Raw genomic sequence first — 56,109 nt, forward strand, 5'->3', positions numbered from 1 at the left:
GCGGCGCATAACGCTTCCCTGGTCAGGCGGGGGAAAAAGGCCGCTATTATAGGCGCCCGCCCGACTGCCCCGAGCCTGAAATGAGCGCTGCCAAGCCCGAGATCGTCATCACCTATTGCACCCAGTGCCAGTGGCTGCTGCGTGCCGCCTGGCTGGCCCAGGAACTGCTCAGCACCTTCTCCGACGACCTCGGCCGGGTGGCGCTGGAGCCCGGCACCGGTGGCGTGTTCCGCATCACCTGCGATGGCGTGGAGATCTGGGAGCGCAAGGCCGACGGCGGCTTCCCCGAGGCCAAGGTGCTCAAGCAGCGGGTCCGCGACCGCATCGACCCGGCCCGTGACCTGGGCCACAACGACCGCCCCTGAGCGGCGTGTATCAGAACGTTTACCGCCCCTTTACACAGCACTGACCGCGTATCGACCGGGCGCGGCGAATAATTCGCCCGTGGCCGCCGTATGCGGCCGTCCTGCGATGAGGTGAGCGATGTCGGTGAAACGAACCCTGGTCCTGGCGCTCGTGGCGCTGGGTCTGTCCACCCAGGTGCTGGCCGGTCCGCCCGGCCCGGGCGGTCCCGGTGGGCCGGGGCCTGGCGGCCATGGCTGGGGCAACTGGGGCCCCGGGCCGGGAGATGGCCATGGCCACGGGCTGCCGGACGGAGCCCGCGAACTATGGATCGGCAGCATGCTGTACTTCGTTGCCGCCGGTTCCTACTACCTGTGGAACAGCACGGCACAACGCTACGAGGTGGTCGCCCCGCCGCCCACGGTGCAGGGCAACAGCGTGGCCAGCTACGAAGTGATCGCCTACCCGGCCAACGGCCAGAGCGTCGACCAGCAGGGCCGTGATCGCTACGAGTGCCACGGTTGGGCCGTGGGCCAGAGTGGCTTCGACCCCGCCACCGCGACGCGCCCGGTGGGCGCCGAGGCCACCGAGCGCTACCGCCGGGCCCTGGGCGCCTGCCTGGCCGGGCGCGGCTACAGCGTCAACTGACCTGGCGTTGCCCGGCTGCGCCGTCCATCGGCGGCGCAGCCCGGGCAGGCAGGGCGATGGCGGCGATGATCAGCACGCCGCCCACCAGCATCCGCAGGGACGGCTCCTCGCTGAACAGCCACCAGGCGAAGGCGATGCCGTAGACCGGCTCCAGGGCGAAGATCACCGCCGTGGTCCGTGCCTTGAGCACCTTCAGGCTGGCCACGAACAGGCTGTGGGCGAGGCCGGTGCAGAGCACGCCGAGCAGGGCGATCCACAGCCAGTCCAGCGCGCGGGGCTCGGCGAGGCTCGGCCACACCGGCAACACCAGCAGCCCGACGATGGTGAGGTTCTGCCAGAGCGCGGCGTGCACCGGGTCCAGCCCCCGCGTGGTGGCGCGGTTGAGCAGCGACAGCAGGGCGAACAGCAAGCCGGAGAACACGGCGGCGATCAGCCCCTGGGTGGCATCGCTGGCCAGGTCGAACTCCGGCGTCACCAGCACCAGGCCGACGCTCACCAGGGCCACCACCAGCACTTCGCGCAGGTGGATGCGTTCGCGGAACAGCAGCGCCTCCAGCAACAGGGTGAAGGCCGGGAAGCTGGCGAAGCCGAGAGTGGCGATGGCCACGCCGCCGACCTTCACCGCCTGGAAGAACAGCACCCAGTGCCCGCCCAGCAGTAGGCCGCCCAGCAGCAGCGCGGGCAACTGGCGCCGCCCCGGCCGTGCGCCGCGGTCACCGCCGACGAAGCGGGCGAACAGCGCCAGGGCGATGACGGCGAATGCCGCGCGACCCAAGGTGATCACCGTCGGCGAGGTTTCCGCCAGCTTGCCGAAGATGCCGGAGAGGCCGAACAGCAGGGCGCCCAGGTGGATGGCGAGCAGGGCGTTGCGCGGCGTCATGCCAGGCGTGCGCCGTTGGGCAGGGGCTTGTCGAAGCTGGCCAGCACCACCTTCCCCTCGGCGTCATAGACGCCGGTGACCAGCACCTCGGAGCGGACGCCGGCGACGCGCTTGGGGGCGAAGTTGCAGACGCACAGCACCTGCCGGCCCACCAGGTCTTCGGCGGAATAGTGGGCGGTGAGCTGGGCGCTGGAGGTCTTCAGGCCCAGTTCGCCCAGGTCCACTTCCAGCACGTAGGCGGGCTTGATGGCCTTGGGATTGGGCTGGGCGGAGCGGATGGTGCCGACGCGCAGGTCGACGTTCAGGAAGTCTTCCCATTCGATGGTGGTGGTCATGCTGATCCCCAGTGGAACGATGGCGGCAGTCTAGAGGCTCGTGCCGCCGATGTCTGTCGCGGGGCTCGCGGGCTTTGTCGCGCTACTCGCGCTGGCGGCGCAGGGCGCGGGGCGTGGTGCCCAGGCCACGGGAGAGGGCGGCGGTGAAAGCGCTCTGGGAGCTGTAGCCGACCCGCGCGGCGATCTCGCCCACCGGCAGGTTGCTCTCCAGCAGCAGGCGACGCCCCTGCAGCAGGCGGCGGGTGCGCAGGTAGTCCATGGGCGTCTGCCCGGTGGCATCGAGGAAGCGGCGGTGGAAGCGCGCCACCGAGAGCCCGCAGAGGCGCGCCAGGTCGGCGACCTGCAGCGGGCGGTCGAGGTGGCTGTCGAGGTGGGCATCCAGGGCCGCGAGGGGCAGTTCGCCGGGGGCTTCGCATGCGCCGTTGGGTGCCACCAGGCTGGCCAGCAGCAGGCCGACGCCCTGGTTGGCGATCACCGCGTCGTTGATCGGGCTTGCGGCCAGCCAGCCCACCAGCTGGCTCTGGTTCGGGTCCAGGCGCAGGGCGCCGGGGCGTTCCAGCAGGCGCCGGCCGGCGTCGTAGTGATGACCGAGGGTGTGCTTCAGCCAGGCATCGTCGGGCACGTCCAGCACCAGGCACAGGCTGCCGCGGGGGCTGCCGCAGGCGTGGTGCTCGCCAGGCGGGACCACCGCCAGCTGCTGGCGCTCGACGCGGGTGCCCAGGCTGCCCACTTCGAAATCCAGGCTGCCGCTGAGGCCGAACACCAGCTGGGCGTGGTCGTGGCTGTGGGCGAGCAGGTCGTGGGTGTAGCGGCGCAGGCTCAGCATGGGCTTCATGGGGCGGTCCTCGGCGAGGCGGCCAGTCTACCTGCTGGCGCTGGCGGCCGCAGTGTCATCGTTTTGCAGCCTGCCGGTCACCTGCACTTCACCACCTCCGCGCAAGATCCGGGAAAAGCCGCTGGAGGCCACACGATGAGCAGTGTCGAACGCCTGGAGCCGGTTGACCCGGCGCGCCCCCGCAAGCAGCGGGTGAGAACCCTGTGGATCTCCGACGTGCACCTGGGCACGCGGGACTGCCAGGCCGAGCACCTGGCGCGCTTCCTCAAGCGCCACCACGCCGACCGCATCTACCTGGTGGGCGACATCATCGATGGCTGGAAGCTGCGTGGCGGCATCTACTGGCCCCAGGCGCACACCAACGTGATCCGCCGCCTGCTGACCATGAGCAAGCGTGGCACCGAGGTGATCTACGTCACCGGCAACCACGACGAGTTCCTGCGCCGCTACTCCAGCCTGATGCTCGGCAACATCCAGCTGGTGGACGAGGCGATCCACGAGACCGCTGATGGCCGCCGCCTGCTGGTGATCCACGGTGACCAGTTCGACGTCATCACCCGCTACCACAAGTGGCTGGCCTTCCTCGGCGACTCGGCCTACGAATTCACCCTGACCCTCAACCGCTGGCTCAACCACTGGCGCGAGCGCTGGGGCTACGGCTACTGGTCGCTGTCGGCCTTCCTCAAGCACAAGGTGAAGAGCGCGGTGAATTTCATCAGCGACTTCGAGGAGTCCATCGCCCACGAGTGCACCAAGCGCGGGCTGGACGGTGCGGTGTGCGGCCACATCCATCACGCCGAGATCCGCCGGGTGGGGGAGGTGGAGTACATGAACTGCGGTGACTGGGTGGAGTCCTGCACGGCGCTGATCGAGCACTGGGACGGCACCATCGAGCTCTACCGTCTGGCCGAGGACCAGGCGCGCCAGGCCGAGGCCCGGGCGCCGGCCCTCGAGTCCGCTGCATGAGGATCCTCATCGTCAGTGATGCCTGGGCACCCCAGGTCAATGGCGTGGTCACCAGCCTGCAGGCATTGGTGGCCGAACTGCGCGGGCTCGGCCATCTGGTCAAGCTGCTGTCGCCGCGTGACTTTCGCGCCGTGCCCTGTCCCACCTACCCGGAGATTCCGCTGGTGTGGGACCTGTGGCGGGTGGGGGCGGCAATCCGCGACTTCCGCCCGGACTGCGTGCACCTCGCCACCGAGGGGCCGCTGGGCTGGGCGGCACGGCGCTGGCTGGTGAAGCGCGGCCTGGCTTTTTCCAGCGCGGTGCATACGCGCTTTCCCGAATACGTCCACACGCGCTGGCGGCAGGTGCCGCTGGCCTGGGGCTACGCGGTGCTGCGGGCCTTCCACCGACCCAGCCAGACGGTACTGGTGACCACCGAGCGCTTGCGCGAGGAACTGGGCGGCCACGGGCTGACGCGGCTTTCGCTGTGGCGCAAGGGCGTGGACACGGCACGTTTCCATTCCCGGCCGGAGATGCCCAGGCCGCTGCGCCCGGTGTTCCTCTACGTCGGCCGCATCGCCCCGGAGAAGAACCTGCGGGCCTTCCTCGACCTGGACCTGCCCGGCGAGAAGTGGCTGGTGGGCGATGGCCCCCAGCGTGCCGAGCTGGAGGCGGCCTATCCCCAGGCGCGCTTCCTCGGCTACCGCCATGGCGAGGCGCTGGCCGAGGCCTATGCGTTGGCCAGCGTGTTGGTGTTCCCCTCGCGTACCGACACCTATGGGCTGGTGATGCTGGAGGCGCTGGCCTGCGGCACGCCGGTGGCGGCCTTCCCCGTGCCGGGACCGCTGGACGTGCTGGAGGCGGGCGTCACCGGGGTGATGGACGAGGACCTGGAAGGCGCCTGCCTGCGGGCGCTGGAGCTGGACCGTGGTGTCTGCGCCGAGCGAGCGGCGCGGCTGTCCTGGCGGGCGTCGGCGCTGGAGTTCCTGGCCCGGCAGCCCCTGCTGGACGGTGAGCTGTGCGGCGAGGCCGTGGCGCAGCCCGGGGTTCAGGGCGCGTCGTAGCGGGGCGTGTACCGTGCTGGCGAGGGTTGATCGCGAATGAATCCGCTCCCACCGGGTGTTGCCAGGTGGGTTGGGACAATCCCGGCCGTTATGTACGGGGCATCGATGCGGTTCGCTGAGCTCACCGCATCCTACGGGCCGGCCCTGTGTGCCTTGGCCATGGAATGTGGGGGGGTCTACCGCGAATCCCCGCGCGATGGCTGATTGCGAGCGAATTGACCGGGCGGCGTCATGAAAAAAGCCGCCCTGGGGCGGCCTTCGGGTGACTGTTTCGGTCAGAGGATGACCTTGTCGCGCAACTTCTCGGCGGCGGCCTGCAGGGCCTGGATGACCTTTTCCTTGTCGTAGTTCTGGATGCCGTTGGTGTCCAGGTACATGGAGAAACCCGGCAGCTCGTGCTCGACGTAGCTGGAGGTGGCGCCCAGGTCGCGGCGGAAGTCGACCACCTGGTAGATCTGCACCGGGCGGGCGAAGCCCTTGACGCTGATCTGGCCCTTGTCGCGGCACATGATCACGTCCTTCACCAGCGAGTAGGTCTCGTGGGAGATGAGGATCTCGCCGGCTTCGGAGGCGCTTTCAAGGCGGCTGGCGAGGTTCACGTCGCGGCCGATGATGGTGTAGTCCATGCGCGTGTCGGCGCCGAAGTTGCCCACGGTGCAGTAGCCGGTGTTCAGGCCCATGCGGATTTCCAGGGGTTTGGTGATGCCCTGGGCCCGCCACTGCTGGCGCAGCACCTTCATGTGCTTGCGCATGGCGATGGCCATGGACACGGCGGCCACGGCGTCCTTCTTGGCGCCTTGGGTGGTGGGGTCGCCGAAGAACACCATGACGCAGTCGCCGACGAACTTGTCGATGGTGCCGCCGTACTTGAGGGCGATCTTCGACATTTCGTTGAGGTAGTTGTTGAGCAGGTCGGTCAGGGCCTCGGCTTCCAGTTCCTCGGACAGCTCGGTGAAGCCCTTGATGTCGGAGAAGAACACGGTGAGCTTCTTGCGCTGGGTCTCCAGGCGCACGTGGCGCTTGCCGCTGAAGATCATTTCCCAGACCTGCGGTGACAGGTATTTGGCGAGGTTGCGGGCCAGGCGCGCGGCCTTTTCCTGCTCCTGCTTGATCTCGCTGCGCGCCAGCGCCAGGCGCAGGCCCTGCTGGTGCACAAAGAAGGCGGTGATGCAGACGTAGAGCGTGGTGAAGCAGATGCTGACGAAGGCCACCAGCGTGGGGGTGCCGGTCTTCAGGTCGGGGTGGGCGACCACGGTGGTGAGCACCGTGCCGCTGGCGGCTACCAGCAGCGCCAGGCCGAGGTGGCGCAGGCCGCCGACGATCAGCGCGCTGAAGGCGAGCGTCAGCATGAGCATCAGGCTGGGCACGGTGGAGAACCCCAGCAAGGCAGCGCCGGAGCCGGCATGCAGGGCGTCGAGGAACAGCAGCACCAGGTGCGTCTTCTCCGGGTGCTCGCGCTTGAAGCGCAGGCTCAGGTGGTGGGCCAGGTGCGGGTAGAGCAGGGCGTAGGGGACCATCCACAGCACGTCGAAGCCGAAGTGCTGGGTGTAGCTGCCGGCGGCGATGGTGGCAGCGGTGGCGATGTACGCCAGGACCCGGGAGTAGTACTCGCGCAGGGGCAACGTCGGAAGACTGCTAGGCCGATCGGTGGAGGCTGACTTCATTGTTGCGACGATCCCTGATGGTTTTCTGGCACTCGCTGGAGTGCCCGCCAGCCTGCAAGACCTGAGCCAGCATGGCGGGTGCGGATCATAACCAAGTGCCAGCATGGCGGCCAAGCGGGGCCGCCGAACGGCGGGGGGATCGGGGTGGTCGGCAGCCTAGAAGCGGATGCGGCCGGTGAAGGCGTCCTTGAGCATCACCCAGTCGCCCATCAGGCTGTACAGCGGGTACTTGAAGGTGGCCGGGCGGTTCTTTTCGAAGACGAAGTGGCCGACCCAGGCGAAGCCGTAGCCGGCCAGTGGCATGGCCAGCAGCCAAAGCCACTGCTGGGTGGCCAGGGCGTAACCGAGGATGGCCAGTACCAGCAGGCTGCCGACGTAGTGCAGGCGGCGGCAGACGTCGTTGCTGTGCTCTTGCAGGTAGTAGGGGTAGAACTCGGCGAAGCTGTTGAAACGCTCGGCGGGCAGGCTGCTCATGGCGGGCTCCTTCTTGTTGTGTGCCGGGGAGTGTAGGTGGGGCGGCTCCCCCGGCCAGTGACAATGAGTGCCAGTTTAGTATCCCGTTGCGCCCACCTGGCCGCGCCTCGCCGGCTCAGGCGCGGGCGGCGTCCCGGCTGTAGTGCAGGTAGGAGCCCCTGAACCGTTCGCCATTGGCCAGCAGGCAGTCCGCCTGGGAGATGACCATGTCGTAGCCGAGCTCGGCCATCTCGTCATGGAAGGGCTGGGTGTCCTGCCGGTTGGGGTCCACCAGCAGCACTTCGACCGAGCGTGCCGAATGCCGGTCGATGAAGTCGGCCAGGTCTTCCTGGTTGTCGTCGTCGTACAGCAGGTCGCTGCCGATGATCAGGTCGAACTGGCCGAAGCTGTCGGCGCCGGCCCAGTCGCAGGTTTCGTAGCGCATGGGGGGCAGGTCGTTGAGGCGCAGGTTCTCGGCGAGGAAGGTGGGGATCAGCGGGTGGATGTCGCTGGCGGTCATGTCGCCGCCACGCTGGTGGCCCACCAGGCTGGCCAGGCCCAGGCCGGCGCCCACTTCCAGTACCCGCAGCCCGGTGAGGTCGCGCCGCGCAACCATCTGCGCAAGGACTTCGCCCGCTGGCCACACCTGCCCGAACAACGCCCAGGTGCTCTCGGTGATGCCGAGGCTTGCGGCTTCGCCTGCGGGGTCATGAAACTGTTCGGCGTCCAGCAGCGACTGCATGTGGAAGTCGCGGCCGCCCACCCGGAAGGTGGTGGTCTTGATCAGATAGCCCGGCATGTCGGTGTGCTCGCTGGAAAATGGGGAGGCAAAAAAAAGCCCCGGAAAACCGGGGCTTTCTTCGAGAGGGGGTCTTAGACCACCTGGACCTGCTCGGCCTGCAGGCCTTTCGGGCCCTTGGCGACCAGGAAGCTCACCTTCTGACCTTCAGCGAGGGACTTGAAGCCGGTGCTTTCGATCGAACGGTAGTGAACGAAGACGTCCGGACCTTCCTGGGGGGTGATGAAGCCGAAGCCTTTTTCATCGTTGAACCATTTGACGGTGCCGAGTTGACGATTGGACATGATGTATCTCCAGGGAAATAAAAAGGGCATCGACGCCGGATTGTCCGGGTCGAGACTGAGAACGAAAGCGAAGTAAGCCGAGGAGATGGAAAGATGGGAATCGTTACATCAGGTCAGAAATCGCAATGACACGTTGCATCCAGTGGCGACACCATACACCCATTGTGGAAATAACCCAGGTTTATTTTGTGGAATCACTCGCCAGGGTGTCGCTGGAATGCCTGGAGGCCCCGTCTGGCAAGGCTTTCAGGGCATCCTGCTTTTTGTCGATTGGTGGCCCGGAAAGCCGGGCGTGCCGAACCTGACAAACCCGGGCCGGGGTGAGTATCCTTCCCCGCCGGGCCCTGTCGGGCCTTTCTCCCACCCGAACAAGAAGGCGCCATGAGCGAACGTACCACTTCCTCCAGCTGGGCCCTGGGGATCGTGCAAGCCCTGGAAATGGGCGGGGTCGATTGCCGCCGCCTGTTCCCCGAGCTGGGGCTCGACTACGACGCGCTCTCCGACCCGGACGCGCGCTTCCCCCAGGACGGCATGACGCGCCTGTGGCTGAGGGCGGTGGAGCTGTCGGGCAACCCGGCCATCGGGTTGAACATGGCCAAGGTGGTACGGCCGGCCTCTTTCCATGTGGTGGGTTACGCGCTGATGTCCAGCCGCACGCTGAACGAAGGCTTCGCCCGCCTGGTGCGTTACCAGCGGATCATCGCCGAGGGGGCGGACCTGAGCTTCCGGCCGACCCCGGAGGGCTACGAATTGCGCCTGGCGATCCACGGCGATCGGCTGCCCCCGGCGCGACAGAGCGCGGAAGCGTCGATGGCCTACTGCCTGGCCTTCTGCCGCTGGATGACCGGGCGCGCCATCAACCCGCTGGAGATCCGCTTCCAGGGACCGGCCCCGGCGGACGTGGAGCCCTATCGGCAGGTGTTCCAGGCGCCCCTGCGCTTCGGCGCCGAGCACTATGCGCTGCGCTTCAGCCGGGCCGACATGGACACGCCGCTGCCCACCGCCAACGAATCCCTCGCGCAGCTGCATGACCGCTTTGCCGGGGAGTACCTGGCGCGCTTCACCGGCAGCCGGGTGACCCACCTGGCCCGCCAGGTGCTCTGCCGCCTGCTGCCTCAGGGCGAACCCAAGCGCGAGGTTGTGGCCAGCGCCTTGCACCTGTCCCAGCGCACCCTGCAGCGGCGCTTGCAGGAGGAGGGCACCAGCTTCCAGCAATTGCTCGACGACACCCGCCGCGAGCTGGCCGAGCAGTACCTGGCGCAGCCGAACCTGACCCTGCTGGAGATCGCCTACCTGCTGGGGTTTGCCGATCCGAGTAATTTCTTCCGCGCCTTCCGCCGCTGGTTCGACGCCACGCCAGGCGAATACCGCGCCCGTCTGCAATGACGTTAAAAGGCTGCCGGGGCGCGTAGGGGCGACTGCAGTCGCCCATCAACCCCTCGTGCCGGCTCAATGCCTCCAGAAGTACGGCGTGCAGATCACCAGCACGGTGATGATCTCCAGCCGCCCCAGCAGCATGCCCAGCGACAGCAGCCACTTGGAGCCGTCGGGCAGGGTGGAGAAGTTGCCCGCCGGGCCGATCACCTCGCCCAGGCCCGGGCCGACACCGGAGACGGTGCTGGCCGCGCCGGTGAGGGCGGTGATCCAGTCCAGCCCCTGCAACGACAGGCCCAGGGCGATCACGCAGATGGTGATGGTGAAGAAAAACGAGAAGGTGAGGATCGAGCGCACGATCTCCTCGTCCAGGCGGTGGCCGTTGTACTTCTGCTTGATCACCGCGCGGGGGTGGATGAGTTGGTACAGGTTGGCCTTGAGCAGGATGTAGGCCACCTGGAAGCGGAAGATCTTCACCCCGCCGGCGGTGGAGCCGGAGCAGCCGCCGATGAAGCCCAGGTAGAAGAACAGCATCAGCGAGAAGTTGCCCCACAGGCTGTAGTCGCCGAGGGCGAAGCCGGTGGTGGTGAGGATCGAGGTGGTGTTCACCGCCACGTGGCGCAGCGCGTCCAGCCAGTGCAGGTCGGTGGTGGCCCAGTACCAGGTGCCCAGTACCAGCCAGATCGCCAGCAGCAGGCCGATGAAACCGCGCACCTGGGCATCGCGGAACAGCGCCTTGCGGTTGCCCCGAAGGGTGGCGACGTAGAGGGCGAAGGGCAGGCTGCCGAGGATCATCACCACCACCGCCACCCAGTGCACCGCCGGCTGCTGCCACTTGGCCAGGGACTGGTCGGAGGTGGAGAAACCGCCGGTGGAGATGGCCGACATGGCGTGGTTGACCGCATCGAAGGCGCTCATCCCGGCCAGCCAGAACGCCAGGGTGCCCAGCAGGGTGAAGCCGACGTACACCGCGACGATGTACTTGGCCACCATGTGCGAGCGCGGCATGACTTTCTCCGAGCGGTCGGAGGATTCGGTCTGGAACAGGCGCATGCCGCCGATGCGCAGCAGCGGCAGGATCGCCACCGCCATGCCGATGAAGCCGATGCCGCCGAGCCAGTGCAGCAGCGAACGCCAGATGAGGATGCCCTGGGACATGCTGTCCAGCCCGCTGAGCACCGTGGCGCCGGTGGCGGTGATGCCGGACATGCTCTCGAAGAAGGCATCGGTGTAGCTGATGTGCTGGGTGAGCAGGAAGGGCAGGGCGGCGAAGATGCCCACCACCACCCAGCTGGAAACCGTCAGCAGGTACATGTCCCGGGGACGCAGGTGCGCCTGCTCCGGGCGCCCGGGAATCACCAGGCCGAGGCCGGTGATGAAGGTGGCCAGGCTCGACCAGACGAAGGCGTGGATGTCCTGCGGGCGGTCGTAGGCGATCACGGTCATGACCGGGATGACCATGCTGATCGCCAGGGTGATCAGGAAGATGCCGATGATGAAGCCGATCAGACGCAGGGTCGGCAAAGCCATGGGGCGTGCTCGGTCCGGGTGAATGAGGGCGCCATTCTAGCGACGTGCCGCAGCCTGTCCACGGGCGCCTGATTCAGGTGTAGTCGATCCGTGCTCAGTGTTTCCAGAAACCCCGGGTGAACAGCACCAGCACGGTGAGGATCTCCAGGCGCCCCAGCAGCATGCCGATGGTCAGCAGCCACTTGGCTGCGTCCGGCAGGGTGGAGAAGTTGCCCACCGGGCCGATGATCGGCCCCAGGCCCGGCCCCACGTTGCACACGGCAGTGGCGGCGCCGGTGAGGGCGGTGGTCCAGTCGACGCCGATCAGGCACAGGCCGAGGGCGATCACGCCGATGGTGACGGTGAAGAAGAAGGAGAAGGTGATCAGCGAGCGGACGATTTCCTCGTCGATGTTGTGCCCGTTGTACTTCTGCCGGATCACCGCGCGGGGGTGTACCAGTTGCTTGAGGTTGGTGCGCAGCATCACCAGCGCCACCTGGAAGCGGAAGATCTTCAGCCCGCCGGCGGTGGAGCCGGAGCAGCCGCCGACGAAGGTCAGGTAGAAGAACAGCATCACCGAGAAGCTGCCCCACAGCGTGTAGTCGCCCAGGGCGACGCCGGTGGTGGTGACCACCGAGGTGACGTTGACCGCGACGATGCGGAAGGCGTCCGGCCAGCTGTAGTCCGAATTCAGCCACAGCCAGGTGCCGAAGAACAGCCAGGTCGCCACCAGAAAGCCGACGAAGCCGCGCACCTGGTGGTCCTTCACCAGCGCCTTGCGGTGGCCCCGCAGGGTGGCGACGTAGAGGGTGAAGGGCAGGCTGCCGGCCATCATCACCACTACCGCGACCCAGTGCACGGCCGGCTGCTTCCAGTTGGCGATGGAGTTGTCCGAGGTGGAGAAGCCGCCGGTGGAGATCAGCGACATGGCGTGGTTGACCGCCTCGAAGGGAGTCATGCCGGCGAGCCAGAAGGCCAGGGTGCCGAGCAGGGTGAGAGCGACGTACACCACCAGGATGTACTTGGCTACCATGTGCGAGCGCGGCATGACCTTCTCGCCCCAGTCCGAGGACTCCGTCTGGAACAGGCGCATGCCGCCGATGCGCAGCAGCGGCAGGATCGCCACCGCCATGCCGATGAAGCCGATGCCGCCCAGCCAGTGCAGCATCGAACGCCACAGCAGCAGGCCCGGCGAGGCATGGTCGAGCCCGGTGATGACGGTGGAGCCGGTGGTGGTGATGCCCGACATGGTCTCGAAGAAGGCGTCGGTGTAGCTGATGTGCTGGATCAGCACCATCGGCAGCGCGGCGAAGATGCACACCACCACCCAGCTGGCGGTGGTGAGCATGTACATGTCCCGAGGGCGCATGTGCAGGTGTTCCGGGCGCCCCGGTGCCACCAGGGCCAGGCCGACGATGAAGGTGATCAGGCTCGACCAGCTGAATGCGCCGATGTCATCGGTCCGGTCGAACGCCAGCACGGCCAGCATCGGCACCACCATGCTCACGGCCAGCGTGATGAGGAACAGGCCGATGATGAAGCCGATGGTGCGCAGCGTGGACAGGGCCATGGGGGATCCGGGCGAGAACGGGAGCGCGGCATTCTACTGGGCTGTTTCACCGCTGTGAAACGCTCCGCACCAGCGGCTTTCACAGGGCACCGCGGCGTTCACGCGCTGCCCTTGGGTGGCCGGGGTTATCGGCTAGAATGCCGGCTTCCCGAAATCAGGAGGTGGCCGATGGAGGCTCTCGACGCTCTGCTCAACCGTGTATCCCTGGCCCGGCTGCAGGAGCCCGCACCGGATGCGGCCCAGCGTGACTACCTGTTCCGTGCTGCCCTGCGTTCGCCGGACCATGGCTACCTGCGCCCCTGGCGCTTCCTCACCATCGAGGGCGGCGCCCGCGAGAAGCTCGGCGAGCTGTTCGCCTCTGCCGTGCTGGCCAAGGACCCGGCCGCCCCCGAGGCGGCGCTGACCAAGGCCCGGGGCATGCCGCTGCGTGCGCCCTTGCTGGTGGTGGTGGTGGCGCGCCTGCAGGCCGGCCACAAGGTGCCCGAGTCGGAGCAGTTGCTGTCGGCCGGCTGTGCGGCCCACGGCATCCTGCTGGCGGCCCATGCGCAGGGCCTGGGCGCCATCTGGCGTACCGGCGACATGGCCTACGACCGCACCGTGGCCCAGGGGCTGGGCCTGGCGGACAACGAACAGGTGGTCGGCTTCCTCTACCTCGGCAGTGTCGAGGGTGAGCGCCGCGCTGCGCCGGAGCTGGCGCCGGCGGACTTCGTCAGCACCTGGGGCTGATCAGCGGCCCGTTGAAAACGTGGCAGCCGATCAGGTGGTCGGCAGCGACAGGGTGGCGATGAAGCCACCCTGCGGGTGATTGGCCAGGGTCAGGCTGCCGCCGTGGCGCTCCACGGCGCGACGGGCGATGGCCAGGCCCAGGCCATGCCCGGCACCACTCTGGTTCGGCGCACGGAAGAAGGGCTCGCCCAGTTGGGCCAGGTGATCGGCGGCGACCCCGGGGCCGTGGTCGCGCACGCTGATCGTCACGTGCTGCGGTAATGCCTTCACCTCGATATCCACCGGTTGCCCGGCCGGGCTGAAGCGCAGCGCGTTGCGCAGCAGGTTGTCCAGCGCACGTTCCAGCATGTCCGGCCAGCCCTGCAGGTGCGGTTCGCCTTCGCAGTGGATGCGCACCTCCTGCTCGGGCGCCAGCAGCCGGGCGTCTTCCCTGAGCTTTTCCAGTATCGGCCGCAGGACGATGGGGTGGCGTGCGCCCGGCTCGGCGTCGAGGCGGGCGAGGGCGAGGATCTCGCTGATCAGCGCCTCCAGCCGGTCGCATTCCTGGGCCAGCCGTGGCCAGAGCCCTTCACGCTCCGCCGCCGGCGCCCGCTCGGCCAGGGCCAGCGCCACCCGCAGGCGGGCCAGGGGTGAGCGCAGCTCGTGGGAAACATCGCGCAGTAGCTGCCGCTGGCTGCCGATGAGCCCCTGGAGGCGCTGGCCCATGCGGTTGAAGTCACCGGCCAGCACGCCCAGTTCGTCCCGCCGCCGTGCCAGCCGGGCCAGGCTGTCCTGCTGGTAGGCGGTCTGCCCCAGGTCGTGCACGGCGCTGCGCAGGCGGCCGAGAGGGCGGGTGATGGAGAGGGTCAGCATCAGGCTGAACAGCGTCAGCACCACCAGGGCGATGCCCAGGGCGCTGAGGGGCCAGAGCAGGCTGCCACGGTGCCAGGCCTCCAGTTCCGGGAAGGGGATGCGGTAGATCAGCAGGAAGTTCTCGCCACTGCGGGGGCTGGTGTATTCCTCGGTGATGCGTCGCCACGGTAGGTGGCCGTCGTGCTGGCGTGCTTCGAAGGCGGCGGCGCGGGGCGGGAAGGTGCCGCGCACCACGGGCTGGCCGTTGTCGTTGAGGATCTGCACGTCGATGCGGGCGCGGCGCTTGAACTGTTCGAGGAAGCGCTGGGCCTCGCCACGGCCGTTGACCTCGTAGCGCTGCACCAGGCTTTCCGCCAGGCCCTGCAGGGCCGGGTGGCGGCTGAGGATCCAGGCATCCTGGTTCAGCGCGCGACCGAGCAGCAGGGAGAGGCCGGCGACCAGGGCCAGGGCCAGCCAGAAGGCGCCGAGGATGCGCCAGAACAGTGAACGCACGGGGAACTCCTTTCAACGACGAAACCCACCCGGTGGAAGCCGGGTGGGTTCGATGACCTTTTCAGATCGGTTACTGGGCCTTCTGGGCGCGCTGGGCTTTCCAGGCCTCGAATTCGACGCGCTCGGCGCGGCGTTCGTCCATCTTCTTCACTTCGGCGTCGAAGTCCTTCTGCTGCTCCGGGGTCAGCAGGGCGCGGATGTCGGCGCGGTTCTTGTCTTCGCTGGCCTTGATCTCGGCCTCCATGGCCTTGCGTTCCGCCTCGGGCAGCTTGTCCAGGTACTTGCGGGTGATGTCCTGGCGGGCCTTCATGCTTTCGCCCATCAGCTTGCCGACCTTCTGGCGCTGCTCGCGGGTCAGGTCCAGTTCCTTGAACAGGTGCGGGCCACCGTGGCCACCAGGGCCGCCGAAGCCCGGCTCGCCACGCGGGCCGCCTTCGGGCATGGCCATGGCGACGGTGGGCAGGGCGGCTGCGAACAGCAGGGCGGCGATAGTCTTGCGCATGGTCTGTCTCCTTGTCTCTTGAACCGGCCGGTTGCCGGATGAGCCCAGTCTAGGGAGCGCAAGGTCAAGGGCGGTCAGCCCTGGGTAAAGCTTCGGTAAAGGATCGTGCAGGCGGGGCGCAGGTCAGACGGCGTAGTAGTAGCCCCGGCTGCGCAGGGCGACGATGCGCGGGCGGCCGTCGGCGTGGGGGCCGAGCTTCTTGCGCAGGTTGCTGACGTGCATGTCCAGGCTGCGGTCGTACAGGGTCAGCTTGCGGCCCAGGGCCAATTGCGCCAGCTCCTGCTTGTCCAGCGGTTCGCCAGGCTGGCGCAGCAGGGCTTCCAGCAGACGGCCTTCGGAGAGGGTGAGGCTGACCTCGTGTCCGCCCACGCTGACCACGCCGCGAATCGGGCTGTAGCACAGGTCGCCCAGCTCCAGCTGGCTGGACTGCGAGGGCCCCTGGCTGCGCCGCAGCACGGCGCGCAGGCGTGCGGTCAGCTCACGGGGGTCGCAGGGCTTGGCCAGGTAGTCGTCGGCGCCCAGTTCCAGGCCGAGGATGCGGTCCAGGGGTTCGCCCCGGGCCGACAGCATCACCACGGGCAGCTCGGGGTGGTCGCTGCGCAATTGCTTGAGCAGCTCCAGCCCGCTGCCGTCGGGCAGCATCACGTCCAGCACCACGGCGGCGGGGGGGTGGCCTGCCAGCGCGGCGCGTGCGGAGATGCCGTCGTGGCACGCCCGGGCGCTGAAGCCTTCCTGGGAGAGCCAGCTGATCAGCAGCTCGCAGAGCTCCTGGTCATCATCGATAAGCAGCAGTTCGCTCATGTCGCGGGGGTCGTCTTCAGTTGATCCATTGGCGCGGCTGGCGGCGGCCGCCACGCAGCAGTGCGCCGGCGAGCAAGGAGAACAGGCAGGCACCGCCGCCCACGGCGAACCACATCTGTTCCTCGCTGACGAGGGGCGGATTGCGGTTGGCCTGGGCTTCACGCAGCTGCAGCTTGAGGCGCTGGTTTTCCTGGCGCAGGCGGGTCAGTTGCGCGCCGTCCTGCTCGCTGGCGTTGCCACGGTCGGCCAACTGGGCGGCCAGGGCCTCCCGCTGCCGCTCGCTCTCGGCCAGTCGCTGGGTCAGTTGGGCAAGCTCCGCCGCCAGTGGGTTCACCACGGGCGCCGGCTCTACCGCCGGAGAAAGCGGTGGAGCGGAGGGCACAGGCTCTTCGGCATGGGCCAGGGCGGCGGACAGGGCGAAGGCGAACAGCAGGGACAGCGGAACCTGGCGCATGAGCGGATTCCTTGGGGCTGGCGGCAACGCCGCGATCAGGGGAATACCTGCTTGAACGGCTTGACCACCACCTGGCCGTAGACGCCGGCGAGGCGGAAGGGATCGGCCTCGGCCCAGGTCTGGGCAGCGCTCAGGGATTCGAACTCGGCGACCACCAGGCTGCCGGTGAAGCCGGCGCTGCCCGGGTCGTTGCTGTCCACCGCCGGGTGGGGGCCGGCCAGCACCAGGCGGCCTTCCGCCTTGAGCTGCTCCAGGCGGGCGAGGTGGGCGGGGCGGGAAGCCATGCGCTTCTCCAGGGAGTCGGCAACGTCGGTGGAAATGATCGCGTAGAGCATGGGAGTCCTTATTCTTGCGGTTTGTCCGGTTCGGAATCATGCATATGACGAGCCAGGAAGATGCCCTGGCCCACCAGGAACAATAGCGTCATGCCCAGGCTGCCGAAGACCTTGAAGTCCACCCAGATGGACTGGAAGGTGAAGGCCACGAACAGGTTGGCGAAGCCACAGACCAGGAAGAACACGATCCAGGCCAGGTTCAGGCGCACCCAGATCGGCTGCGGCAGGCTCACGGCATGGCCCATGATCCGCTGGATCAGCGGGCGGTCGCCGATGAAGTGGCTGGCAGCGAAGCCCAGGGCGAACAGCCAGTTGACCACCGGCGCCTTCCACTTGAGGAAGGTCTCGCTGTGGAAGGCCAGGGTCAGGCCGCCGAACACCAGGCAGGCCACCAGGGTCAGCCACTGGCCTTTCTCCAGGCGGCGCTGGCTGATGAACAGCGCGCCGTAGACCACCACGGAGGTGGCGATGAGCACGGCGGTGGCACTGAAGATGCCCCCCAGCATGACGCTGTGGCCGGCGAGTTCGATGGCGCGGGGTTCGAGCTTGTAGACGATGAAGAAGAGAACGAGGGGGATGAAGTCGATGAATTGTTTCACGGCGGCAGCCAGAAGCGGGATGTGGCGGCATAATAACAAACCATTTCTCCAGCGAAAGCGCGCCTCATGCACATCGATCTGCACTGTCACAGCACAGCCTCCGACGGCGCCCTGGCGCCCGCCGCGCTGGTGGCGCGCGCCCACGAACGGGGCGTCCGGGTGCTGGCGCTGACCGATCACGACACCCTTGAAGGGCTGCCGGAGGCTCGCGCGGCTGCCGCTCGTCTGGACATGCAGCTGATCAACGGCGTGGAGCTGTCCTGCACCTGGGGTGGGGCGACCATCCATGTGCTTGGCTACGGCTTCCGCGACGATGCGCCGGCGCTTGCCGCCGCCATCGCGGACCTGCACCACGGGCGCTGGGCCCGCGCCGAGGAGATCGACCGACGGCTGGCAGCCAAGGGCATGCCGGGCGCCCTGGAGGGGGCTCGGGCCATCCAGCGCGAGCTGGGCGACAGCGGCAATGCGCCGGCCCGTCCGCACTTCGCCGAGTTCCTGGTGCGCGCCGGGCATGTACGCGACCGTGCCGAGGCGTTTCGCAAGTGGCTGGGGGCCGGCAAACTCGGCGATGTGAAGCAGCACTGGCCGAGCCTGGCGGACGCGGTTTCGACCCTGCGGGCTGCCGGGGCGTGGATCAGCCTGGCGCATCCCTACCACTACGACTTCACTAGAACCAAGCGACGCAAGCTGGTTTCGGATTTCATCGGTGCCGGCGGCCACGCCATCGAAGTGGTCAACGGCATGCAACCGGCGGATCAGGTGGGGACGCTGACCATCCTGGCTCGCGAGTTCGGGCTGCTGGTTTCCGCCGGCAGCGACTTCCACGCCCCAGGCGACTGGTCGGAGCTGGGCATGTACCGACCGATTCCAGAGGACCTGCCGCCCCTCGCGGCACGTTTTGACCATGCACCCAGCCTCGGCAGCCTCAGCACGGCACATTGAACAGGGAGCCAACGTGAGCCAGTTCTTCCAGGTCCACCCGGAAAATCCGCAGGTCCGCCTGATCAAGCAGGCGGTGGAGATCGTCCGGGGCGGCGGCGTGATCGTCTACCCGACCGACTCCTCCTACGCCATCGGCTGTGCGATCGGCGAGAAGTCGGCGGTGGAGCGCATCCGTCGCCTGCGCCGACTGGACGACAAGCACAACTTCACCCTGGTCTGCCGCGACCTCTCCGAGCTCGGGCTGTTCGCCAAGGTCGACACGGCGGCGTTCCGCCTGCTCAAGGCCCATACACCCGGCCCCTACACCTTCATCCTCAACGCCACCCGCGAGGTGCCGAGGATGCTGATGCACCCGAAACGCCGCACCATCGGCCTGCGGGTGCCTGACCACCCCATCGCCCTGGCATTGCTGGCCGAACTGGGTGCGCCGCTGATGAGCGCGTCGCTCATCCTCTCCGGTGAGGCCCAGCCAATGAGCGACCCCTACGAGATGCGCCAGATGCTGGAGCACCACGTGGACCTGATCATCGACGGCGGCTACGGCGGTGTCGAAGCGTCCACCGTGGTGGACCTGTCGGAAGGCGAACCGAGCATCTTCCGCGTCGGCTGTGGCGACCCCACTCCGTTCCTGGCGGACGCCGGCGCGTGAGCGGTGAGCCGACGGGCGTCGACCCTCAGGCCGGCGCCCAGCAGGAGCTGCCGTTCGCGCTGGTGTATGGCCAGGCGGTCACTGAGCTTCCCGTCGACCTCTATATCCCGCCGGATGCCCTGGAAGTGTTCCTCGAAGCCTTCGAGGGCCCGCTGGACCTGCTGCTCTACCTCATCCGCAAGCAGAACATCGACATCCTCGACATTCCCGTGGCGGAGATCACCCGCCAGTACATGGGCTATGTCGAGCTGATGAAGTCGGTGCGCCTGGAGCTGGCGGCCGAGTACCTGGTGATGGCCGCGATGCTGGCCGAGATCAAGTCGCGCATGCTGTTGCCGCGTTCCGGCGAGAGCGAGGAGGAAGAGGAAGATCCCCGCGCCGAGCTGATCCGCCGCCTGCAGGAGTACGAGCGCTTCAAGCAGGCCGCCGAAGGCCTGGACACCCTGCCCCGGGTGGGGCGCGACCTCATCGTGCCGCGCGTGGATGCGCCCGAGGCGCGGGCCCGCAAGCTGCTGCCCGATGTGAGCCTGGAGGAAGTGCTGCTCTCCATGGCCGAGGTGCTGCGCCGGGCCGACATGTTCGAAAGCCACCAGGTCACCCGCGAGGCGCTGTCCACCCGCGAGCGCATGAGCGAGGTGCTGGAGCGCCTCAAGGGCGGCGGCTTCGTGCCCTTCGTCCAGCTGTTCGCCCCGGAAGAGGGGCGCCTGGGCGTGGTGGTCACCTTCATGGCCGTGCTCGAACTGATCAAGGAACAACTGGTTGAACTGGTGCAGAATGAGTCCTTCGCGCCCATCCATGTCCGTGCCCGAGCCGAGTGACCGATGAACCTCAACGACACCAAGGAGTTGGCTTCCCTGCTCGAAGCCTTTCTGCTGGCCGCGGGCAAGCCCCTGTCGCTGGAGCGGATCGCTGAGCTGTTCGAGGAAGCCGAGCGCCCGGAGCTGTCGAAGATCCGCGACGCCCTCGCCGTGCTGGCCAAGTCCTGCAATGGCCGTGCATTCGAACTGAAGGAGGTGGCCTCGGGCTACCGCCTCCAGGTGCGCGAGCGCTTCGCCCCCTGGGTCGGGCGCCTCTGGGAGGAGCGGCCGCAGCGCTATTCCCGCGCATTGCTGGAGACTCTTGCACTCATCGCCTACCGGCAACCCATCACCCGGGGGGAGATCGAGGACATCCGTGGCGTCACGGTGAACAGCCAGATCGTCAAGACGCTGATGGAGCGGGAGTGGATCCGCGTCGTGGGCTACCGCGACGTGCCGGGCAAGCCGGCGATGTTCGCCACCACCAAGGCCTTCCTCGATCACTTCAACCTGCGCAACCTCGACGAACTGCCGCCCCTGGCTGCCTTGCGCGAACTGGAGCCGGAGCCCGAGCTGGCCCTGGATGACGACGCGCCGGTGCCGGCCGACCTGCAGGCCCGCGCGGACGCGGCACTGGGCGAGGAGCCTGCCGGCGAGCCCCGCGAGGAAGTCAGCTTCCGTAGCCTGCTGGCTGAGCTGGACACCATGGAGGAGGGGCTCAAGACCGACTTCGACGACCTCCTGCCGCCTGACGACGAGCCCGCCCCGGTCGATGAGGCGGAGGATGAGGACACCCCGCTCGCCGACGAAGGCGAGACCCTGCACTGAGATGACCTGATGAAGGACCCCTGCATCGGCGTCTGCCAGTTTTCCGACGATGTCTGCCGGGGCTGCGGCCGCACCCGCCGCGAGATCAAGGCCTGGAAGAAGCTGGGCAAGGGCGAGCGCTTGGTGGTGCTGGCCGAAGCCGACCTGCGTCTGCTGGCGCTGCAGGCGACCGGCCGGCGCAAAGGCTGACGGCCCGGCCAGGTCTGGCTAGCCTCAGTGACTACCGCCGCGTATGATGCGCGACCTTTTTCGAGCGATACACCGGGAGGTGCCCAGATGAACGAAGACGATTACAGCCCCGCAGGGGAAAAGCTGCAGAAGGTCCTGGCCCGCATGGGGCTGGCCTCGCGCCGCGACATCGAGGCCTGGATCACCGAAGGCCGCGTCAAGGTCAACGGCGCTGCTGCCACCCTCGGCCAGCGGGTCGACAGCCATGACGCCATCAGCGTCGACGGCCGCCTGCTCAAGCGCGAGGAAGAGGCCGAGAGCGTCCGCCGCGTGCTGATCTACAACAAGCCCGAAGGCGAAGTCTGCACCCGCGACGACCCGGAAGGCCGCCCCACCGTCTTCGAGCGCCTGCCCCGCCTGCGTTCCGGTCGCTGGATCAACGTCGGCCGCCTGGACATCAACACCACCGGCCTGCTGCTGTTCACCACCGACGGTGAGCTGGCGAACCGGCTGATGCACCCCTCCTACGAGATGGACCGCGAGTACGCCGTGCGTGTGCGCGGCGAGGTCACCGAGGAGATGCTGGAGAACCTGAAGAACGGCGTGATGCTGGAAGACGGCCCGGCCAAGTTCACCGACATCCAGGAAGCTCCGGGCGGTGAAGGCTTCAACCACTGGTACCACTGCGTGGTGATGGAAGGCCGCAACCGCGAAGTGCGTCGCCTGTGGGAGTCCCAGGGCCTGGTGGTGAGCCGTCTGAAGCGTGTGCGCTTCGGCCCGGTGTTCATCACCTCCGACCTGACCATGGGACGTTGGCGTGAGATGGGCCAGCAGGAAGTGGACATCCTCAGCGAGGAAGTCGGCCTGCGCCCGGTGGCCCTGCCGGCCATGAAGGCTAAGTCCCGCGAGAAGCTGGAGCGCATGCAGCGCAAGTCCGCCAAGCCGGTGGCACCGCGCTCGCGCCCTGCCCGCAGCGAGGGGGACGAGCGCCCGGCTCGTGCGCCCCGTGGCGAGAAAGCCGAGCGTCCGAGTCGTCCCCGTGGCGAAGGTGCGGAGCGCCCGGTGCGTTCGCCGCGTCCGGCCCGTGGTGAGGGTGATGAGCGTCCGGTGCGCGCCCCGCGTGGCGAGAAGGCCGAGCGCCCGAGCCGTCCGCGTGGTGAAGGGGCTGAGCGTCCGGCCCGCGCGCCCCGTCCGGCTGGGCGTGGTGAGCCGCGTGGTACGCCGATCGCCGAGCGTCCGAAGGACTCCGGTCGCAAGCCGCAGCGCCCGGCCCGCCCCCAGGGTGATGCCGTGGAAGTGGCCGATCGCCCGCAGCGCAAGCCCAAGCCGCAGCGTCCGGTGAGCCGCCGCAGCAATCCGCCGGCCGGCGAAGGCCAGCGCCCGGGCTTCGGTCGCAAGCGCTGAGGCCGGGTTACAGGCAATGAAAAAGGGGCTCGATGAGCCCCTTTTTCATGTCCGTCGCCTGTGTCAGCCCGCCATGGACAGGCGGTTGCGTCCGTTGCGCTTGGCGACATAGAGGGCGTTGTCGGCACGGCGCAGCAAGCTTTGCACCGACTCGGCCGGCAGCAGCGTGGCGCAGCCCAGGCTGACGGACAGCTCGATCGGCCGGCCGGCCACCAGGTGCTGGATCTCCATCACGCTCAGGCGCAGGCGCTCGCCCACCATGGCAGCGGCCTCGCGGCAGGTGTTGGAGAGGAGGATGAGGAATTCTTCGCCGCCGTAGCGGAACACCATGTCGACGTTGCGCAGGCGGCCTTTCAGGGTGGTGGCCACGGCCTTGAGCACTTCGTCGCCGGTGCCGTGGCCGTACTGGTCGTTGATGCGCTTGAAGTGGTCGATGTCCAGCATCAGCACCGACAGCGGCTGCTGGTTGCGGCGCGACAGGTCGACCTCGCGCTGCAGGGCCTGGTCCATGGCGATGCGGTTGCCGGTCTCGGTCAGCGGGTCGCGCAGGGCGGACTGCACGGCGGTGCGGTACAGCAGCGCGTTGCGCAGCGGGAACAGCAGGCAGGCCAGCAGGGATTCGAGCTGCGCCAGTTCGGTCTCTTCGAAGCGCTGGCGACGGCGGAACACCAGCTCGCCCAGGTACTCGCCCTCATGGGTCAGGCGATAGCCGGCGGAGTGGGCGGCACGCTCGCCGAACTCCAGGCGCAGGTCGCTGCCCTGGTGCGCGTAGGCCAGCGCGTCCAGCGGTACCAGGCGCTGTACCTCGCGGAAGAAGCTGCCGAGGATGCGGTCCACTTCCAGGCTGGTCTGCAGTTGCAGGGTCAGCTGGCGGCGCAGCTCCAGCAATGTGACCTGGCGCGGCGGCTGCAGCGGGGTGGGCGTGTTGTAGCCCAGGCGCTGGAGCTTGGCGGCATCGAAATCAATGGTGTTGGTGGGCGTGTGGGGAGCCATTTGGCGAAACCTCTGACGCTTCGAGCGACGACATCCGACCTAAGGCTATTTCCGTGCCAGGTTTCACATTACCCGGTAAACCCCTTTTCTATCAGTCGCTTATGCGTTTATGGGGCGGCGGGGTGGCAAGGCGTTGCCGGTTGTCTGACGGGCGAGATGGCAATTTGATGCCTGTTGCGGAGGGGCGCGCCGGTTTAATGGCAGGGCGATGGCGGCGGCCGGGCGGCCGCCGCCGGAAGGTCTTACTGTGCGTCGAATGCCTGGCCGTTGATGCCGGTGCTGTCCGCCCCCATGAGGTAGAGGTAGACCGGCATGATGGCCTCGGGTTCCGGGTTCTTGGCGGGGTTCTCGCCGGGGTAGGCGAGGGCGCGCATGCTGGTGCGGGTGGCGCCCGGGTTGACGCTGTTGGCGCGAACGTTGGCGATGCCGTCGAGCTCGTCGGCCAGGACCTGCATCAGGCCCTCGGTAGCGAACTTGGAGACGGCGTAGGCGCCCCAGTAGGCGCGCCCCTTGCGTCCCACGCTGCTGGAGGTGAACACCACCGAGGCGTCGCTGGAGAGCTTGAGCACGGGCAGAAGGGTGCTGGTGAGCATGAACATGGCGTTGACGTTCACCTGCATGACGCGCATGAAGTTCTCGCCGGACAACTGCTCGATGGGTGTACGCGGGCCGAGGATGGAGGCGTTGTGCAGCAGCCCGTCGAGGCGGCCGAATTCACGCTCCACCAGGGCGGCCAGTTCGTCGAACTGGTGCGGCTGGGCGGTCTCCAGGTTGAAGGGGATCACGCCCGGCTGCGGGTGGCCGGCGGCTTCGATGGCGTCATACACCTCGTTGAGGTGGGATTCGGTCTTGCCCAGCAGCAGGACGGTGGCGCCATGGGCAGCGAAGGTCTTGGCGGCGGCGGCTCCGATGCCGCGTCCGGCGCCGGTCACGAGGATGACGCGGTCCTTCAGCAGGTCGGGGCGGGCGGAATACTGGAACATCGGGAACTCCTTCGAAGCGCTGTGGAGGCTCGCTTCAGGCAATGGGTAGGCGGTACATGGGGGCGCTGCGTGGCAGGCCCCCGCCGGTCAGCAGCTGCAGAGCGCGCGGTCGAGAACGGCGCGCAGCTCGAGCGGATGGTCGACCACCACGTCGGCTCCCCAGTGATGGGGGTTGTCGTCGGGGTGGATGTAGCCGTAGGTCACGGCGGCGGTGCGCGTCCCGGCGGCGCGACCGGATTCGATGTCACGCAGGTCGTCGCCGATGAACAGCACGCTGGCCGGCTCCAGCCCCAGCTGGCTGCAGGCGAGGTGGAGCATCTCCGGGTCGGGCTTGCTGTTGGTGACGTGGTCCGGGCAGATGAGCACGGCCGAGCGCTGGGCCAGGCCAAGCTGCTGCATGATCGGTTCGGCGAAGCGCACCGGCTTGTTGGTCACCACGCCCCAGATGAGCTTGGCGGCCTCGATGTCGGCCAGCAGGGGCTCGATGCCGTCGAACGGGCGGGTGAGTACGGCGCAGTGTTGCTGGTAGCGCTCGAGGAACTCCAGGCGCAGGGCTTCGAAGCCGGGGGCTTCGGGGTCCATTTCGAAGGTGGCGGCAACCATGGCGCGGGCGCCACCGGAGACCACGTCACGGATCGATTTCTCGTCCTGTGGCGGCAGGCCGCGCTCGGTGCGCATGGCCTGGCAGATGGCGATGAAGTCCGGCGCCGAGTCGAGGAGGGTGCCGTCCATGTCGAAGAGAACCGCTCGCAGTCGCATGGTCGTCACTCCTCGCGCAGGGTCTGGACCATGTAGTTGACATCGACGTCGTTGGCCAGCTTGTAGTGCTTGGTGAGCGGGTTGTAGGTCAGGCCGATGATGTCCTTCACGGCCAGGCCGGCGGCACGGCTCCAGGCGCCCAGCTCGGACGGGCGAATGAACTTCTTGAAATCATGGGTGCCGCGCGGCAGCAGCTTCATGATGTATTCCGCGCCGACGATGGCGAACAGGTACGCCTTGGGGTTGCGGTTGATGGTGGAGAAGAACACCTGGCCGCCAGGCTTGACCAGGGTGTGGCAGGCGCGGATCACCGAAGCGGGGTCCGGCACATGCTCGAGCATCTCCAGGCAGGTGACGACGTCGAACTGGCCGGGCATCTCGGCTGCCAGCTCCTCGGCGGTGATACGGCGGTATTCCACCGGGACGCCGGATTCCAGCTGGTGCAGCTGGGCCACCGCCAGAGGCGCTTCGCCCATGTCGATGCCGGTGACGGTGGCGCCGCGCTGGGCCATGGCTTCGCTGAGGATGCCACCGCCGCAGCCGACGTCCAGCACGCGCTTGCCGGCGAGGTGGACGCGCTCGTCGATCCAGTTGACCCGCAGGGGGTTGATGTCGTGCAGGGGCTTGAACTCGCTTTCGCGGTCCCACCAGCGGTGGGCGAGGGCCTCGAACTTGGCGATTTCGGCGTGATCGACGTTGCTCATGGTGAACACCTTTATCAAACGTAATTCAGTGACCGGCGATGCGCTGGCCCCATTGGCGGGCGGTGGCGATCAGGCGGTCTTCGTCCTGGCGGGTGAGGCGGCCGTCTTCCAGCAGCGGCTTGCCGTCCACCCACAGGTACCGGACGCGATCGCGCCCGGTGGCATAGATAAGTTGCGATACCGGGTCGTAGACCGGCTGCTGGGCCAGCCCGCTGAGGTCGACGGCGATCATATCGGCGGCCTTGCCCAGTTCCAGGGAGCCTGTGTCCGCTTCCATGCCCAGCGCGCGGGCGCCGTTGAGGGTGGCCATGCGCAGGGCGCGGTGGGCGTCCAGGGCGGTGGCGGAGCCGGCGACGGCCTTGGCGAGCAGGGCGGCGGTACGGGTTTCCCCCAGGAGGTCGAGGTCATTGTTGCTGGCGGCGCCGTCGGTGCCGATGGCGACGTTGACGCCCGCGAGCCAGAGCCGCTCCACCGGGCAGAAACCGCTGGCCAGCTTGAGGTTGGATTCGGGGCAGTGGATGACGCTGGTGTTGCTTTCTACCAGCAGGGCCAGGTCGTCATCGCTGATCTGGGTCATGTGCACGGCCTGGAAGCGCGGGCCGAGCAGGCCGAGGCGAGCCAGGCGGGCCATGGGGCGTTCGCCGCGCTGCTCAAGGCTCTGCTGCACCTCGAAGGCGGTTTCCTGCACGTGCATGTGGATGCCTGCATCCAGTTCCTCGGCCAGCACCCGGATGTTCTCCAGCTTGTCGTCGCTGACGGTGTAGGGGGCGTGGGGACCGAAGGCGACCTTCAGGCGGGGGTGGTGCTTGAGGTCGCTGAACAGCTCCAGGCCACGGCGCACGGCTTCGCTGGCGTCGTGGGCGCCGGGGATGGGGAAGTCCAGCACCGGGATGGTGATCTGCGCCTTGATGCCGGCGCCGTGCATGGCTTCGCTGGCCACCGAGGGGAAGAAGTACATGTCGGAGAAGCAGGTGATGCCGCCCTTGATCTGCTCGGCGATGGCCAGCTCGGTGCCGTCGCGGACGAAGTCCTCGTCGACCCAGCGGGCCTCGGCCGGCCAGATGTGCTTCTCCAGCCAGGTCATCAGCGGCAGGTCGTCGGCGATGCCGCGGAACAGCGACATGGCGGCGTGGCCGTGGGTATTCACCAGGCCGGGTGCCAGCAGCATGCCGGGCAGCTCGATGACCTCGCGGGCCGGATGGGCCAGGGCTTCCTCGCGCTTGGCGATCAGGGCGATACGGCCGTCGCGTACCCCGAGGGCGTGGTGGGAAAGCACGACGCCGGCGGGCTCCACCGGGACGATCCAGGTGGGCAGCAGGAGCAGGTCGAGGGGGAGGCGGGCGTGGGGCATGGTGGCGCGTCCTGGGCGCGGAAAATATCGCGGGAGTATACCCGAATAGCCAAGCCAGACCGCCCCTGCATCGCTATAATCCGCGGTTTTTCGCGAAGTTGACTGGGGTGAGGTGTGGCATGCGTGAGCGACTGTTGGCGGCCGAGAAGGTCACGGCCATCGAGTGGCGGGACGGCGTCCTGCGGCTGATCGATCAACGGCTCCTGCCGCGCGAGGAAACCTGGCTGTCCTACGACTCCGCTGCGGGTGTGGCCCAGGCCATTCGTGACATGGTGGTGCGCGGTGCGCCGGCCATTGGCATCAGTGCGGCCTACGGCGTGGTGCTGGGTGCGCGTCAGCGGTTGGCGGCCGGTGGTGACTGGCGCCAGTCGCTGGAGGAGGACTTTGCGCTTCTGGCGGGCTCCCGCCCTACGGCGGTCAATCTGTTCTGGGCGTTGAACCGCATGCGTGATCGCCTCGAGCGCCTGAAGGATGCGGAGGATCCGCTGGTGGTGCTGGAGGCCGAGGCAGTGGCGATCCATGAGAGTGATCGCGAGGCCAACCTGACCATGGCGCAATTGGGCATGGAGGTGATCCGGCGTCACCAGGGTGCGCCCCAGGCCCTTCTCACTCACTGCAATGCCGGTGCCCTGGCGACCGGTGGTTTCGGTACGGCCCTGGGGGTTATTCGAGCGGCTCACCTGGAAGGGCTGGTGGAGCGGGTCTACGCCGATGAGACCCGTCCCTGGTTGCAGGGCGCCCGCCTGACGGCCTGGGAGCTGGTGAACGAGGGCGTGCCGGTGCGCCTGAACGCCGATTCGGCGGCCGCGCACCTGATGAAGGTGGGTGGCATCACCTGGGTGATCGTCGGGGCGGATCGCATCACGGCCAATGGTGATGTGGCCAACAAGATCGGCACCTACCAGCTGGCTGTGTGTGCAATGCACCACGGCGTGCGTTTCATGGTGGTGGCGCCCAGTTCCACCATCGACATGGGGCTGGAAAGCGGCGAGGACATCCCGATCGAGGAGCGTGCCGGCAGTGAGCTGCTGGAAGTGGGTGGGGTGCGCATTGCGGCGGATGTCGAGGCCGTCAATCCGGTATTCGACGTGACGCCGGCCGATCTGATCGATGTCATCGTGACCGAGCGCGGCATCGTCGAGCGCCCCGATGCCGAGAAAATGGCCCAGCTGATGTGCCGCAAGCGCCTGCACTGAGGCGTTTTGCCCACGCCCGGCGGGGCTGCCTGCCGGGTGGGGATTGTGGTAATCTCCGCCAGTTCTAGCGCTTCCCTTCGCCGGGGCGGCTGCATCCACGCGACCCCGGCGTAACTCTTTGATTTTTCGTGTCGTCCTGGTGCTGGCCGGGCGGCGGATCCCGCCTCGTCCAGGATGGATGGCGCGGGGTTTCATCAGAAAAAGGAATCAGGCTTCTCATGGGTGAACTGGCCAAAGAAATCCTCCCGGTCAATATCGAAGACGAGCTGAAACAGTCCTACCTCGATTACGCGATGAGCGTGATCGTCGGTCGCGCCCTGCCGGACGCGCGTGACGGGTTGAAGCCGGTCCACCGTCGCGTCCTCTTTGCCATGAGCGAGCTGGGCAACGACTGGAACAAGCCCTACAAGAAGTCGGCCCGTGTGGTCGGCGACGTGATCGGTAAGTACCACCCCCACGGTGATACCGCCGTGTACGACACCATCGTGCGCATGGCCCAGCCTTTCTCCCTGCGCTACATGCTGGTGGACGGCCAGGGCAACTTCGGTTCGGTGGACGGCGATAACGCGGCCGCCATGCGTTACACCGAAGTGCGCATGGCCAAGCTGGCCCACGAGCTGCTGGCCGACCTGGACAAGGAAACCGTGGACTGGGTGCCCAACTACGACGGCACCGAGCAGATCCCGGCGGTCATGCCCACCAAGATCCCGAACCTGCTGGTCAACGGTTCCAGCGGTATTGCCGTGGGCATGGCGACCAACATCCCGCCCCACAACCTGGGCGAGGTCATCGACGGCTGCCTGGCACTGATGGAGAACCCGGAGCTCTCCGTCGATGACCTGATGAAGTACATCCCGGGTCCCGACTTCCCCACCGCCGGCATCATCAACGGTCGTGCCGGGATCATCGAGGCCTACCGCACCGGTCGTGGCCGTATCTACATCCGTGCCCGCGCCGAGATCGAGGACATGGAGAAGGGTGGCGGTCGCCAGCAGATCGTCGTCACCGAGCTGCCTTACCAGTTGAACAAGGCGCGTCTGATCGAGAAGATCGCCGAGCTGGTCAAGGAGAAGAAGATCGAGGGCATCACCGAGCTGCGTGACGAGTCCGACAAGGACGGCATGCGCGTGGTGATCGAGCTGCGTCGTGGAGAAGTGGGCGAGGTGGTGCTGAACAACCTCTACGCCCAGACCCAGATGCAGAGCGTCTTCGGCATCAACGCCGTGGCGCTGGTGGATGGCCAGCCGCGCACGATGAACCTCAAGGACATGCTCGAGGTCTTCATCCGTCACCGCCGTGAAGTGGTGACCCGCCGTACCGTCTACGAGCTGCGCAAGGCGCGTGAACGTGGGCACATCCTCGAAGGCCAGGCTGTTGCGCTGTCCAACATCGACCCGGTGATCGAGCTGATCAAGGCCTCGCCGACCCCGGCCGAAGCCAAGGAGCGCCTGATCGCCACCGCCTGGGAATCCAGCGCCGTGGAAGCCATGGTCGAGCGTGCCGGTGCCGATGCCTGCCGCCCCGAAGACCTGGAGCCGCAATACGGCCTGCTCGATGGCAAGTACTACCTGTCCCCCGAGCAGGCCCAGGCCATTCTCGAACTGCGCCTGCACCGCCTGACCGGCCTGGAGCACGAGAAGCTCCTGTCCGAGTACCAGGAAATCCTCAACCTGATCGGCGAGCTGATCCGTATCCTCACCAACCCCGAGCGCCTGATGGAAGTCATCCGCGAAGAGCTGGAAAAGGTGAAGGCCGAGTTCGGCGATGCCCGTCGCACCCAGATCGTCGCGTCCCAGGTCGACTTGACCATCGCTGACCTGATCACCGAGGAAGAGCGCGTCGTCACCATTTCCCATGGCGGCTACGCCAAGTCCCAGCCGCTGGCCGTCTACCAGGCCCAGCGCCGTGGCGGCAAGGGCAAGTCCGCCACGGGTGTGAAGGACGAGGACTACATCGAGCACCTGCTGGTCGCCAACAGCCATGCGACCCTGCTGCTGTTCTCCAGCAAGGGCAAGGTCTACTGGCTGCGTACCTTCGAGATTCCCGAGGCGTCCCGTACCGCGCGTGGTCGCCCGCTGGTGAACCTGCTGCCGCTGGACGAAGGCGAGCGCATCACCGCGATGCTCCAGATCGACCTGGAAGCGCTGCAGCAGAGCGGCCGCGACGAGGATCTGGACGAAGCCGATGGTGTGGTGATCGAGGGCGAAGTGGTCGAGCCGGAAGCCGCCAGTGAAGGCGCTGACGATGGCGAGACCGAGCTGGCCAACGACGAGCCCACCGGCGCCTACATCTTCATGGCCACCGCCTTCGGCACCGTGAAGAAGACCCCGCTGGTGCAATTCAGCCGTCCGCGCAGTGCCGGTCTGATCGCGCTGAAGCTGGAAGAGGGTGACACCCTGATCGCGGCGGCCATTACCGACGGCGCCAAGGAAGTCATGCTGTTCTCCGATGGTGGCAAGGTCATCCGCTTCAAGGAAAAACTCGTGCGCATCATGGGCCGCAATGCCCGTGGCGTGCGCGGCATGCGCCTGCCGGAAGGCCAGCGCCTGATCTCCATGCTGATCCCGGAAGCCAATGCGCAGATCCTGACCGCCTCCGAGCGCGGGTACGGCAAGCGCACTCGCCTGGGTGAGTTCCCCCGCCGTGGGCGCGGTGGCCAGGGCGTCATTGCCATGGTTTCCAACGAGCGCAACGGCAAGCTGGTCGGCGCCATCCAGGTGCAGGACGGCGAGGAAATCATGCTGATCTCCGACCAGGGCACCCTGGTACGTACCCGCGTCGACGAAGTCTCCAGCTCCGGGCGTAACACCCAGGGCGTGACCCTGATCAAGCTCGCCAAGGATGAGACGCTGGTCGGGCTCGAGCGCGTCCAGGAGCTTTCCGACGATGGCGAGGACGACGTGATCGAAGGCCACGATGACGAGGCTGTGGCCGCGGTTGAGGGCGTCGAGGGCGACGCCGAGCAGGTCGCTGACGAGTAACTGTGGCAAGGGCGGGCCTTCGCCGGCCCGTCCGTTCGGTAGAAGAAAAACCTGCGAGGGCGCCAGTGCCCTCGCGCTACCCAGTGAGAATGGATGTGAGCAAGCGAGCCTATAACTTCTGCGCCGGCCCCGCCGCGCTTCCGGACGCTGTACTGCAACGTGCCCAGGCCGAACTCCTCGATTGGCAGGGCAAGGGCCTGTCCGTGATGGAGATGAGCCATCGCAGCGATGACTACGTGGCCATTGCCGAGAAGGCCGAGCAGGATCTTCGCGACCTCCTGTCCATTCCCTCCAATTACAAGGTGCTGTTCCTCCAGGGCGGCGCCAGCCAGCAGTTCGCCGAGATCCCGCTGAACCTGCTGCCCGAGAACGGCGTGGCCGACTACGTCGAGACCGGCATCTGGTCGAAGAAGAGCATTGAAGAGGCCAGCCGCTTCGGTCGCGTCAACGTCGCCGCCAGCGCCAAGGGCTACGACTATTTCGCCATCCCTGGCCAGAACGAGTGGCAGCTGTCCAAGGATGCGGCCTACCTGCACTACGCCTCCAACGAAACCATCGGCGGCCTGCAGTTCGACTGGATCCCGGAGGTTGGCGACGTACCGCTGGTAGTGGACATGTCGTCCGACATTCTTTCCCGCCCGCTGGACGTTTCCCGTTTCGGCCTGATCTATGCCGGCGCGCAGAAGAACATCGGTCCCAGCGGCCTGGTGGTGGTGATCGTGCGCGAGGACCTGCTGGGCCGTGCCCGTTCGTCCTGCCCGACCATGCTCAACTACAAGATCGCGGCCGATAACGGCTCCATGTACAACACGCCGGCGACCTTCTCCTGGTACCTCTCGGGCCTGGTGTTCGAGTGGCTGAAGGAGCAGGGCGGCGTCAAGGCCATGGAGGCACGCAACAAGGCCAAGAAGGACCTGCTCTACGGTTACATCGATAAGAGCGACTTCTACACCAACCCCATCGCGCACAATGCCCGCTCCTGGATGAACGTACCGTTCCGCCTGGCTGACGAGCGCCTGGACAAGGACTTCCTCGCCGGCGCCGATGCTCGTGGCCTGCTCAACCTCAAGGGCCATCGCTCCGTAGGCGGCATGCGTGCCTCCATCTACAACGCCGTGGGCCTGGATGCGGTCGAGGCCCTGGTGGCCTACATGGCGGAGTTCGAGAAGGAGCGCGCGTGATGTCCGACCAGGAACTGAAGGCCCTGCGTCTGCGCATCGACAGCCTTGACGAGAAGATCCTCGAGCTGATCAGCGAGCGTGCCCGCTGCGCCCAGGATGTGGCGCGGGTGAAGATGGCGTCCCTGCCGGAGGGCGAGAAGCCGGTCTTCTACCGCCCCGAGCGCGAGGCCTGGGTGCTCAAGCACATCATGGAGCGCAACCAGGGTCCGCTGGACAACGAGGAAATGGCGCGGCTGTTCCGCGAGATCATGTCCTCCTGCCTAGCCCTGGAGCAGCCCCTCAAGGTGGCGTACCTGGGGCCGGAAGGCACCTTCACCCAGGCGGCTGCTCTCAAGCATTTCGGCCATGCGGTGATCAGCTCGCCGATGGCCGCCATCGACGAGGTGTTCCGCGAGGTGGCTGCAGGTGCAGTCAACTTCGGTGTCGTGCCGGTGGAGAACTCCACCGAGGGTGCGGTCAACCACACCCTGGACAGCTTCCTCGAGCACGACATGGTGATCTGCGGTGAAGTTGAGCTGCGCATCCACCATCACCTGCTGGTGGGGGAGAACACCAAGACCGACAACATCACCCGCATCTACTCCCACGCCCAGTCCCTGGCGCAGTGCCGCAAGTGGTTGGATGCTCACTACCCCAACGTCGAGCGCGTGGCGGTTTCGAGCAATGCCGATGCGGCCAAGCGGGTGAAGAGCGAGTGGAACTCCGCCGCCATTGCCGGCGACATGGCGGCCAGCCTCTACGGCCTGACCAAGCTGTGCGAGAAGATCGAGGACCGCCCGGACAACTCCACGCGTTTCCTCATCATCGGTAACCAGGAAGTGCCGCCCACCGGCGACGACAAGACCTCGGTCATCGTATCCATGCGCAACAAGCCGGGGGCGCTCCACGAGCTCCTGGTGCCGTTCCACAACAACGGCATCGACCTGACCCGCATCGAGACCCGCCCGTCCCGCAGTGGCAAGTGGACCTACGTTTTCTTCATCGACTTCGTGGGCCACCACCGCGATCCGCTGATCAAGGACGTGCTGGAGAAGATCAACCAGGAGGCCGTGGCGCTGAAGGTGCTCGGTTCCTATCCCAAAGCGGTTCTCTGAATCGACGGTCACAGGCCGCTAGCCTCTTGCTGAACAGATCCGGCGCGTGGCTTCCGGCTTGTGGTCCAAAGCTTGAGGCGTGCAGCTATGTCCTGTGATTTCCTTGCCCTTGCCCAGCCGGGCGTGCAGAAACTTTCACCCTATGTGCCCGGCAAGCCGGTGGATGAGTTGGCCCGCGAGCTCGACCTCGACCCGTCCGGCATCGTCAAGCTGGCCAGTAACGAGAATCCGCTCGGCCCGAGCCCCAAGGCTCTCGAGGCCATTCGTGCCGAGCTGGCCGAGCTGACCCGCTACCCCGATGGCAACGGCTTCGAGCTGAAGCGCCGCCTGGCCGAACGCTGCGGCGTCACGCCGGCCCAGGTGACCCTCGGCAATGGCTCCAACGACATTCTCGATCTGGTGGCCCGGGCCTACCTGGCGCCTGGCTTGAATGCGGTTTTCAGCGAGTACGCCTTTGCCGTCTATCCCATCGCCACCCAGGCCGTGGGGGCTGTCGGCAAGGTGGTTCCGGCCCGGGATTTTGGCCATGACCTGCCGGCCATGCTGGCGGCCATCGACGCCAACACCCGCGTCGTCTTCATAGCCAACCCCAACAACCCCACCGGTACCTGGTTCGGTCCGGCTGCCCTGGAGAGCTTCCTCGCCCAGGTGCCGGAAAACGTTCTGGTGGTGTTGGACGAGGCCTACATCGAGTATGCCGAGGGTGACGAGTTGCCCGATGGTCTCGATTACCTGGCGCGATACCCGAACCTGCTGGTCTCGCGGACGTTCTCCAAGGCCTATGGCCTGGCGTCCCTGCGGGTCGGCTACGGTCTTTCCAGCGCCCAGGTGGCCGATGTGCTGAACCGCGTGCGCCAGCCCTTCAACGTCAACAGCCTGGCCCTGGCAGCGGCCTGTGCAGCGCTGGACGATGCTGATTACCTTGCTGAAAGCCGCCGCATCAACGATGCCGGCATGTTTCAGTTGGAAGAGGGGTTCCGTGCCTTGGGTCTGACGTGGATTCCTTCCAAAGGCAACTTCATCGCTGTCGACTTCGGTCGTGACGCTGCCCCTATCAATGCCGCCTTGCTGCGCGAGGGTGTGATCCTTCGCCCGGTGGGGAGCTATGGCATGCCCACCTTCTTGCGTGTCTCCATCGGTCTGCCGGCGGAAAACGCCCGTTGCCTGGAGGCGCTGGCCAAGGTGCTCGCCCGTGCCTGATGTCATGACCCTGCAACGGGGTGGTCCTATCTTCGGGCGCCTGGTGGTGATTGGGCTCGGTCTCATTGGTGGGTCTTTCGCCAAGGGTTTGCGCGAGAAGGGTGTGTTCGCCGAGGTAGTGGGTGTGGACAAGGACCCGGAGTCCTGCCGCATCGCCGTCGAGACGGGGGTGGTGGATCGCTGCGAGAGCGATCTGGATGCCGCCTGTCGCGGGGCTGAAGTGATCCAGTTGGCGGTGCCGATACTGGCCATGGAGAAGCTGCTGGGGCAGTTGGCCGCGCTCGACCTTGGAAAGGCCGTGCTGACCGATGTGGGAAGCGCCAAGGGCAATGTGGTGCGCGCTGCACGTGTGGCGTTCGGCCAGATGCCGGCGCGTTTCGTCCCCGGTCACCCCATCGCGGGGTCGGAGAAGAGCGGGGTGGAGGCGGCCAACGCGGGTCTGTTCCGTCGTCACAAGGTGATTCTCACGCCGGCAGAGAATACCGACCCGGCAGCCCTGGAGCAGGTCGACCAGCTTTGGCGGGCCTTGGGCGCCGATGTCGAGCACATGGATGTCGAGCACCACGACGAGGTGCTCGCTGCGACCAGTCATTTGCCGCACCTGCTGGCGTTTGGCCTGGTCGATTCGCTCGGCAAGCGCAGCGAGAACCTGGAGATTTTCCGTTACGCCGCCGGCGGCTTCCGTGATTTCACGCGGATCGCCGGCAGTGATCCGGTGATGTGGCACGACATCTTCCTCGCCAATCGCGAGGCCGTGCTGCGGATCCTGGACGTATTTCGCGCCGACCTCGACGCGCTGCGCGCTGCGGTCGACGCTGGGGATGGGCATGAGTTGCTGGGCGTGTTCACCCGCGCCCGCTTCGCCCGCGAGCATTTCAGCAAAATCCTGGCCCGCAGGGCCTATGTGGACGCCATGCACAATAACGATCTGATCTACCTTGCCCAGCCCGGTGGCCAAATTTCCGGCCGTATTCGCGTTCCTGGCGACAAATCCATCTCCCATCGGTCGATCATGCTCGGCTCCCTGGCCGAAGGAACCACCGAGGTGGAAGGCTTCCTCGAAGGTGAGGACGCCCTGGCGACGCTGCAGACCTTCCGTGACATGGGCGTTGTCATTGAAGGCCCTCATCATGGTCGTGTGACCATCCATGGTGTTGGCCTACATGGCCTCAAGCCGCCGCCTGGTCCCCTCTACCTGGGCAACTCCGGCACTTCCATGCGTCTGCTCAGCGGTCTGCTGGCGGCCCAGCCGTTCGACACCACCCTGACCGGTGACGCTTCTCTCTCCAAGCGCCCGATGAATCGCGTGGCCAAGCCGCTCCGCGAAATGGGGGCGGTGATCGAAACCGGCCCCGAGGGGCGTCCGCCGCTGACCATCCGCGGTGGCCAGCGCCTGACCGGGATGAGCTACGACATGCCCATGGCCAGCGCCCAGGTGAAGTCCTGTCTGCTGCTTGCCGGTCTGTATGCCGCCGGGGAGACCGCCGTTACCGAGCCGGCTCCTACCCGTGATCACACCGAACGCATGCTCCAGGGCTTTGGCTACCCGGTGAAGGTGGAGGGCAATACCGCGAGCGTCGAGAGCGGGCACAAGCTCACGGCTTGCAAGATCGAGGTGCCTGCCGATATCTCCTCGGCTGCCTTCTTCCTGGTGGCGGCGAGCATCGCCGAAGGTTCCGAGCTGCTGCTCGAGCATGTCGGCATCAACCCGACCCGTACCGGGGTGATCGATATCCTCAAGCTGATGGGCGGCGACATCACCCTGGAAAACCAGCGCGTGGTGGGTGGCGAACCGGTTGCCGATATCCGCGTTCGGGCAGCCAAGCTCAAGGGCATTGATATTCCCGAAGACCTGGTGCCCCTGGCCATCGATGAGTTCCCGGTGCTCTTCGTCGCGGCTGCCTGCGCCGAGGGACGTACCGTGCTACGTGGTGCGGAAGAGTTGCGGGTCAAGGAGTCCGACCGTATCCAGGTCATGGCCGATGGCCTGCAGACCCTGGGCGTGAAGGCGGAGCCGACTCCGGACGGCATCGTCATCGAGGGTGGCCCGATGGGTGGTGGTGAAGTCTGGGCGCATGGCGACCACCGGATCGCCATGTCCTTCACGGTGGCGTCGCTCCGCGCTGGTGCTCCGATCCGAATCCATGACTGTGCGAACGTGGCGACCTCCTTCCCGAACTTCCTGGGGTTGGCTTCGCAGGTCGGAATCCGCGTAGCGGAAGAGGGCAAGTGATGAGTGGCGTACCTGTCATAACCGTCGACGGACCAGGAGGATCCGGCAAAGGCACTCTGTGTGGCTTGCTTGCCAGGCGCCTGGGCTGGAATCTGCTCGATTCGGGCGCGCTCTACCGCCTCTTGGCATTTGCCGCGCGCAACCACGGTGTCGACCTCACCAACGAGGAAGCGCTGACGGTTCTGGCGGCTCATCTGGACGTACAGTTCCTTTCCGCAGCGGATGGCAGTGAGCGCATCGTGCTCGAAGGCGAGGATGTGTCCAATGTGATCCGAACCGAGGTGGTAGGGGCGGGCGCTTCTCAGGTGGCTGCCCTGCCGGCAGTTCGCGATGCGTTGCTGGAGCGCCAGCGTGCGTTCCGTGAGTCCCCCGGCCTTGTTGCGGACGGGCGTGATATGGGAACCGTCGTATTTCCCGATGCGCCACTCAAGATATTCCTGACTGCAAGCGCCGAGGAGCGGGCGCGACGCCGTTATCTCCAGTTGAAGGGCAAAGGCGAGGATGTTAATCTGCCGAGTCTACTTGACGAGATAATCGCACGTGACGAGCGTGATACGCAGCGTGCGGTGGCTCCGCTTAAGCCGGCGCCCGATGCGATCCTGCTGGATTCCACCGATCTCTCGATCGAGCAGGTGCTGGAACGTATTCTCAGTGAGGTCGCAGCTCGCGATCTCGCCGGGTAACCCAGAGAGGCATGCGGGAAGACCAGTCTAAAGCCCCGCAAGACTCTTTTTATATGAACAAACCCACATTGTCTGGAGTGTGGCTTTGGGCGAATTCTCGCCCTTGATCAACAGGAATCAACATGAGCGAAAGCTTTGCAGAACTTTTTGAAGAAAGCCTGAAATCCCTCGACATGCAGCCCGGTGCGATCATCACCGGCATCGTGGTCGACATCGATGGTGACTGGGTCACCGTCCATGCTGGCCTGAAGTCCGAGGGTGTCATCCCGGTCGAGCAGTTCTACAACGAGCAGGGCGAGCTGACCATCAAGGTCGGTGACGAAGTGCACGTTGCGCTCGATGCTGTGGAAGACGGCTTCGGCGAAACCAAGCTGTCCCGCGAGAAAGCCAAGCGCGCCGAGTCTTGGATTGTTCTGGAAGCGGCTTTCGCTGCCGAAGAAGTGGTCAAGGGCGTTATCAACGGCAAGGTCAAAGGTGGCTTCACTGTCGACGTCAATGGCATCCGTGCGTTCCTGCCGGGTTCCCTGGTTGATGTGCGTCCGGTGCGTGATACCACTCACCTGGAAGGCAAAGAGCTCGAGTTCAAGGTCATCAAGCTGGACCAGAAGCGCAACAACGTTGTCGTTTCCCGTCGTAGCGTCCTCGAAGCCGAGAACAGCGCCGAGCGCGAAGCGCTGCTGGAATCCCTGCAGGAAGGTCAGCAAGTCAAGGGTATCGTCAAGAACCTCACCGACTACGGTGCGTTCGTTGACCTGGGCGGCGTAGATGGCTTGCTGCACATCACCGACATGGCGTGGAAGCGCATCAAGCATCCGTCCGAGATCGTCAACGTTGGTGACGAGATCGACGTCAAGGTCCTGAAGTTCGACCGCGAGCGCAACCGCGTCTCCCTGGGTCTGAAGCAACTGGGCGAAGATCCGTGGGTTGCCATCAAGGCCCGTTACCCGGAAGGCACCCGCGTCATGGCTCGCGTTACCAACCTGACCGACTACGGCTGCTTCGCCGAGCTGGAAGAAGGTGTAGAAGGCCTGGTGCACGTGTCCGAGATGGATTGGACCAACAAGAACATCCACCCGTCCAAGGTCGTTCAGGTCGGCGACGAAGTGGAAGTTCAGGTCCTGGATATCGACGAAGAGCGTCGTCGTATCTCCCTGGGTATCAAGCAGTGCAAATCCAACCCGTGGGAAGATTTCTCCAGCCGCTTCAACAAGGGCGACAAGATCTCCGGCACCATCAAGTCGATCACCGATTTCGGTATCTTCATCGGCCTGGAAGGTGGTATCGACGGTCTGGTTCATCTCTCCGACATCTCTTGGAACGAAGTTGGCGAAGAAGCCGTACGCCGCTTCAAGAAGGGCGACGAGCTGGAAACCGTTATCCTCTCCGTTGATCCGGAGCGCGAGCGCATCTCCCTGGGCATCAAACAGCTGGAAGACGATCCGTTCTCCAACTACGCATCCCTGAACGAGAAGGGCAGCATCGTCCGTGGTACCGTCAAGGAAGTTGATGCCAAAGGCGCTGTAATCTCCCTTGGCAACGATATCGAAGGCATCCTGAAAGCCTCCGAAATCAGCCGCGATCGCGTTGAAGATGCCCGCAACGTGCTGAAGGAAGGCGAAGAAGTCGAAGCCAAGATCATCAGCATCGACCGTAAGAGCCGCGTTATCAGCCTGTCCATCAAGTCGAAGGACGTGGACGACGAGAAAGACGCAATGAAGGAACTGCGCAAGCAGGAATCCGAGAGCACTGGTCCGACCACCATTGGTGATCTGATTCGTGCGCAGATGGAGAGCCAGGGCTAAGTCCTGATTTCCCCAGCAAGAAGGGCGGCCTAGGCCGCCCTTTTTGTTGTTCGAGTTTTACTCTTGGTTCTTGGGACTGTTCAAGGCTTCATGGTCATGCTAAAAACGTTAGAGCTGATCTAGCCGCTTGATATAGAAGGGAAAACCATGACCAAGTCGGAGTTGATCGAACGAATCGTTACCCATCAAGGCCAGCTTTCCTCGAAAGACGTGGAGCTTGCCATCAAGACTATGCTCGAGCAGATGTCCCAGGCACTGGCCACGGGGGATCGTATCGAGATACGTGGCTTCGGTAGTTTCTCTCTGCACTTTCGTGCGCCTCGCACAGGGCGCAACCCTAAGACTGGTGAGTCGGTTCGCCTGGATGGGAAGTTCGTGCCCCACTTCAAGCCGGGCAAGGAGTTGCGGGATCGGGTGAACGAGGAAGAATAACTCTCCTGCGTGCCCTCTTTGTCTCTTCTTGCTTTTTACATATCTGGGTGTGTACCGATTCTAGCCAGTGGCTTGCTAGTTCTGGTGGCTATCGGTATTTCTGAATAATTACTAAAATGCCGCTTTCCCCTCACGGGCTTCGCCTATAGGCGAAGCCCGTAGCTTGGCTTCTATCGTGCGATCACGAGATAAAATTTTTGGAGTTGATTTGATGTCAAATCAGATTCGTCTGGCTAGTGTCGCCAAGTTCAAGGAGAAAGGGGCCATTATCGGCATAGTCGGTCTTGGGTACGTAGGCCTGCCGCTGATGCTTCGCTACAGCGCGATCGGTTATCGTGTGCTAGGTATCGACATCGACAATACAAAGGTTGCGAAGCTCAATATTGGGCAGAGCTATATTGAGCACATCCCTGCGGGAAAGATCGCCCAAGCGCGTGATTCAGGTTTTGAGGCGACGACAGATTTTTCCCGTGCTGCCGAATGTGATGCGTTGATTCTCTGCGTGCCGACCCCCCTGAACAAATATCGCGAGCCGGACATGAGCTTCGTGATCAACACCACCGATGCGCTCAAGCAATATCTGCGTGCGGGCCAGGTCGTGTCGCTGGAGAGTACGACCTATCCAGGCACTACTGAAGAAGAGCTGCTCCCGCGTGTGGAAGAAGGTGGGCTCAAGGTCGGTGAAGACATCTTCCTTGTCTATTCGCCGGAGCGCGAGGATCCAGGTAACCCTGATTTCGAGACGAACACCATCCCCAAGGTGATCGGTGGCCAAACTCCCGCCTGCCTTGAGGTCGGTGTGGCGCTGTACGAACAGGCGATCGATCGCGTTGTGCCGGTGAGCTCCACCAAAGCGGCGGAGATGACCAAGCTACTGGAAAACATTCATCGGGCGGTGAACATAGGCCTGGTTAATGAAATGAAGATCGTGGCCGATCGCATGGGCATCGACATCTTCGAGGTAGTGGATGCGGCAGCGACCAAACCGTTCGGCTTCACCGCCTACTATCCGGGCCCGGGGCTGGGCGGCCATTGCATCCCGATAGACCCTTTCTACCTGACTTGGAAGGCCCGCGAGTATGGTCTGCACACCCGCTTCATCGAACTGTCGGGTGAAGTGAACCGGGCGATGCCGGAATACGTGGTAGGTAAGCTGATGGATGGCCTTAACGATCGCGGCAAGGCCCTGAAAGGCAGTCGTGTCCTGGTGTTGGGCATTGCATACAAGAAGAACGTCGACGACATGCGCGAATCTCCGTCGGTGGAGATTATGGAACTTATCGAGGCTAAGGGCGGTATCGTGGCCTATAGCGACCCGCATGTCCCGGTCTTTCCGAAGATGCGCGAACACCATTTCGAATTGAGCAGCGAGGTGCTGACAGCGGAGAATCTGGCGTCCTTCGATGCGGTGGTGTTGGCGACTGACCACGCGCGTTTCGATTACGAACTGATTCGTGAGCACGCCCGCCTGCTGGTCGATAGCCGCGGCAAGTACCGCGCGCCGGAAACCCACATCGTCAAAGCCTGATTTTGTAGTCATGCTGCCTCGGTACGCCGGTGCGCAGCTGTTTGGAGTAGATCCATGAAGCGTTTCGCCCTAGTTGGTGCTGCCGGCTACATTGCGCCGCGGCACATGCGCGCCATCAAGGACACTGGCAACGAGCTGGTGAGCGCCTATGACATCAATGACTCGGTCGGAATCATCGACAGCCTGTCGCCGCAGAGCGAGTTCTTCACCGAGTTCGAACGCTTCTACGACCATGCCTGGTCCTTGAAGCGCCAGCCTGGCCAGGAGCTGGACATCGTCTCTGTGTGCAGCCCGAATTACCTGCACCATCCCCATATCAACGCTGGCCTGCGCCTGGGCTGCGACGTGATCTGTGAAAAACCGCTGGTGCCGAGCCCGCATCTGCTGGATGACCTTGCGCTAACCGAGCGCGAGACCGGTCAGCGCCTGTGGAACATTCTGCAACTGCGTCACCACCAGGCGATCATCGACCTGAAGGATCGAGTGCAGGGTGGCAAGAGCGAGCACAAGCACGAGGTAGAGCTCACCTACATTACCTCGCGCGGCAAGTGGTATATGGAGAGCTGGAAAGGAGACCCGCGTAAATCCTTTGGTGTCGCCACTAACATCGGCGTGCACTTTTACGACATGCTGCATTTTATTTTTGGCAAACTGCAGCGCAATGTCGTCCACTACAGTCATGAACACAAAGCTGCGGGCTACTTGGAGTATGAGAATGCTCGGGTACGCTGGTTCCTTTCGATCGATGCTGGTGATCTTCCAGATGCTGTGAGGGGCAAGAAGCCAACTTATCGCTCAATCATGGTCGATGGCCAGGAGATTGAATTCTCAGAAGGTTTCACTGACCTGCACACGGTCAGCTACCAAGCCATTCTCAATGGCAATGGATATGGTATCGAGGACGCCCGCCACTGCGTGGAAACCGTGGAGACCATCCGTACACTGGCCGCTACTCGCGCTCAGAACGGTGAAGATCACCCATTCCTTGCGCGCTTGCTGGGTTGAATCCATGAGCCACTATCAGCATCCCAGCGCCATCGTCGATGAGGGTGCTCAGATCGGCGAAGGTTCTCGCGTCTGGCATTTCGTTCACGTATGCCCGGGCGCTCGGATTGGCAAAGGTGTGTCCCTGGGGCAGAACGTATTCGTCGGTAACAAAGTGCTGATCGGCGATCACTGCAAGATCCAGAACAACGTCTCGGTGTATGACAACGTCACACTTGAGGAAGGCGTCTTCTGCGGGCCGAGCATGGTATTCACCAACGTCTACAACCCGCGCTCTCTGATCGAACGTAAGAGCGAATACCGCGATACCTTGGTGAGGAAGGGCGCCACGCTGGGAGCAAACTGCACCATCGTCTGCGGCGTCACCATTGGCGAGTTCGCCTTCATAGGTGCAGGCGCAGTAGTCAACAAGGATGTGCCGGCTTATGCACTGATGGTTGGGGTTCCTGCCCGACATATAGGCTGGATGAGCGAGTATGGCGAGCAACTGGATTTGCCGCTCACCGGGGTGGGGAGTGCACCATGCATCCACTCTGGGGAGCGCTATGTGCTTGAGGGCGGCATTGTGAGAAAGGAGCAAGCGCAGTGATCGAATTCATCGATCTCAAGGCTCAGCAAGCGCTGATCAAAGAAAAGATCAATGCCAATATCCAGCGCGTATTGGCGCATGGCCAGTATATTCTTGGTCCGGAAGTGGCGGAGTTGGAAGAGAAACTGGCGGCTTTTGTGGGCGCCAAGTACTGCATCAGCGTAGCCAATGGTACCGACGCGCTGCAGATTGCGCAGATGGCACTGGGTATTGGCCCGGGCGATGAGGTCATAACCCCCGGCTTCACCTATATCGCCACAGCCGAGACAGTCGCTCTGCTAGGGGCAAAACCGGTGTACGTGGATGTCGATCCGCGCACCTATAACCTCGATCCGGCGCTGCTTGAAGCTGCCATTACCCCGCGCACCAAGGCGATCATTCCTGTTTCGCTGTATGGCCAGTGTGCTGACTTCGATACGATCAACGTTATCTCTGCCCGGCATGGCATTCCCGTGATCGAGGACGCCGCGCAGAGCTTCGGTGCCACCTACAAGGGCAAGCGCTCCTGCAACCTGACCACCATTGCCTGTACCAGCTTCTTCCCAAGTAAGCCCTTGGGTTGCTATGGCGATGGTGGAGCAATATTCACCAACGATGACGAATTGGCCAAGGTAGTGCGCCAGATCGCTCGTCATGGCCAGGATCGGCGTTATCACCATGTGCGCGTCGGGGTGAACAGCCGTCTCGATACCCTGCAGGCCGCCATTCTGCTGCCAAAGCTTGACCTCTTTCCAGGTGAGCTGGAACGGCGCGGGCTGGTTGCCCGGCAGTATGCTCGTCTGCTGGGCGAGGCTGGTGTCACCGCGCCCTTCGTCGAGGATTACAATCGCAGCGCTTGGGCTCAGTACACGGTGCAGGTGGAAAACCGCGAACAGGTTCAGGAAAGGCTCAAGGCTGCCGGAATTCCTACCGCGGTGCATTATCCCATTCCACTGAACCGCCAGCCTGCCGTCAGCGACGTCGATGCCTGTCTTCCGGTAGGTGACGCCATTGCTCAGCGAGTCATGAGCCTGCCCATGCATCCTTATCTCGACGACGTTTCACTGCGCTCGATCATCAATTCCTTACTGGGATGTCTTGGCGGGTGTGATTCGTAAAATCCTCACTGCCGTCGGTCGTATGTTCCAGGGGCACATGGATTCTGTTCAAGGAAAACCGGGCTGGGCACTCATTTGCGGCGGTATCTGCTCGACCGGTGCCTTGGCAGTTTCCAGGTTGAAAGTCCCTGTCGCGTACGTCGGGGCAGGGGCTTGCGGGGTAACAAATCATATCCGGTGAGAGGGGGGAGGCATGTGCGCACGTGTTTCAGCGCGCCGGGCAATCGGGCACTCATGAACATGGTGATCTGCCAAGGTCGCGAATAGGGGGCGGTTCCCCGGTTGCCTTTGCTGTTGAGGGGCTCCGTCTCTATGAGCGCCAATTTGCTTGCTCTGTGCGCGTTCGGCCTGTTGCGTCAGCCCCTTTGTCTGTCTCCAGGCCATGCCTGTGTTCTCGTTGGAGCATTCCCGGTGTTCGATGGGTGATGTGAAATCTGTAAAAAAACTTCATAATGCCGCCTTTCAGAAATACGTCTTCTTCGTCTGTTCAGCGATCTGCCTCGATCAGTGACTAGCGCGTAGATTTCATCATCTTCTTTGCCCTCAACGTTCCAAGACAAGGCCCTATCGAATGATCACAGGCAAAAAAATCTTCATTACTGGCGGCGCCGGTTTCATCGCCAGCATGCTCATCTCTCGACTGGCTGACCAGAACGAGATCGTGGTATTCGATAACTACACACGCAACACGCTCAAGGATTCCCCGTACGCGAACCACCCCAATGTTCGCCAGATTCAGGGCGATGTGCTGGATTACCCGGCGCTCAAGAGTGCCATGGTCGGGGCTCAACTGGTCGTGCATGCCGCGGCTATCGCAGGCATCGAGTCAACGGTGCGCAATCCTGTCACTACCATGCGGGTCAACATGATTGGCGCTGCCAACGCGATGGAAGCGGCTCAGGAGCTTGGTGGCGTAGAGCGTTTCGTCGATTTCTCGACTTCGGAAGTATTCGGCTCGCATGCCTTCAAGGTGGATGAAGGTCAGCAGACTGTCACGGGAGCCGTTGGCGAGGCTCGTTGGACTTATGCCGTGAGCAAGCTGGCAGGCGAGCACCTGGCACATGCCTATTTCAAGCAGTATGGTCTGCCGACTGTGACGGTTCGTCCGTTCAACGTCTATGGGCCGGGGCAGACTGGCGAGGGAGCACTGTCGATCTTCGTGCGCAAGGCGCTGAAGAACGAAGATATCCTGATCTTTGGCGATGGTAGCCAAATTCGCGCGTGGTGCTACGTGGACGATATGGTCGAGGGCGTGCTCTGCGCTCTGGAACACCCTGACGCAGTGGGTGAGTCGTTCAATATCGGTAACTCTCGCGCAGTAACGACCGTATACGGTCTGGCCCAGGCCGTTTGCCGCATCGTTGGCAGCTCATCGAAGATCATCTTCCGTGATGCATTGTCGGCCGACATCGAGTTGCGCATTCCGAAGGTCGGCAAGGCCCGTGAACTCATTGGGTTCGAAGCCAAGGTAGATCTGGAAGAGGGGTTGGCGCGTACTGCCGCCTGGATTGCCGAGAACGAAGCGTCCTTGCCCCAACTCTCCAATCTGTTCAAGAGCTGATCATGTTCAAGTTGTCCCAGCCCAATATCAGTGAGGCGGCCATCGCTGCCGTTGCCGGCGTCCTGCGTTCCGGGCAACTGGTGCATGGCCAGGAGTGCGAAGCGTTCGAGCGAGAGCTGGCAGCCTATCTGGGTTGCAGTGATGTCGTTCTTGTATCCTCTGGTACTGCGGCATTGCACGTAGCCCTGCAGGCCCTCGATATCGGTGCTGGAGATGCTGTCATCGTTCCAGATTTCACCTTCCCGGCCACTGCCAACGTTGTGGCTCTGACAGGCGCCAGGCCGGTCATCGTCGATGTCGTTCCGGGGACCTATACTCTGGATACGGTGCAGCTAGAGTGTGTCGTCCAGGGCTGGGAAGGCCCTGAGCGGCTACGAGCGGTAATGCCGGTGCACGAGTTCGGTTGCGTCGCCGATATGGGCGAAATCAACCGTATTGCCAGGGAGCATGGGCTGACCGTGGTTGAGGATGCGGCATGTGCACTGGGTGCTCGACAAGGTGAGCACAAGGCCGGCACCCTGGGAGACGTCGGTTGCTTCTCGTTCCACCCGCGCAAGACGCTGACAACGGGTGAAGGGGGGGCGATCGCGACAAGCAACGCGGCTTTGGCAGGTCGCATGCGCCGTCTGCGCAACCATGGCATGGAGCGAACAGCATCCGGCATGGAGTTCTTCGAACCTGCTACCAACTATCGGATGACCAACTTCCAGGCTGCTCTCGGGCGAGCTCAGTTGCCGCTGCTGGATGAGTGGATTGGCCGGCGAGCACAGCTTGCCCGCGCCTACCTAGAGCTTCTGGCCCCTCTGGAAAAGGCCGGAATCCTTGCGTTGCCGGACATGCTCAGTGGCCATAGCTGGCAAACCTTCATGGTGGTTCTGGGGGCGACCAGCAACCGCGATGAGGTCATAGTGAAGCTGCGTGAGCGAGGCGTCGAGGCGAACCTTGGTGCGCAGAGCCTGGCCTGTATTGGCATATATGGCGAGCCGCAAGTCCCTTCGGTGTCTGGTTCGGCTCTATATGCCAAGGGTCTGGCGTTACCCTTGTACGAGCGAATGAGTCAGGAGGACGTTCAGCAGATAGTGATGGTGTTATCGCACGTGCTGAGCGGTGAGAGGGTATAGACGATGCTTGCCTTGTTGAGCGAGCTCAGGGCCTTTTGGCTGTCACGTCGCCGTGAGGTGAACGAGAAGTTCGCTCGTACCCTGCCGCTTGGTGACTATGTGGTGGATCGCTGGGAAAAGGCCAGGGAGCTCGGTTTCGGCGAGGGGACGTCGATCTACGACAGCAGCATCGTTTTTGGAAGCGTGAGGGTAGGTGAGCATACCTGGATTGGCCCTTTCACTATTCTCGATGGCTCTGGTGGCGGGCTTGAGATTGGTAGTCATTGCTCGATCTCGGCTGGTGTGCAGATATATACACACGATACGGTGGAGCGCTCACTGAGCGGGGGTAAGGCACCTATCGTCACTGCGCCGACAAGAATCGGATCCAACTGCTACATCGGTCCAAATACCGTCATCGCCAAAGGCGTTACCATCGGAGATGGAAGCGTCATCGGGGCAAACAGCCTGGTACTCAAGGATATCCCTGCTGGTAGCAAGGCTTTCGGAACGCCTTGCCGCGTCATCGGCGTCAGTCAGTGAGCGCCTTCCCTAGGCGTTAAGGGAGGCTATGTCTGCGTCGGCGGATGCATTGGGGAGCTTGATGGTCAACAGGAGGGCTGGTCTGGGCGTTTTGAACCTGCTCGTGGGTAAGATGCTTCGCGCGCCACTATGGTTGTTGATCTCAGCCTTGTTGGCGCGAGTGCTTGGGCCTGAGGGCTTGGGTAGCTGGTCGATGATCCTGGCTGCCGGGATGTTGATGAACCAGCTCTTGCTGCATTGGACGCAGTCTATCACTCAGCGTTTCGGGCGGATGGAGTGGCTGGACTCCGGCTCGTTGAACTCGATCCTAAGTGCCCGTCTACCCTTGCTCGCCGCTGGAGCCCTGCTCGCGGTAATCCTGTTGTTCGTAAATCCCTTCGATTGGCAACAGCGTTTCTTTGGCATCGATAGTGGTGGAACCCATGTGCTGCCTGCGATGCTGGTATTCTGGTGCATGGCCGAAACTCAAAGCCTGCAGCAGGTTTGCGAACGTTTTGCGCATCTGGCTTGGGCTCCCATCGCTGCCGACCTCGTGCTCATCGGCGCGATCGCAGTGCTGGCGTTGACGCCCATATTGCGAGGGGCAACGTTCTCGGAGCAGCTTCAACTCCTGTTGGGCGCCATGGCAGGCGGTTGGCTCTTGTGGTTGGTTTGGGAGCTGCGTTGTGCCGGGTTTCGCCCGCGTCTGCGCTCACTCGACTGGTCAAGGCTGCCATCGCTGATGGCTTTCGCCATTCCCTTGGTTCCGGGCTTCCTGGTCGGTTATCTGGCTGAGTGGTGCGACTACTTTCTCATCCGCCATTTTCATGGCGAGTATGAGGTCGGTCTTTTTCATCCAGCTTATCAGTACCTCCTTATCCTGATCGGTTTGCCAACTGCATTGGTTTCCGTCTTGCTGCCGCGTGCCGTCCAGCATTTCGAAAAGCAGGGGGCGGTTGCCGTTGATCTTTTGGTGGCGCGTGATGCGCCTCGTTTCGCATTGGCGTGGGGGATGTTGATCCTGATTCCCCTGGCGGTGTTGCCCGGCATCTTTCTGCTATTGGTGGGCGATGAGTTCATTGCATCAGCCTCTTTGCTCGGCATCATGCTTGCCGTGGTTCCCGGGGCGATCGCTCAGCACCTCTTCGGCATCGTCTACTTTTTGCAGGGGCGACTGCTGATTTCTACCTTCGTTTTCTTTCTGGTGAAACTGCTGGTGAATGCCGCTATTTCGGCATCCCTGCTGCCGCTGATCGGTGTGAGCGGGTCAGCTTTTGGGGTGGTGTCTTCTTACATGATCCTGCAATGGCTGTTCGTGATCTTTGCCGTTCCGGGTCATCGTCCCTCTGCTCGTTTCATGGGGGTTCTACTCTGGTGTCAAGCGAGTGGGCTGCTGTTATGCCTATTCGATGGCATGATTCTGCGTTTGCTGATGGGGAGCCTGGTTTTGATGCTGTCGCTCCTTTTTCTCCGGTTTACACCCATATTCGATGCGCGAGAAATTGCAGCGGTTCTGCCTGTTTGGCTCAAGCCTCATGAGCGTCTGCTGTTGAGTTGGCTCGCGCGACCGTCAAACTAGGAACAATTATGTTGTTGCTGTCAACGCTGCTTGTACTTGTCTTCGCTCTGGCACTGAGGCTGCTGCCCATGCGTCTTTCTCCGCATGGGGGCGGTGTGGATCAGTGGTTCTGGAGGGCCTATATCGATAGAGCGCGGCGGCAGCGGGAGTTTCCGCCGCAACTGAAGCAGTTCCAGCTCGACGAGGCGCAGTGGTATCCGCCCCTGTTTCCATGGCTTCTGGCAAAGCTGCCGCGAGCAGTCTTCGAGCGCTATGCGGGATGGATGGCGATTCTGCTGGACTTGTTGCGCTTGTTGCTGGTGATGCTGGCGGGCTATGTATTGGGTGGGGACTGGACGGTGGCGGTGGTTGCAGGCCTCGTTTATGCCCTGACGCCTGTCCTGATCACATACAACATCCAGTTGAACCCCAGAGGCCTGGGGGCATTGTTTCTCGATGCGGCTCTGCTGTTCACGGTGGCGACGCTGCTGCGGGAAGACATTCCATGGTGGCCGGCAGCCGTCTTCGGTGGGTTGGTTCTTCTGACCCACAAGATGACGACTCAGTTGTTTGTATTCGTCGCACTCGTGGCTGGGATCGTGCTGCTTGAGGCGAGATTCCCGTTCCTGCTGGTTCTGAGTGTCGTGGCTGCGTTGATTCTGAGTGCTGGTTTTTATCGCTTCGTGTTCCGTGCCCACGTGGATATCCTGCGTTTCTGGTTCATCAACTGGCGCTGGATTGGAGCCAACCCGATACTTGAGTCGCCCGTATATGGCGATCCCGCGTTCGAGTCCCCCTCCAAGTTCTATCGCAAAGGCTGGCGTGCCGCTTTCCGTCGCCTCACCTTCGTTGTCGGCTTCAACCCGTGGATGCCTTCCATTCTGTTGGTTGGACTTATCCTCTGCTGGGAGGGGCAATCCATTGAAAAGGCTCAACTGCTGGTTTTCGGGTGGTTGGCCTGTACTTTCGCCTTCGCGCTGATGACAACCCTGATTCCATCCTTGCGCTGCCTGGGGCAGGGCTATCTCTATGGCTATAACGGTAGCTTTCCTGCGGCTCTGGCGCTGGGGCTGAGTTGGCAAGCCGTCGCGAGTAGCTGGATTTCGCTGCTGATCTGTGCGGCGACGGTTATTGCGTCCGGGGTTGCATTGTTCGCGTACTTTCGCGCTTTGCGCACTAGCCGGACTCTCAAGGTCGACGAGGATCTGGATCGAGCCATACGACGGCTGGCGGAGTTGCCCGATGGCACGGTCATGTGCCTACCGCAGCATTGGCATGATGTGGTGGCCTTTCGCACCGGCAAGGCCGTCGCGTTTGGTGGACATGGCTATGGTTTTCGCCTGTTGCAGCCGGTTTTTCCGAGGTTGCTGATTCCGGTCGGTCAGTTCATACAGGAGCAGAATGTGGCATATCTCCTCGTTTGGCCCGCCTATGTGAATCAGCGCTTTCTGGACGATCTGCCCGCATCGGAGGTAGAGGTGTGTGGCGAGTATCGTATCTACCGTTTTCAAGCTGTTCAGGAGCGCGACAGTGGGGCGTAAACGACTCTGCTTCATTACCGCGGTTCCCATGACGGTCTCTGCCTTCCTGAGCTTGCATATTGAGCATCTTGTCGAGGATCACGACATCTTCGTCATCTCCAACTTTGGCGTCGAGCCGCTTCCGCAGGATGGAAGGATCACCTATCTGAATGTGCCACTGGCGAGAGACATCGCCCCGTTTGCTGATTTGAACGTGCTGTTCTTGCTGGTGCGTCTGTTCCGTCGCTACCGTTTCGATGTAGTCCACTCCGTTACCCCGAAGGCCGGCCTGCTGGGCATGCTGGCGGCTCTGTTGGCTGGAGTACCTGTCCGAGTGCACTGGTTCACTGGTCAGGTCTGGGTGACCCGGACGGGAGTCGGACGTTTTGTGCTCAAGAGTGCGGATCGAATGATTGCCGCTGCAGCGTCACACCTGCTCGCCGACAGCCCGTCACAGCGTGACTTTCTGGTTGCCGAGAAGGTCTGTCGCTCGGGAGGGATCGAGGTCATCGGGGATGGTTCCATCTGCGGCGTGGATGGTGAGCGTTTCCGTCCCTGTCTACAGGCTAGAACGCGAGTTCGCGATGAACACGGGATTCCTGATGATGCCTACGTAGTGCTGTTTCTCGGGCGATTGAACGTGGACAAGGGGCTGCGCGAAATGGCCCAGGCGATGCTGCGACTGGATGAACGGTTTCCCGAACTTCACTGGCTGATAGTGGGGCCTGATGAGGGGGGGATGACCGAGCATATTCGTTCGGTAGCCGGTTGCCTGGGCGAGCGCCTGCATTTTCAGGGGTTTACCCGGGAGCCCGAATCCTACATGGCCGCAGCGGACATTTTCTGCTTGCCCAGTTATCGCGAGGGATTTGGCAGCTCGGTGCTCGAAGCCGCGGCAGCCGGCGTGCCATCGGTGGCTACACGGATCTACGGGCTTACCGATGCTGTGGCGGAAGGGGAGTCCGGCTTGCTGGTTCTCCCGGCAAATGTGACGGAGCTGGTGGCTGCCTTGCAGACGCTGCTGGACAACCATGAAATGCGCTCGGCAATGGGGCATGCAGCGCGTGCGCGCGCATTGCAGCGTTTCTCTCGTGAACGGATCGTGACTGGCCTGAGCGATTTTTACGTTCGAGTGCTCACGAAGGAAGGTAAGGCATGAGCCTTAAGCGAACCTTCGATATTGCGTGCAGTACAGCGGCTCTTCTATTGCTCTGGCCTGTTCTGCTGATCGTTTATGTGCTGGTACGTGTGAACCTGGGTTCCCCCGCGCTATTCCGTCAGCAGCGTCCTGGTTTGTACGGCCAACCGTTCATGATGATCAAGTTCCGCACCATGCGCGATGCGCTGGACGCAGATGGGAATCCCTTACCAGACGATGTTCGTCTTACCCGGTTCGGCCGATTGCTGCGCGCCACCAGTCTGGATGAACTCCCTGAGCTGTGGAACGTGTTGAAGGGCGACATGAGTCTGGTCGGACCGCGCCCGCTGTTGATGGAGTATGTGCCCTTGTATAGCGCCGAGCAGGCACGACGGCATGAGGTGCGTCCAGGCATTACCGGCTGGGCGCAGGTGAATGGGCGCAATGCACTGAGCTGGCCGCAGAAATTCGCTCTGGATGTCTGGTACGTGGACAATCGCTCGCTCCTGCTGGATATCCGCATTCTGCTGTTGACTGTGAAGAAGGTGTTCGTGCGCGAAGGTATCAGCGCCGAAGGGCAGGCCACCGCTTCGCGCTTCACGGGGGAGGAAGAATGAAGCGCCTGGCGATTCTTGGAGCCAGCGGTCACGGCAAGGTGGTCGCGGATGTCGCCGAGCTGTGCGGATGGGATGTGGCGTTCTTCGACGATGCGTTCCCGAATGTGCTGCGCAACGGTGCATGGGCGATTGAGGGCCGTACCGACGAGCTGTTGCAGCAGGCTGAGCGCTTTGCCGGGGTGATCGTGGCTATCGGACACAATCGTACGCGTTTGGCCAAGTTGAGCCTGTTACGGGGCCACGGCTTTTCTATCGAGACGCTCGTGCATCCACAGGCCTGCGTCAGCCGCCACGCCGTGGTCGAACCTGGCTGCGTGGTTTTTGCCGGCGCGGTGGTGAATGCGTTCGCGCGTATCGGCGAGGGCTGTATCCTCAACACCCTCTGCGGCGTGGATCACGATTCGGTACTCGGTGCTGGTGTGCATGTCAGCCCGGGAGCGTGTCTTGCCGGTGGGGTGCAGGTAGGTGAGGCAACTTGGATCGGCATAGGCGCGAGTGTGCGCCAGCTAGTCTGTATCGGCACCGATGTAGTCGTCGGGGCCGGGGCTGCAGTGGTTGGCGAAGTGCCGGATAATGTCACGGTCGTGGGTGTTCCTGCCCGGATCGTTAGCTAGTCAAATCCGTGTCGGCCGCTGGCTGCCACGCTCAACGTGATAGAGATCTGCTTGTGTTGAATACGCCTTTTTCGCCTTGGCCTTCCTTCTCTGTCGAAGAGGCTGATGCCGCGCGCGATGTCATTCTTTCCAATCGAGTGAACTACTGGACAGGTGAGGAGTGCAGGCACTTCGAGCGTGAGTTTGCCGCCTGGGTAGGAACCCGTCACGCCATTGCGCTGGCTAACGGCACGGTTGCGCTGGATCTGGCCCTCAAGGCGTTGGGAGTAGGTGCGGGGGACGAGGTGGTGGTGACGCCGCGTACTTTCCTGGCCTCGGTTTCGAGCATCGTCAACGCGGGTGCCGTTCCTGTCTTCGCCGAGATCGACCGCGACTCGCAGAACATTACGGCAGAGACGATTCGTGCGGTGCTAACACCGCGTACCCGGGCGGTGATATGCGTGCATCTGGCCGGTTGGCCGTGTGACATGGATCCGATCATGGCGCTGGCCAAGGAGCATGATCTCAAGGTCATCGAGGATTGTGCCCAGGCCCACGGGGCATTCTACAAGGGGCGTGCGGTGGGTTCGATTGGCCATATCGGCGCCTGGTCGTTCTGTCAGGACAAGATCATGACGACCGGGGGTGAGGGGGGGATGGTGACAACCGACTGCCCTGAGCTGTGGTCGCGCATGTGGGCGTTCAAGGATCATGGCAAGAGCTGGGAAGCGGTCTATGAGCGTGAACATACTCCCGGCTTTCGCTGGCTGCATGAGAGTTTCGGTACCAACTGGAGGATGATTGAAGTCCAGGCGGTCATCGGTCGTATTCAGCTAAACAGGATGCCTTTCTGGCACTCTCGGCGATTGGCCAATGCCCAGCGTATATGGACTGCGGCAGCATCCCTGCCGGGATTGCGGGTGCCTGTCCTGCCAAGTGACATCGAGCATGCAGCCTATAAGTGCTATGTGTTCGTCAGGCCTGAAGCGCTTCTGGAAGGATGGTCGAGAGATAGAATTCTAGAGGCGATCAATTCTCGCGGCGTTCCCACATTCTCTGGGTCTTGCTCGGAGGTCTACCTAGAGCGAGCATTCGACGGTACTGACTGGCGTCCGGAGCCACATCTGGCAGTCGCTCGCGAACTGGGTGAGACCAGTCTCATGTTCATGGTGCACCCAACCTTGACGGATTCGGAGCTGGAGAAAACCGTTCAGGTGCTGGGGGATGTCATGTCCGAAGCGGCGAGCTGCAAGTGAATGCAATCCGAAGGGCGGAAGGATGAGTAACTCAATAGATCGAGTGCGTCACGTATTGCTGGAGCTTCCTCGGGGCAGGAAACGCCTTCTTCAGGTAATGGTCGATGTGCTTCTCCTCTGGCTCGCACTCTGGCTGGCATTTTTTGTGCGTTTGGGAACATCGGTACTGATTGATCCTTCTGGCGAGTACCTGTGGCTGTTCCTTGCCGCTCCGGCGACAGCAATTCCCCTGTTCGTGCGTTTTGGCCTCTATCGCGCTGTTCTGCGTTATTTCAGCAGCGCGGCGCTCATGACGATATTCAATGCGATCAGTTTATCGGCGCTATTATTGGCCGTTGTGATCTATCTGATGCAGCCCGAAGAACTGATGCCGCGCTCGGTGGTATTCATCTATTGGGCAATCTCCATGCTGTTCGTTGGCGGGCTGCGTCTGCTCATGCGCCAGTACTTCAGTGGTGAGCTTTTTCCGCCCGGTCGTCAGTCGGCTCAAGCAGTCAAGGTAGCAATATACGGCGCGGGGGCAGCGGGAAATCAACTGCTCTCTGCGTTGCGCATGAGCCATGGCATGAAACCGGTGGCCTTCATTGACGATGATGTCAGTTTGGTCGGAAGGGTCATCGCTGGAGTCAAGGTTTATGCCCCGAAGCATGTCGGGCGGATGATCGAAGAGACAGGTGCACGTGAGCTGCTTCTGGCTATTCCGTCTGCATCTAGAGCCCGCCGTCGGGAGATTCTCGCTGCCCTTGAATGTCATCCCCTGCATGTGCGCAGTATCCCGGGGTTCATGGATCTCGCCAGCGGGCGAGTGAAGGTCGAAGACCTCCAGGAAGTGGATATCGCCGACCTCCTGGGCCGTGATGCAGTACCTCCGCGCCAGGATTTGTTCCAGCGCTGCATCAAGGATCAGGTCGTTCTGGTAACCGGTGCTGGCGGTTCCATTGGTTCGGAGCTGTGTCGGCAGATTCTTGCCAGTGGTGCACGCACCTTGCTGCTTTTCGAGCACAGCGAATTCAACCTCTACAGCATCCATGGCGAGCTACAGCAGCGTATCGATCGGGAGTCGCTGCCGATCAAGCTGGTGCCGATCCTGGGGTCTATCCGTAATGCCGAGCGGTTGTTCGACATTCTTCAAACTTGGCGCGTCAATACCGTTTATCACGCTGCTGCCTACAAGCATGTGCCGATGGTCGAGCATAATATTGCTGAGGGCGTACATAATAATTTGATCGGTACGCTTAATGTTGCGCAGGCTGCAGTTAGAGTTGGTGTGGATAATTTTGTTCTGATTTCGACCGATAAAGCAGTGCGGCCTACAAATGTTATGGGTAGCACTAAACGTCTGGCTGAGATGGTATTGCAAGCGCTGAGTCACGAGTCGGCGCCGGTTTTATTTGGTGAGGCAGGCGATTTATGTCTAGTTAACAAAACTCGCTTTACAATGGTTCGTTTTGGTAATGTGCTTGGTTCTTCAGGTTCAGTTATTCCGCTTTTTCGTGAGCAGATTAGGCGAGGTGGTCCGGTCACGGTCACGCATCCTAATATAACTCGTTATTTTATGACGATCCCTGAAGCGGCGCAGCTTGTCATACAGGCGGGATCAATGGGGCAGGGGGGGGATGTCTTCGTTTTGGATATGGGGCAGCCAGTAAAGATATTTGAGTTGGCGGAGAAGATGATTCGTCTTTCCGGATTATCTGTTAGAAGTACTGATGACCCCGGTGGAGACATAGCGATTGAGTTCACTGGCCTGCGCCCGGGTGAAAAGCTCTACGAAGAGTTGTTGATCGGAGAAAACGTCGCTCTTACTGATCATCCTATGATCATGCGAGCCAATGAGGTGCATTTGCCTTGGGATGCTCTAAAGGGTGTTATCGGGCGGCTATTAGAGGCTGTCGAACAGGGCGATTACAAAGCGGTTCGAAAAATCCTACGCGAGACCGTAAATGGTTACTCTCCGCAGGAGGCAATTGTTGACTGGATCCATCAGCAGCGAGAAGTTGAGTCTACGCTCCCGAATGACTAGCTTGGCTCGGCGGATTAAGGAATACCGCCCACACGTTAGCCACATGGAGATTCAAGTGATGATGCTCGTACGGGTTCTTTCCCTGCTGTTCGTACTTCTCGGCTTCGCTGGTTCTGCTATCGCTGTTGAAGCGCCAGCCAAGGATGAGCCATTAAAAGT

Annotated in this window: 57 protein-coding genes (2 of these 57 running past the window's edge); 36 read left to right on the top strand and 21 right to left on the bottom strand. The window is 63.6% G+C overall.

The genetic code is table 11. The features are described 5' to 3' along the window. Positions 1–9, bottom strand: the 5' portion of a protein-coding gene (locus tag BM198_RS12340; protein ID WP_044408826.1) for a patatin-like phospholipase family protein. The gene continues 2,184 nt to the left of window position 1, outside the view; the window shows 9 of its 2,193 coding nt (coding positions 1–9); the start codon lies at positions 7–9; the stop codon falls past the left edge of the window. A gap of 71 nt (positions 10–80) precedes the next feature. Between BM198_RS12340 and BM198_RS12345 the strand changes: the two genes are divergently transcribed. Together BM198_RS12345 and BM198_RS30150 are read left to right on the top strand one after the other, a co-directional pair. Continuing rightward, positions 81–365, top strand: coding sequence for an Rdx family protein (locus BM198_RS12345; RefSeq protein WP_044408823.1), 285 nt, complete (start codon positions 81–83; stop codon positions 363–365). A gap of 118 nt (positions 366–483) precedes the next feature. Further along, a complete protein-coding gene (locus BM198_RS30150) occupies positions 484–990 on the top strand; it encodes a hypothetical protein (protein WP_074970275.1) in 507 nt (168 codons plus the stop codon). Here the strand turns inward: BM198_RS30150 and BM198_RS12355 are convergent. From BM198_RS12355 to BM198_RS12365, 3 genes are all read right to left on the bottom strand, one after another. After that, positions 983–1,870 (bottom strand): DMT family transporter, encoded by an 888-nt coding sequence (locus tag BM198_RS12355; RefSeq protein ID WP_074970277.1) that lies wholly within the window; start codon positions 1,868–1,870, stop codon positions 983–985. The genes BM198_RS30150 and BM198_RS12355 overlap by 8 nt on opposite strands. After that, on the bottom strand, positions 1,867–2,205 hold the full coding sequence (locus BM198_RS12360) for a tRNA-binding protein (protein ID WP_074970279.1): 339 nt from the start codon (positions 2,203–2,205) through the stop codon (positions 1,867–1,869). The genes BM198_RS12355 and BM198_RS12360 overlap by 4 nt, the downstream gene beginning before the upstream one ends. An 82-nt stretch (positions 2,206–2,287) precedes the next feature. Next, complete coding sequence (locus tag BM198_RS12365) at positions 2,288–3,040, bottom strand: helix-turn-helix domain-containing protein (protein ID WP_083422377.1); 753 nt, start codon at positions 3,038–3,040, stop codon at positions 2,288–2,290. Between the two features lie 135 nt (positions 3,041–3,175). Here BM198_RS12365 and BM198_RS12370 point away from each other — a divergent pair, with 135 nt between their 5' ends. Both BM198_RS12370 and BM198_RS12375 read left to right on the top strand, forming a co-directional pair. Continuing rightward, positions 3,176–4,006, top strand: coding sequence for a UDP-2,3-diacylglucosamine diphosphatase (locus BM198_RS12370; protein ID WP_074970281.1), 831 nt, complete (start codon positions 3,176–3,178; stop codon positions 4,004–4,006). Beyond that, positions 4,003–5,049, top strand: coding sequence for a glycosyltransferase family 4 protein (locus BM198_RS12375; protein ID WP_074970283.1), 1,047 nt, complete (start codon positions 4,003–4,005; stop codon positions 5,047–5,049). Before BM198_RS12370 ends, BM198_RS12375 begins: the two co-directional genes overlap by 4 nt. A 275-nt stretch (positions 5,050–5,324) precedes the next feature. Here the strand turns inward: BM198_RS12375 and BM198_RS12380 are convergent, their stop codons facing one another. The 4 genes from BM198_RS12380 to BM198_RS12395 all read right to left on the bottom strand — a co-directional run bounded on the left by BM198_RS12380 (position 5,325) and on the right by BM198_RS12395 (position 8,249). Further along, on the bottom strand, positions 5,325–6,713 hold the full coding sequence (locus BM198_RS12380; RefSeq protein ID WP_074970285.1) for an adenylate/guanylate cyclase domain-containing protein: 1,389 nt from the start codon (positions 6,711–6,713) through the stop codon (positions 5,325–5,327). Positions 6,714–6,869: 156 nt separating this feature from the next. Continuing rightward, complete coding sequence (locus tag BM198_RS12385) at positions 6,870–7,187, bottom strand: Mpo1-like protein (protein ID WP_044408802.1); 318 nt, start codon at positions 7,185–7,187, stop codon at positions 6,870–6,872. A 115-nt stretch (positions 7,188–7,302) separates the two neighbouring features. Next, a complete protein-coding gene (locus tag BM198_RS12390; RefSeq protein WP_044408799.1) occupies positions 7,303–7,965 on the bottom strand; it encodes a class I SAM-dependent methyltransferase in 663 nt (220 codons plus the stop codon). Positions 7,966–8,039: 74 nt separating this feature from the next. Continuing rightward, complete coding sequence (locus BM198_RS12395) at positions 8,040–8,249, bottom strand: cold-shock protein (RefSeq protein WP_044408796.1); 210 nt, start codon at positions 8,247–8,249, stop codon at positions 8,040–8,042. Positions 8,250–8,630: 381 nt separating this feature from the next. On the opposite strand from BM198_RS12395, the gene BM198_RS12400 reads away from it, so the two are divergent. Beyond that, positions 8,631–9,635 (top strand): AraC family transcriptional regulator, encoded by a 1,005-nt coding sequence (locus tag BM198_RS12400; RefSeq protein WP_074970287.1) that lies wholly within the window; start codon positions 8,631–8,633, stop codon positions 9,633–9,635. Between the two features lie 63 nt (positions 9,636–9,698). Here BM198_RS12400 and BM198_RS12405 read toward each other — a convergent pair whose 3' ends face one another. After that, positions 9,699–11,153, bottom strand: a complete 1,455-nt coding sequence (locus BM198_RS12405) for a TrkH family potassium uptake protein (RefSeq protein ID WP_074970289.1) — start codon at positions 11,151–11,153, stop codon at positions 9,699–9,701. A 94-nt stretch (positions 11,154–11,247) separates the two neighbouring features. Beyond that, entirely contained in the window at positions 11,248–12,702 is a 1,455-nt protein-coding gene (locus tag BM198_RS12410) for a TrkH family potassium uptake protein (protein WP_074970291.1), read from the bottom strand. Between the two features lie 168 nt (positions 12,703–12,870). On the opposite strand from BM198_RS12410, the gene BM198_RS12415 reads away from it, so the two are divergent. Continuing rightward, positions 12,871–13,428 carry a nitroreductase family protein gene (locus BM198_RS12415; RefSeq protein ID WP_044408785.1) on the top strand — a complete coding sequence of 186 codons (558 nt, stop codon included), beginning with the start codon at positions 12,871–12,873 and terminating at the stop codon, positions 13,426–13,428. Positions 13,429–13,458: 30 nt separating this feature from the next. On the opposite strand, the gene BM198_RS12420 is transcribed toward BM198_RS12415, so the two are convergent. The 6 genes from BM198_RS12420 to BM198_RS12445 form a co-directional block, all read right to left on the bottom strand. Continuing rightward, positions 13,459–14,772 (bottom strand): sensor histidine kinase, encoded by a 1,314-nt coding sequence (locus BM198_RS12420; protein WP_074970293.1) that lies wholly within the window; start codon positions 14,770–14,772, stop codon positions 13,459–13,461. Between the two features lie 70 nt (positions 14,773–14,842). Then, the gene (locus BM198_RS12425; protein WP_074970295.1) at positions 14,843–15,274 is read right to left on the bottom strand and encodes a Spy/CpxP family protein refolding chaperone; all 432 of its coding nucleotides are present in this window, start codon (positions 15,272–15,274) and stop codon (positions 14,843–14,845) included. Between the two features lie 123 nt (positions 15,275–15,397). Further along, positions 15,398–16,075: a response regulator transcription factor gene (locus BM198_RS12430; protein WP_074970297.1), complete on the bottom strand. Its 678-nt coding sequence runs from the start codon at positions 16,073–16,075 to the stop codon at positions 15,398–15,400. 16 nt (positions 16,076–16,091) lie between these two features. Beyond that, positions 16,092–16,529 (bottom strand): SH3 domain-containing protein, encoded by a 438-nt coding sequence (locus BM198_RS12435; protein ID WP_074970299.1) that lies wholly within the window; start codon positions 16,527–16,529, stop codon positions 16,092–16,094. 35 nt (positions 16,530–16,564) lie between these two features. Beyond that, a complete protein-coding gene (locus tag BM198_RS12440; protein ID WP_044408772.1) occupies positions 16,565–16,864 on the bottom strand; it encodes a YciI family protein in 300 nt (99 codons plus the stop codon). A gap of 8 nt (positions 16,865–16,872) precedes the next feature. Beyond that, positions 16,873–17,463 carry a septation protein A gene (locus BM198_RS12445; protein WP_044408769.1) on the bottom strand — a complete coding sequence of 197 codons (591 nt, stop codon included), beginning with the start codon at positions 17,461–17,463 and terminating at the stop codon, positions 16,873–16,875. A gap of 66 nt (positions 17,464–17,529) precedes the next feature. On the opposite strand from BM198_RS12445, the gene BM198_RS12450 reads away from it, so the two are divergent. From BM198_RS12450 to rluB, 6 genes are all read left to right on the top strand, one after another. After that, positions 17,530–18,405, top strand: coding sequence for a PHP domain-containing protein (locus BM198_RS12450; RefSeq protein ID WP_074970303.1), 876 nt, complete (start codon positions 17,530–17,532; stop codon positions 18,403–18,405). Between the two features lie 13 nt (positions 18,406–18,418). Next, positions 18,419–19,054 (top strand): L-threonylcarbamoyladenylate synthase, encoded by a 636-nt coding sequence (locus tag BM198_RS12455; protein WP_139233615.1) that lies wholly within the window; start codon positions 18,419–18,421, stop codon positions 19,052–19,054. Continuing rightward, a complete protein-coding gene (locus tag BM198_RS12460) occupies positions 19,051–19,872 on the top strand; it encodes a segregation and condensation protein A (protein WP_074970307.1) in 822 nt (273 codons plus the stop codon). Before BM198_RS12455 ends, BM198_RS12460 begins: the two co-directional genes overlap by 4 nt. A gap of 3 nt (positions 19,873–19,875) precedes the next feature. Then, positions 19,876–20,679 carry an SMC-Scp complex subunit ScpB gene (scpB, locus tag BM198_RS12465; RefSeq protein ID WP_044408757.1) on the top strand — a complete coding sequence of 268 codons (804 nt, stop codon included), beginning with the start codon at positions 19,876–19,878 and terminating at the stop codon, positions 20,677–20,679. A 9-nt stretch (positions 20,680–20,688) separates the two neighbouring features. Further along, positions 20,689–20,868, top strand: a complete 180-nt coding sequence (locus BM198_RS12470; RefSeq protein ID WP_074970309.1) for a DUF1289 domain-containing protein — start codon at positions 20,689–20,691, stop codon at positions 20,866–20,868. An 87-nt stretch (positions 20,869–20,955) separates the two neighbouring features. Beyond that, positions 20,956–22,251 (top strand): 23S rRNA pseudouridine(2605) synthase RluB, encoded by a 1,296-nt coding sequence (gene rluB, locus BM198_RS12475; protein ID WP_074970311.1) that lies wholly within the window; start codon positions 20,956–20,958, stop codon positions 22,249–22,251. Between the two features lie 63 nt (positions 22,252–22,314). On the opposite strand, the gene BM198_RS12480 is transcribed toward rluB, so the two are convergent. From BM198_RS12480 to BM198_RS12500, 5 genes are all read right to left on the bottom strand, one after another. Next, entirely contained in the window at positions 22,315–23,244 is a 930-nt protein-coding gene (locus tag BM198_RS12480; RefSeq protein WP_074970313.1) for a GGDEF domain-containing protein, read from the bottom strand. Positions 23,245–23,486: 242 nt separating this feature from the next. Then, positions 23,487–24,227 (bottom strand): YciK family oxidoreductase, encoded by a 741-nt coding sequence (locus BM198_RS12485; protein WP_044408745.1) that lies wholly within the window; start codon positions 24,225–24,227, stop codon positions 23,487–23,489. A gap of 87 nt (positions 24,228–24,314) precedes the next feature. Continuing rightward, complete coding sequence (gene mupP / locus BM198_RS12490; RefSeq protein ID WP_074970315.1) at positions 24,315–24,986, bottom strand: N-acetylmuramic acid 6-phosphate phosphatase MupP; 672 nt, start codon at positions 24,984–24,986, stop codon at positions 24,315–24,317. A 5-nt stretch (positions 24,987–24,991) separates the two neighbouring features. Next, on the bottom strand, positions 24,992–25,690 hold the full coding sequence (ubiG, locus tag BM198_RS12495; protein ID WP_044408741.1) for a bifunctional 2-polyprenyl-6-hydroxyphenol methylase/3-demethylubiquinol 3-O-methyltransferase UbiG: 699 nt from the start codon (positions 25,688–25,690) through the stop codon (positions 24,992–24,994). Between the two features lie 25 nt (positions 25,691–25,715). Beyond that, entirely contained in the window at positions 25,716–27,041 is a 1,326-nt protein-coding gene (locus BM198_RS12500; protein ID WP_074970317.1) for a TRZ/ATZ family hydrolase, read from the bottom strand. Between the two features lie 119 nt (positions 27,042–27,160). Here BM198_RS12500 and mtnA point away from each other — a divergent pair, with 119 nt between their 5' ends. From mtnA to BM198_RS12620, 24 genes are all read left to right on the top strand, one after another. Further along, positions 27,161–28,237, top strand: coding sequence for an S-methyl-5-thioribose-1-phosphate isomerase (gene mtnA / locus BM198_RS12505; protein WP_074970319.1), 1,077 nt, complete (start codon positions 27,161–27,163; stop codon positions 28,235–28,237). Between the two features lie 218 nt (positions 28,238–28,455). Then, the gene (gene gyrA, locus BM198_RS12510; protein WP_074970321.1) at positions 28,456–31,218 is read left to right on the top strand and encodes a DNA gyrase subunit A; all 2,763 of its coding nucleotides are present in this window, start codon (positions 28,456–28,458) and stop codon (positions 31,216–31,218) included. 95 nt (positions 31,219–31,313) lie between these two features. Then, complete coding sequence (serC, locus tag BM198_RS12515; protein WP_074970323.1) at positions 31,314–32,399, top strand: 3-phosphoserine/phosphohydroxythreonine transaminase; 1,086 nt, start codon at positions 31,314–31,316, stop codon at positions 32,397–32,399. After that, complete coding sequence (gene pheA / locus BM198_RS12520; protein ID WP_069560944.1) at positions 32,399–33,493, top strand: prephenate dehydratase; 1,095 nt, start codon at positions 32,399–32,401, stop codon at positions 33,491–33,493. The genes serC and pheA overlap by 1 nt, the downstream gene beginning before the upstream one ends. Positions 33,494–33,580: 87 nt before the next feature. Next, positions 33,581–34,693: a histidinol-phosphate transaminase gene (gene hisC / locus BM198_RS12525; RefSeq protein ID WP_074970325.1), complete on the top strand. Its 1,113-nt coding sequence runs from the start codon at positions 33,581–33,583 to the stop codon at positions 34,691–34,693. Positions 34,694–34,697: 4 nt separating this feature from the next. Further along, the gene (locus tag BM198_RS12530; protein ID WP_074970327.1) at positions 34,698–36,926 is read left to right on the top strand and encodes a bifunctional prephenate dehydrogenase/3-phosphoshikimate 1-carboxyvinyltransferase; all 2,229 of its coding nucleotides are present in this window, start codon (positions 34,698–34,700) and stop codon (positions 36,924–36,926) included. Continuing rightward, positions 36,926–37,609: a (d)CMP kinase gene (cmk, locus tag BM198_RS12535; protein WP_083422378.1), complete on the top strand. Its 684-nt coding sequence runs from the start codon at positions 36,926–36,928 to the stop codon at positions 37,607–37,609. The genes BM198_RS12530 and cmk overlap by 1 nt, the downstream gene beginning before the upstream one ends. Before the next feature lie 122 nt (positions 37,610–37,731). Continuing rightward, positions 37,732–39,411 carry a 30S ribosomal protein S1 gene (rpsA, locus tag BM198_RS12540; RefSeq protein ID WP_074970331.1) on the top strand — a complete coding sequence of 560 codons (1,680 nt, stop codon included), beginning with the start codon at positions 37,732–37,734 and terminating at the stop codon, positions 39,409–39,411. A gap of 147 nt (positions 39,412–39,558) precedes the next feature. Further along, positions 39,559–39,843, top strand: a complete 285-nt coding sequence (gene ihfB, locus BM198_RS12545) for an integration host factor subunit beta (RefSeq protein ID WP_021221182.1) — start codon at positions 39,559–39,561, stop codon at positions 39,841–39,843. 211 nt (positions 39,844–40,054) lie between these two features. After that, entirely contained in the window at positions 40,055–41,371 is a 1,317-nt protein-coding gene (wbpA, locus tag BM198_RS12550; RefSeq protein WP_074970333.1) for a UDP-N-acetyl-D-glucosamine 6-dehydrogenase, read from the top strand. Positions 41,372–41,425: 54 nt separating this feature from the next. Continuing rightward, positions 41,426–42,376: a Gfo/Idh/MocA family protein gene (locus BM198_RS12555; protein ID WP_074970335.1), complete on the top strand. Its 951-nt coding sequence runs from the start codon at positions 41,426–41,428 to the stop codon at positions 42,374–42,376. 4 nt (positions 42,377–42,380) lie between these two features. Then, positions 42,381–42,965 (top strand): UDP-2-acetamido-3-amino-2,3-dideoxy-D-glucuronate N-acetyltransferase, encoded by a 585-nt coding sequence (gene wbpD, locus BM198_RS12560; RefSeq protein ID WP_074970337.1) that lies wholly within the window; start codon positions 42,381–42,383, stop codon positions 42,963–42,965. Continuing rightward, positions 42,962–44,062, top strand: a complete 1,101-nt coding sequence (locus BM198_RS12565; protein ID WP_074970339.1) for a DegT/DnrJ/EryC1/StrS family aminotransferase — start codon at positions 42,962–42,964, stop codon at positions 44,060–44,062. Before wbpD ends, BM198_RS12565 begins: the two co-directional genes overlap by 4 nt. Before the next feature lie 571 nt (positions 44,063–44,633). Continuing rightward, positions 44,634–45,623 carry an NAD-dependent epimerase/dehydratase family protein gene (locus BM198_RS12570; protein WP_074970341.1) on the top strand — a complete coding sequence of 330 codons (990 nt, stop codon included), beginning with the start codon at positions 44,634–44,636 and terminating at the stop codon, positions 45,621–45,623. Between the two features lie 2 nt (positions 45,624–45,625). Next, positions 45,626–46,744, top strand: coding sequence for a DegT/DnrJ/EryC1/StrS family aminotransferase (locus tag BM198_RS12575; protein WP_074970343.1), 1,119 nt, complete (start codon positions 45,626–45,628; stop codon positions 46,742–46,744). Positions 46,745–46,747: 3 nt separating this feature from the next. Next, entirely contained in the window at positions 46,748–47,266 is a 519-nt protein-coding gene (locus BM198_RS12580; RefSeq protein ID WP_074970345.1) for an acyltransferase, read from the top strand. A 61-nt stretch (positions 47,267–47,327) separates the two neighbouring features. Further along, positions 47,328–48,824, top strand: coding sequence for an oligosaccharide flippase family protein (locus BM198_RS12585; protein ID WP_279626033.1), 1,497 nt, complete (start codon positions 47,328–47,330; stop codon positions 48,822–48,824). A gap of 8 nt (positions 48,825–48,832) precedes the next feature. Then, positions 48,833–50,344, top strand: coding sequence for a glycosyltransferase family protein (locus BM198_RS12590; protein WP_074970348.1), 1,512 nt, complete (start codon positions 48,833–48,835; stop codon positions 50,342–50,344). Beyond that, positions 50,334–51,482: a glycosyltransferase gene (locus tag BM198_RS12595; RefSeq protein WP_074970350.1), complete on the top strand. Its 1,149-nt coding sequence runs from the start codon at positions 50,334–50,336 to the stop codon at positions 51,480–51,482. The genes BM198_RS12590 and BM198_RS12595 overlap by 11 nt, the downstream gene beginning before the upstream one ends. Continuing rightward, complete coding sequence (locus BM198_RS12600) at positions 51,479–52,078, top strand: sugar transferase (protein WP_074970352.1); 600 nt, start codon at positions 51,479–51,481, stop codon at positions 52,076–52,078. The genes BM198_RS12595 and BM198_RS12600 overlap by 4 nt, the downstream gene beginning before the upstream one ends. Further along, positions 52,075–52,692, top strand: a complete 618-nt coding sequence (locus BM198_RS12605) for an acetyltransferase (RefSeq protein WP_074970353.1) — start codon at positions 52,075–52,077, stop codon at positions 52,690–52,692. The genes BM198_RS12600 and BM198_RS12605 overlap by 4 nt, the downstream gene beginning before the upstream one ends. 53 nt (positions 52,693–52,745) lie before the next feature. Beyond that, on the top strand, positions 52,746–53,927 hold the full coding sequence (locus BM198_RS12610) for a DegT/DnrJ/EryC1/StrS family aminotransferase (RefSeq protein WP_074970355.1): 1,182 nt from the start codon (positions 52,746–52,748) through the stop codon (positions 53,925–53,927). A gap of 22 nt (positions 53,928–53,949) precedes the next feature. Next, positions 53,950–55,950: a polysaccharide biosynthesis protein gene (locus BM198_RS12615; RefSeq protein WP_074970357.1), complete on the top strand. Its 2,001-nt coding sequence runs from the start codon at positions 53,950–53,952 to the stop codon at positions 55,948–55,950. Positions 55,951–55,993: 43 nt separating this feature from the next. Then, positions 55,994–56,109, top strand: partial view of a ComEA family DNA-binding protein gene (locus BM198_RS12620; protein ID WP_394328343.1) — the 5' end (the start) only. Its footprint extends 217 nt past the window's final position; only the first 116 of its 333 coding nucleotides appear in the window; it begins with the start codon at positions 55,994–55,996; its stop codon lies beyond the right edge, outside the window.

This window comes from Metapseudomonas otitidis (genome assembly GCF_900111835.1).
Taxonomy (GTDB): domain Bacteria; phylum Pseudomonadota; class Gammaproteobacteria; order Pseudomonadales; family Pseudomonadaceae; genus Metapseudomonas; species Metapseudomonas otitidis.

Bases quoted from the DNA above. Each gene is read 5' to 3' on its own strand.
- BM198_RS12345 (WP_044408823.1), top strand. From the start codon at position 81: ATGAGCGCTGCCAAGCCCGAGATCGTCATCACCTATTGCACCCAGTGC.
- BM198_RS30150 (WP_074970275.1), top strand. From the start codon at position 484: ATGTCGGTGAAACGAACCCTGGTCCTGGCGCTCGTGGCGCTGGGTCTG.
- BM198_RS12355 (WP_074970277.1), bottom strand. From the start codon at position 1,870: ATGACGCCGCGCAACGCCCTGCTCGCCATCCACCTGGGCGCCCTGCTG.
- BM198_RS12360 (WP_074970279.1), bottom strand. From the start codon at position 2,205: ATGACCACCACCATCGAATGGGAAGACTTCCTGAACGTCGACCTGCGC.
- BM198_RS12365 (WP_083422377.1), bottom strand. From the start codon at position 3,040: ATGAAGCCCATGCTGAGCCTGCGCCGCTACACCCACGACCTGCTCGCC.
- BM198_RS12370 (WP_074970281.1), top strand. From the start codon at position 3,176: ATGAGCAGTGTCGAACGCCTGGAGCCGGTTGACCCGGCGCGCCCCCGC.
- BM198_RS12375 (WP_074970283.1), top strand. From the start codon at position 4,003: ATGAGGATCCTCATCGTCAGTGATGCCTGGGCACCCCAGGTCAATGGC.
- BM198_RS12380 (WP_074970285.1), bottom strand. From the start codon at position 6,713: ATGAAGTCAGCCTCCACCGATCGGCCTAGCAGTCTTCCGACGTTGCCC.
- BM198_RS12385 (WP_044408802.1), bottom strand. From the start codon at position 7,187: ATGAGCAGCCTGCCCGCCGAGCGTTTCAACAGCTTCGCCGAGTTCTAC.
- BM198_RS12390 (WP_044408799.1), bottom strand. From the start codon at position 7,965: ATGCCGGGCTATCTGATCAAGACCACCACCTTCCGGGTGGGCGGCCGC.
- BM198_RS12395 (WP_044408796.1), bottom strand. From the start codon at position 8,249: ATGTCCAATCGTCAACTCGGCACCGTCAAATGGTTCAACGATGAAAAA.
- BM198_RS12400 (WP_074970287.1), top strand. From the start codon at position 8,631: ATGAGCGAACGTACCACTTCCTCCAGCTGGGCCCTGGGGATCGTGCAA.
- BM198_RS12405 (WP_074970289.1), bottom strand. From the start codon at position 11,153: ATGGCTTTGCCGACCCTGCGTCTGATCGGCTTCATCATCGGCATCTTC.
- BM198_RS12410 (WP_074970291.1), bottom strand. From the start codon at position 12,702: ATGGCCCTGTCCACGCTGCGCACCATCGGCTTCATCATCGGCCTGTTC.
- BM198_RS12415 (WP_044408785.1), top strand. From the start codon at position 12,871: ATGGAGGCTCTCGACGCTCTGCTCAACCGTGTATCCCTGGCCCGGCTG.
- BM198_RS12425 (WP_074970295.1), bottom strand. From the start codon at position 15,274: ATGCGCAAGACTATCGCCGCCCTGCTGTTCGCAGCCGCCCTGCCCACC.
- BM198_RS12430 (WP_074970297.1), bottom strand. From the start codon at position 16,075: ATGAGCGAACTGCTGCTTATCGATGATGACCAGGAGCTCTGCGAGCTG.
- BM198_RS12435 (WP_074970299.1), bottom strand. From the start codon at position 16,529: ATGCGCCAGGTTCCGCTGTCCCTGCTGTTCGCCTTCGCCCTGTCCGCC.
- BM198_RS12440 (WP_044408772.1), bottom strand. From the start codon at position 16,864: ATGCTCTACGCGATCATTTCCACCGACGTTGCCGACTCCCTGGAGAAG.
- BM198_RS12450 (WP_074970303.1), top strand. From the start codon at position 17,530: ATGCACATCGATCTGCACTGTCACAGCACAGCCTCCGACGGCGCCCTG.
- scpB (WP_044408757.1), top strand. From the start codon at position 19,876: ATGAACCTCAACGACACCAAGGAGTTGGCTTCCCTGCTCGAAGCCTTT.
- BM198_RS12470 (WP_074970309.1), top strand. From the start codon at position 20,689: ATGAAGGACCCCTGCATCGGCGTCTGCCAGTTTTCCGACGATGTCTGC.
- rluB (WP_074970311.1), top strand. From the start codon at position 20,956: ATGAACGAAGACGATTACAGCCCCGCAGGGGAAAAGCTGCAGAAGGTC.
- BM198_RS12480 (WP_074970313.1), bottom strand. From the start codon at position 23,244: ATGGCTCCCCACACGCCCACCAACACCATTGATTTCGATGCCGCCAAG.
- BM198_RS12485 (WP_044408745.1), bottom strand. From the start codon at position 24,227: ATGTTCCAGTATTCCGCCCGCCCCGACCTGCTGAAGGACCGCGTCATC.
- mupP (WP_074970315.1), bottom strand. From the start codon at position 24,986: ATGCGACTGCGAGCGGTTCTCTTCGACATGGACGGCACCCTCCTCGAC.
- ubiG (WP_044408741.1), bottom strand. From the start codon at position 25,690: ATGAGCAACGTCGATCACGCCGAAATCGCCAAGTTCGAGGCCCTCGCC.
- BM198_RS12500 (WP_074970317.1), bottom strand. From the start codon at position 27,041: ATGCCCCACGCCCGCCTCCCCCTCGACCTGCTCCTGCTGCCCACCTGG.
- mtnA (WP_074970319.1), top strand. From the start codon at position 27,161: ATGCGTGAGCGACTGTTGGCGGCCGAGAAGGTCACGGCCATCGAGTGG.
- gyrA (WP_074970321.1), top strand. From the start codon at position 28,456: ATGGGTGAACTGGCCAAAGAAATCCTCCCGGTCAATATCGAAGACGAG.
- pheA (WP_069560944.1), top strand. From the start codon at position 32,399: ATGTCCGACCAGGAACTGAAGGCCCTGCGTCTGCGCATCGACAGCCTT.
- hisC (WP_074970325.1), top strand. From the start codon at position 33,581: ATGTCCTGTGATTTCCTTGCCCTTGCCCAGCCGGGCGTGCAGAAACTT.
- BM198_RS12530 (WP_074970327.1), top strand. From the start codon at position 34,698: ATGACCCTGCAACGGGGTGGTCCTATCTTCGGGCGCCTGGTGGTGATT.
- cmk (WP_083422378.1), top strand. From the start codon at position 36,926: ATGAGTGGCGTACCTGTCATAACCGTCGACGGACCAGGAGGATCCGGC.
- rpsA (WP_074970331.1), top strand. From the start codon at position 37,732: ATGAGCGAAAGCTTTGCAGAACTTTTTGAAGAAAGCCTGAAATCCCTC.
- ihfB (WP_021221182.1), top strand. From the start codon at position 39,559: ATGACCAAGTCGGAGTTGATCGAACGAATCGTTACCCATCAAGGCCAG.
- wbpA (WP_074970333.1), top strand. From the start codon at position 40,055: ATGTCAAATCAGATTCGTCTGGCTAGTGTCGCCAAGTTCAAGGAGAAA.
- BM198_RS12555 (WP_074970335.1), top strand. From the start codon at position 41,426: ATGAAGCGTTTCGCCCTAGTTGGTGCTGCCGGCTACATTGCGCCGCGG.
- wbpD (WP_074970337.1), top strand. From the start codon at position 42,381: ATGAGCCACTATCAGCATCCCAGCGCCATCGTCGATGAGGGTGCTCAG.
- BM198_RS12570 (WP_074970341.1), top strand. From the start codon at position 44,634: ATGATCACAGGCAAAAAAATCTTCATTACTGGCGGCGCCGGTTTCATC.
- BM198_RS12575 (WP_074970343.1), top strand. From the start codon at position 45,626: ATGTTCAAGTTGTCCCAGCCCAATATCAGTGAGGCGGCCATCGCTGCC.
- BM198_RS12580 (WP_074970345.1), top strand. From the start codon at position 46,748: ATGCTTGCCTTGTTGAGCGAGCTCAGGGCCTTTTGGCTGTCACGTCGC.
- BM198_RS12585 (WP_279626033.1), top strand. From the start codon at position 47,328: ATGGTCAACAGGAGGGCTGGTCTGGGCGTTTTGAACCTGCTCGTGGGT.
- BM198_RS12590 (WP_074970348.1), top strand. From the start codon at position 48,833: ATGTTGTTGCTGTCAACGCTGCTTGTACTTGTCTTCGCTCTGGCACTG.
- BM198_RS12600 (WP_074970352.1), top strand. From the start codon at position 51,479: ATGAGCCTTAAGCGAACCTTCGATATTGCGTGCAGTACAGCGGCTCTT.
- BM198_RS12605 (WP_074970353.1), top strand. From the start codon at position 52,075: ATGAAGCGCCTGGCGATTCTTGGAGCCAGCGGTCACGGCAAGGTGGTC.
- BM198_RS12615 (WP_074970357.1), top strand. From the start codon at position 53,950: ATGAGTAACTCAATAGATCGAGTGCGTCACGTATTGCTGGAGCTTCCT.